Origin of the sequence: Paraburkholderia sacchari (assembly GCF_000785435.2) — a bacterium.
In the GTDB taxonomy this organism is placed as follows: domain Bacteria; phylum Pseudomonadota; class Gammaproteobacteria; order Burkholderiales; family Burkholderiaceae; genus Paraburkholderia; species Paraburkholderia sacchari.
Genome location: NZ_JTDB02000014.1, coordinates 57,672 through 115,342, shown reverse-complemented (window position 1 = coordinate 115,342; position 57,671 = coordinate 57,672). Strand labels below are relative to the sequence as shown.

The 57,671-nt window shown below is 63.5% G+C and carries 46 protein-coding genes and 2 pseudogenes (2 of these 48 cut by a window edge); 24 read left to right on the top strand and 24 right to left on the bottom strand.

Translation table 11 applies throughout. The annotated features are described in order from the left end of the window. Window positions 1-492, bottom strand: partial view of an SDR family NAD(P)-dependent oxidoreductase gene (locus tag NH14_RS30835; RefSeq protein ID WP_168727174.1) — the 5' portion only. 246 nt of this gene lie to the left of the window's left edge; the window shows 492 of its 738 coding nt (coding positions 1-492); its start codon is at window positions 490-492; its stop codon lies beyond the left edge, outside the window. Between the two features lie 4 nt (window positions 493-496). Then, complete coding sequence (locus tag NH14_RS30830) at window positions 497-1,561, bottom strand: aromatic ring-hydroxylating oxygenase subunit alpha (protein ID WP_084225978.1); 1,065 nt, start codon at window positions 1,559-1,561, stop codon at window positions 497-499. 398 nt (window positions 1,562-1,959) lie between these two features. Here NH14_RS30830 and NH14_RS34200 point away from each other — a divergent pair. Further along, window positions 1,960-2,079: pseudogene (locus tag NH14_RS34200) on the top strand (IS3 family transposase); the annotation flags it as partial. 381 nt (window positions 2,080-2,460) lie between these two features. Here NH14_RS34200 and NH14_RS30825 read toward each other — a convergent pair. Beyond that, window positions 2,461-2,733: pseudogene (locus NH14_RS30825) on the bottom strand (transposase); the annotation flags it as partial. A 1,168-nt stretch (window positions 2,734-3,901) separates the two neighbouring features. On the opposite strand from NH14_RS30825, the gene NH14_RS30820 reads away from it, so the two are divergent. Beyond that, complete coding sequence (locus NH14_RS30820) at window positions 3,902-5,260, top strand: MFS transporter (protein ID WP_035534152.1); 1,359 nt, start codon at window positions 3,902-3,904, stop codon at window positions 5,258-5,260. Window positions 5,261-5,298: 38 nt separating this feature from the next. Next, window positions 5,299-5,844, top strand: coding sequence for a VOC family protein (locus NH14_RS30815; protein ID WP_035534153.1), 546 nt, complete (start codon window positions 5,299-5,301; stop codon window positions 5,842-5,844). Between the two features lie 16 nt (window positions 5,845-5,860). On the opposite strand, the gene NH14_RS30810 is transcribed toward NH14_RS30815, so the two are convergent. Together NH14_RS30810 and NH14_RS30805 are read right to left on the bottom strand one after the other, a co-directional pair. Continuing rightward, a complete protein-coding gene (locus NH14_RS30810; RefSeq protein ID WP_161790894.1) occupies window positions 5,861-6,763 on the bottom strand; it encodes an alpha/beta hydrolase in 903 nt (300 codons plus the stop codon). Window positions 6,764-6,907: 144 nt separating this feature from the next. Then, window positions 6,908-7,780: an AraC family transcriptional regulator gene (locus NH14_RS30805; protein ID WP_035534154.1), complete on the bottom strand. Its 873-nt coding sequence runs from the start codon at window positions 7,778-7,780 to the stop codon at window positions 6,908-6,910. A gap of 282 nt (window positions 7,781-8,062) precedes the next feature. On the opposite strand from NH14_RS30805, the gene NH14_RS30800 reads away from it, so the two are divergent. After that, a complete protein-coding gene (locus tag NH14_RS30800; protein WP_237179823.1) occupies window positions 8,063-8,824 on the top strand; it encodes a hypothetical protein in 762 nt (253 codons plus the stop codon). Window positions 8,825-9,008: 184 nt separating this feature from the next. Continuing rightward, window positions 9,009-9,296 carry a PAAR domain-containing protein gene (locus NH14_RS30790; RefSeq protein WP_035534156.1) on the top strand — a complete coding sequence of 96 codons (288 nt, stop codon included), beginning with the start codon at window positions 9,009-9,011 and terminating at the stop codon, window positions 9,294-9,296. Window positions 9,297-9,366: 70 nt separating this feature from the next. Here NH14_RS30790 and NH14_RS30785 read toward each other — a convergent pair whose 3' ends face one another. The 4 genes from NH14_RS30785 to NH14_RS30770 all read right to left on the bottom strand — a co-directional run bounded on the left by NH14_RS30785 (window position 9,367) and on the right by NH14_RS30770 (window position 14,819). Then, the gene (locus NH14_RS30785) at window positions 9,367-10,866 is read right to left on the bottom strand and encodes a peptide MFS transporter (protein WP_035534157.1); all 1,500 of its coding nucleotides are present in this window, start codon (window positions 10,864-10,866) and stop codon (window positions 9,367-9,369) included. Window positions 10,867-10,925: 59 nt separating this feature from the next. Then, complete coding sequence (locus tag NH14_RS30780) at window positions 10,926-11,309, bottom strand: DUF1801 domain-containing protein (protein WP_035534158.1); 384 nt, start codon at window positions 11,307-11,309, stop codon at window positions 10,926-10,928. A gap of 152 nt (window positions 11,310-11,461) precedes the next feature. Continuing rightward, window positions 11,462-11,839, bottom strand: coding sequence for a copper resistance protein CopC (locus NH14_RS30775; RefSeq protein ID WP_035534159.1), 378 nt, complete (start codon window positions 11,837-11,839; stop codon window positions 11,462-11,464). Between the two features lie 259 nt (window positions 11,840-12,098). Continuing rightward, a complete protein-coding gene (locus tag NH14_RS30770; protein ID WP_035534160.1) occupies window positions 12,099-14,819 on the bottom strand; it encodes a winged helix-turn-helix domain-containing protein in 2,721 nt (906 codons plus the stop codon). A 358-nt stretch (window positions 14,820-15,177) separates the two neighbouring features. Here NH14_RS30770 and NH14_RS30765 point away from each other — a divergent pair, with 358 nt between their 5' ends. Genes NH14_RS30765 through NH14_RS30750 form a run of 4 tightly spaced genes read left to right on the top strand, consistent with a single transcriptional unit; the run spans window position 15,178 to window position 18,450 of the window. After that, entirely contained in the window at window positions 15,178-16,062 is an 885-nt protein-coding gene (locus NH14_RS30765) for a universal stress protein (protein WP_035534161.1), read from the top strand. A gap of 40 nt (window positions 16,063-16,102) precedes the next feature. Next, window positions 16,103-17,440: an MFS transporter gene (locus NH14_RS30760; RefSeq protein ID WP_084225979.1), complete on the top strand. Its 1,338-nt coding sequence runs from the start codon at window positions 16,103-16,105 to the stop codon at window positions 17,438-17,440. A gap of 22 nt (window positions 17,441-17,462) precedes the next feature. Continuing rightward, window positions 17,463-18,146, top strand: coding sequence for a DsbA family oxidoreductase (locus NH14_RS30755; RefSeq protein ID WP_035534162.1), 684 nt, complete (start codon window positions 17,463-17,465; stop codon window positions 18,144-18,146). Next, window positions 18,136-18,450, top strand: a complete 315-nt coding sequence (locus NH14_RS30750; protein WP_035534194.1) for a Rieske (2Fe-2S) protein — start codon at window positions 18,136-18,138, stop codon at window positions 18,448-18,450. The genes NH14_RS30755 and NH14_RS30750 overlap by 11 nt, the downstream gene beginning before the upstream one ends. Before the next feature lie 36 nt (window positions 18,451-18,486). On the opposite strand, the gene NH14_RS30745 is transcribed toward NH14_RS30750, so the two are convergent. Beyond that, window positions 18,487-19,533, bottom strand: a complete 1,047-nt coding sequence (locus NH14_RS30745) for an AraC family transcriptional regulator (protein WP_052148563.1) — start codon at window positions 19,531-19,533, stop codon at window positions 18,487-18,489. 222 nt (window positions 19,534-19,755) lie between these two features. Then, the gene (locus NH14_RS30740; RefSeq protein WP_035534163.1) at window positions 19,756-22,476 is read right to left on the bottom strand and encodes a helix-turn-helix transcriptional regulator; all 2,721 of its coding nucleotides are present in this window, start codon (window positions 22,474-22,476) and stop codon (window positions 19,756-19,758) included. A gap of 335 nt (window positions 22,477-22,811) precedes the next feature. On the opposite strand from NH14_RS30740, the gene NH14_RS30735 reads away from it, so the two are divergent. The 7 genes from NH14_RS30735 to NH14_RS30705 all read left to right on the top strand — a co-directional run bounded on the left by NH14_RS30735 (window position 22,812) and on the right by NH14_RS30705 (window position 29,502). Continuing rightward, window positions 22,812-23,792 carry a quinone oxidoreductase family protein gene (locus NH14_RS30735; RefSeq protein WP_035534164.1) on the top strand — a complete coding sequence of 327 codons (981 nt, stop codon included), beginning with the start codon at window positions 22,812-22,814 and terminating at the stop codon, window positions 23,790-23,792. A gap of 9 nt (window positions 23,793-23,801) precedes the next feature. After that, the gene (locus NH14_RS30730) at window positions 23,802-24,650 is read left to right on the top strand and encodes a TauD/TfdA dioxygenase family protein (RefSeq protein ID WP_035534165.1); all 849 of its coding nucleotides are present in this window, start codon (window positions 23,802-23,804) and stop codon (window positions 24,648-24,650) included. Window positions 24,651-24,707: 57 nt separating this feature from the next. Then, entirely contained in the window at window positions 24,708-25,763 is a 1,056-nt protein-coding gene (locus tag NH14_RS30725; protein WP_035534166.1) for a beta-keto acid cleavage family enzyme, read from the top strand. Between the two features lie 2 nt (window positions 25,764-25,765). Then, a complete protein-coding gene (locus tag NH14_RS30720; RefSeq protein ID WP_035534167.1) occupies window positions 25,766-26,377 on the top strand; it encodes an RBBP9/YdeN family alpha/beta hydrolase in 612 nt (203 codons plus the stop codon). A gap of 138 nt (window positions 26,378-26,515) precedes the next feature. Beyond that, window positions 26,516-27,805, top strand: a complete 1,290-nt coding sequence (locus tag NH14_RS30715) for an MFS transporter (RefSeq protein WP_052148564.1) — start codon at window positions 26,516-26,518, stop codon at window positions 27,803-27,805. Between the two features lie 137 nt (window positions 27,806-27,942). Further along, a complete protein-coding gene (locus NH14_RS30710; RefSeq protein WP_035534168.1) occupies window positions 27,943-29,067 on the top strand; it encodes a porin in 1,125 nt (374 codons plus the stop codon). Window positions 29,068-29,097: 30 nt separating this feature from the next. Further along, complete coding sequence (locus NH14_RS30705) at window positions 29,098-29,502, top strand: BON domain-containing protein (protein WP_084225980.1); 405 nt, start codon at window positions 29,098-29,100, stop codon at window positions 29,500-29,502. 61 nt (window positions 29,503-29,563) lie between these two features. Here NH14_RS30705 and NH14_RS30700 read toward each other — a convergent pair whose 3' ends face one another. Continuing rightward, window positions 29,564-32,920, bottom strand: a complete 3,357-nt coding sequence (locus tag NH14_RS30700; protein WP_084225981.1) for an enterotoxin A family protein — start codon at window positions 32,918-32,920, stop codon at window positions 29,564-29,566. Window positions 32,921-33,263: 343 nt separating this feature from the next. Here NH14_RS30700 and NH14_RS30695 point away from each other — a divergent pair, with 343 nt between their 5' ends. The 3 genes from NH14_RS30695 to NH14_RS30685 are packed head-to-tail and all read left to right on the top strand — an operon-like array spanning window position 33,264 to window position 37,958. Further along, entirely contained in the window at window positions 33,264-36,209 is a 2,946-nt protein-coding gene (locus NH14_RS30695; protein ID WP_035534170.1) for a molybdopterin oxidoreductase family protein, read from the top strand. A 15-nt stretch (window positions 36,210-36,224) separates the two neighbouring features. Further along, window positions 36,225-36,977: a 4Fe-4S dicluster domain-containing protein gene (locus NH14_RS30690; protein WP_035534171.1), complete on the top strand. Its 753-nt coding sequence runs from the start codon at window positions 36,225-36,227 to the stop codon at window positions 36,975-36,977. Between the two features lie 27 nt (window positions 36,978-37,004). After that, the gene (locus NH14_RS30685) at window positions 37,005-37,958 is read left to right on the top strand and encodes a dimethyl sulfoxide reductase anchor subunit family protein (RefSeq protein ID WP_035534172.1); all 954 of its coding nucleotides are present in this window, start codon (window positions 37,005-37,007) and stop codon (window positions 37,956-37,958) included. A gap of 70 nt (window positions 37,959-38,028) precedes the next feature. On the opposite strand, the gene NH14_RS30680 is transcribed toward NH14_RS30685, so the two are convergent. The 8 genes from NH14_RS30680 to NH14_RS30645 all read right to left on the bottom strand — a co-directional run bounded on the left by NH14_RS30680 (window position 38,029) and on the right by NH14_RS30645 (window position 47,144). Further along, a complete protein-coding gene (locus NH14_RS30680) occupies window positions 38,029-38,919 on the bottom strand; it encodes an amino acid ABC transporter substrate-binding protein (protein WP_035534173.1) in 891 nt (296 codons plus the stop codon). A 290-nt stretch (window positions 38,920-39,209) separates the two neighbouring features. Beyond that, a complete protein-coding gene (locus tag NH14_RS30675; RefSeq protein ID WP_035534198.1) occupies window positions 39,210-39,545 on the bottom strand; it encodes a c-type cytochrome in 336 nt (111 codons plus the stop codon). Window positions 39,546-39,555: 10 nt separating this feature from the next. Then, window positions 39,556-40,788 (bottom strand): molybdopterin-dependent oxidoreductase, encoded by a 1,233-nt coding sequence (locus NH14_RS30670; RefSeq protein ID WP_035534174.1) that lies wholly within the window; start codon window positions 40,786-40,788, stop codon window positions 39,556-39,558. 170 nt (window positions 40,789-40,958) lie between these two features. Next, window positions 40,959-41,717, bottom strand: coding sequence for an amino acid ABC transporter ATP-binding protein (locus NH14_RS30665; protein WP_152617333.1), 759 nt, complete (start codon window positions 41,715-41,717; stop codon window positions 40,959-40,961). Between the two features lie 14 nt (window positions 41,718-41,731). After that, entirely contained in the window at window positions 41,732-42,391 is a 660-nt protein-coding gene (locus tag NH14_RS30660; RefSeq protein ID WP_035534176.1) for an amino acid ABC transporter permease, read from the bottom strand. A 10-nt stretch (window positions 42,392-42,401) separates the two neighbouring features. Then, window positions 42,402-43,055, bottom strand: a complete 654-nt coding sequence (locus tag NH14_RS30655; RefSeq protein ID WP_035534177.1) for an amino acid ABC transporter permease — start codon at window positions 43,053-43,055, stop codon at window positions 42,402-42,404. 59 nt (window positions 43,056-43,114) lie between these two features. Then, a complete protein-coding gene (locus NH14_RS30650) occupies window positions 43,115-43,903 on the bottom strand; it encodes an ABC transporter substrate-binding protein (protein ID WP_035534178.1) in 789 nt (262 codons plus the stop codon). A 193-nt stretch (window positions 43,904-44,096) separates the two neighbouring features. Further along, window positions 44,097-47,144, bottom strand: coding sequence for an aminotransferase class III-fold pyridoxal phosphate-dependent enzyme (locus NH14_RS30645; RefSeq protein ID WP_035534179.1), 3,048 nt, complete (start codon window positions 47,142-47,144; stop codon window positions 44,097-44,099). Between the two features lie 293 nt (window positions 47,145-47,437). Here NH14_RS30645 and NH14_RS30640 point away from each other — a divergent pair, with 293 nt between their 5' ends. Continuing rightward, window positions 47,438-47,878, top strand: coding sequence for an Lrp/AsnC family transcriptional regulator (locus NH14_RS30640; protein ID WP_035534180.1), 441 nt, complete (start codon window positions 47,438-47,440; stop codon window positions 47,876-47,878). Between the two features lie 93 nt (window positions 47,879-47,971). Here the strand turns inward: NH14_RS30640 and wrbA are convergent, their stop codons facing one another. Next, window positions 47,972-48,571 (bottom strand): NAD(P)H:quinone oxidoreductase, encoded by a 600-nt coding sequence (gene wrbA / locus NH14_RS30635; protein ID WP_035534181.1) that lies wholly within the window; start codon window positions 48,569-48,571, stop codon window positions 47,972-47,974. Between the two features lie 703 nt (window positions 48,572-49,274). Here wrbA and NH14_RS30630 point away from each other — a divergent pair. Further along, window positions 49,275-50,225 carry a choline ABC transporter substrate-binding protein gene (locus NH14_RS30630; RefSeq protein ID WP_035534182.1) on the top strand — a complete coding sequence of 317 codons (951 nt, stop codon included), beginning with the start codon at window positions 49,275-49,277 and terminating at the stop codon, window positions 50,223-50,225. A gap of 163 nt (window positions 50,226-50,388) precedes the next feature. Further along, window positions 50,389-52,035 carry a trimethylamine N-oxide permease gene (locus NH14_RS30625; RefSeq protein ID WP_035534183.1) on the top strand — a complete coding sequence of 549 codons (1,647 nt, stop codon included), beginning with the start codon at window positions 50,389-50,391 and terminating at the stop codon, window positions 52,033-52,035. A gap of 195 nt (window positions 52,036-52,230) precedes the next feature. On the opposite strand, the gene NH14_RS30620 is transcribed toward NH14_RS30625, so the two are convergent. Next, window positions 52,231-52,707 (bottom strand): MarR family winged helix-turn-helix transcriptional regulator, encoded by a 477-nt coding sequence (locus tag NH14_RS30620; protein ID WP_035534184.1) that lies wholly within the window; start codon window positions 52,705-52,707, stop codon window positions 52,231-52,233. A 192-nt stretch (window positions 52,708-52,899) separates the two neighbouring features. Here NH14_RS30620 and NH14_RS30615 point away from each other — a divergent pair, with 192 nt between their 5' ends. Continuing rightward, entirely contained in the window at window positions 52,900-53,979 is a 1,080-nt protein-coding gene (locus tag NH14_RS30615; protein WP_035534185.1) for an aromatic ring-hydroxylating dioxygenase subunit alpha, read from the top strand. Next, a complete protein-coding gene (locus tag NH14_RS30610; RefSeq protein WP_035534186.1) occupies window positions 53,976-54,941 on the top strand; it encodes a PDR/VanB family oxidoreductase in 966 nt (321 codons plus the stop codon). The genes NH14_RS30615 and NH14_RS30610 overlap by 4 nt, the downstream gene beginning before the upstream one ends. A gap of 181 nt (window positions 54,942-55,122) precedes the next feature. Here NH14_RS30610 and betA read toward each other — a convergent pair whose 3' ends face one another. Together betA and betB are read right to left on the bottom strand one after the other, a co-directional pair. Next, window positions 55,123-56,823, bottom strand: a complete 1,701-nt coding sequence (gene betA / locus NH14_RS30605) for a choline dehydrogenase (protein ID WP_035534187.1) — start codon at window positions 56,821-56,823, stop codon at window positions 55,123-55,125. Window positions 56,824-56,854: 31 nt separating this feature from the next. After that, window positions 56,855-57,671, bottom strand: the 3' portion of a protein-coding gene (gene betB, locus NH14_RS30600) for a betaine-aldehyde dehydrogenase (protein WP_035534188.1). The gene runs 653 nt beyond the window's last position; only the last 817 of its 1,470 coding nucleotides appear in the window; its start codon lies beyond the right edge, outside the window — the gene reads right to left on this strand; it ends in the stop codon at window positions 56,855-56,857.

The following is a 57,671-nucleotide window of genomic DNA, read 5'->3' as shown; positions in this document are numbered from 1 at the left end:
TACTGCAAGCGTCTTGGTCAATTCGATTAACCCCGATTTTGCGCAGTTGTACGCCGCATATCGTGGCATACCTACCATGCCACTGACGGACGCAATATTGATTATCTTTCGTGTTTCGGAAGCGTTGGTGCTTTCTAGTCTCGAGAACTCCCGGGAAGTCAGGAACGGTGCGGTGAGATTCACTTTTATCTGCCTTTCCCATGACTCAAGCGATAGATCCCGGAAGTTGACCGGCTCACTGATGCCGGCATTGTTCACGAGCGCGTAGGGTATGCCGTGTTCAGCGCGAATCGTTTCGAACGCCTGCTTGAGGAGGTTTTCGTCTGAGACATCGAGGCGCATGCTTTGGACACCGTCCAATTCAAATGACGCATCATCCTTGTCCAGGTTGACTATTGTGAAATCTCTCCACAACGCTTGCGCGATTGACCGGCCAATGCCTCTCGAGCCCCCTGTGAGTACCACCACTTTCTGCAGTTTGTTGTGTGTCATGTGGTTAGCCCATGTATTTCCACCAGACATTTGCGAAGAGTTCGATTCCCAGCTCGTGGGGCCGTGAAAGCACCCCGATGCGATAGTGACTGGAGTGGGTATTTCGCTGCATCTCACGACATATAACGAAATCTTCTTCCATGTCCGTATGGATATTCACAGTCAATTCGTCGATATCCATTGGCCAGTTTCGTTTTTGCTCTGGCGTTTGATAGACGGGAATGCGTACCACGGTTCTTTCCGGCTCAAGCGGGACAATCTGAAAAATTGACAGATGATTCACCGCTGGCTGGATTGTCATCGACGGCCAGATAAATCCCTGCGGGGATCCACCATCTGTTGCCCAGGGGTATTTACACGGACCTGCAGGTCTGGTCTGTCGGTAGGGCATGTAAACCAGTATATTGTCACCAGTCGGCGTAGTTTGCGTCGCCTTGTGATCAAACACTTTCAGTGTCTGGGGATGGACAAATGAAAAATGATAATCTTCGACGTAATTTTCTACTATGATTTTCCAGTTTACCGCGACGTCCATTATCACTGTGGTAACCAGTTCCATTTCTTCAATGGAGTGGCTATAGTCACGTAAATATTCTGGAAAATTCCCGAGCGCGGCCACTAAACTTGAGTCGTTCCGGTCGAGATTTGCAAAAAGCAGCCCATTCCATAACTCGCACTTCACGGCAACGAGTCTGTGATCGTCCAGCGACAGGTCTTTCAGATAGTGCTCTTGTGCAGGGACGACAATCAATTCCCCCTGTACGTTAAACGTCCAAGCGTGATATGGACAAACGAATCTCCCCTTGCAATTCCCTTCAACTGCAGTTACAAGCTTCGCGCAGCGATGGGGGCAAATATTGATATACGCCGCGTATTCTTCATTGCCTAGATGCACGACGATAACGTCTTCTGTGCCGATCTGTCTTACAACGTATGCGTTGTCCTCTTTGATTTCATTTTTATGGCAAAGAAACGACCACGCTTGACCAAATATTTTCTCCGTCTCACGAGAAAAGGTTTCTCTACTATGGTAGGCCGCGCCGGGTATCGGTAACCTCGCTGATTTCATAAGGGCTCACTGTCTTCTTGTCAATTTCGTTAGAAAACATGCGCTTTCCCACGTTGCTGTCATCGCTGACAGTTGGCCTTTATTTATTTGAAGTGATTTCAACACGCCTCGTATATCAAAAAACATTCAAACAGATAGGTTGTGAAAGATAGCGAGATGTGATGGGAGAATTCTTAATGACGCTGTTCTGGAGGAGACGCGCGTGAGATGTCAGATGGAATGGAAGCTGATGTGGTGGGCTTCTGATGGCGACGGAAGACTGACATGCGCAGTGTCGGCAGGGGACCGTGTAGGTCAGACATTGAGCTGCGATACATTGGCCTTCCACCGTTATCCAGGACACATCAGCTAAGCTGACGAAATCCGGAGAGGATGGAATGAGCAGCACAAGAGGGCACAGATATGCCTGGATGGCGGAGCAACGCGGAGTCCGGCCGACTCGCGCAATGTGTCGGTTGCTCAGGGTCTCGCATGGCGGCTTTTACGAATGGTCGGGTCGAGTACCATGCAAGCATTCGGCCTTTCCAGCGAGATGGTCTGACTACAAGGTTTGACTACGACAGCGCCAGGGCGTTGACGATATATTTAGTACGCTCCGAGCAGGCGATACGGCGCTCCCGTGATCTGATCACGGGAAGTAGCCGAAATAAAAAGGGGACATTTCTGTCAAAGCCATTTTCAGATGTCCGCTTTGGGGGTGCGGCGGAATTCTTGGACTATTTGGGAGCTAGTCCATGTATTCGTACGAAGACCGCATCCGGGCAGTCAAACTCTACTTGAAGCTTAGAAAACGCCTTGCCGCGACGGTTCGGCAATTGGGCTATCCCACAACGAAATGGCTCGAACGTTGGTATCACGCGTACGAACGATGCCTGGATTTGCCGAGGGAACGTATCTGGCAATCGGCGAAGCATCGCCAGATGCAGTCGTTCCCACACACCTGCGCTCTGCCAATCCCGCAGTCGTCGCCAGCATGTCATGCCGCTGCCGAAACCAAGCCCCTGGGGCGGGTCCTCCCATGCAATGCCCGTTTGCAGTACATACGGAATGCCGCTCAATGGCGCGCGGTCGTCGACCGTACGTCGACGACCACCTTTGGGCGACGGTTCGAATACGGGAATCAATGGTTCCAGCGTCGTCCACACTTCGTTGCTGATTTTGCGTCTTGTCATGCCCCTAGGATACGGGGCCTATGGCTTCATGTCCAGGTTGTGTTAGCCACTCTTAATACCGAGGGCATGTATCGCGGTTATGCCCACGTTGGGGATGCCCCTGTCGTGGCGATCTACCGATAAAGCGGACAAGAACTTCGCAAGTCATGCGGTGGCGAGGTCGTCGTGAAAAAATAAAGGATTCCAAATCATTTGCATGCTCGAACGCTTGCTCGCGATGTTGGCGCGCGGCACACATCCCATTTTGAGACGAATGTGCGGCCAATCGGGTTAGCGTTGTCCCACGAGCGCCCGATTGAAAATACGATCACGGAGGGGCGCTGGCCGGGGACCTTGTCGACAATGCCTGCATCCCGGCTACAAGGCAGGCTTTCCTGAAAGGAGACCAGCATGCGGGAAAGGGGGGAGGTAGCAGCACGGCTAATCGATGTGATGCAAGACGGAATCTGCGGCACGGCAACGGAACTGGCGGCGCGCGTGCGGGTCGACGCGCGCAGCGTGCGGGCCGTCCTGCGCATGTGGCTTGATGCGGGAATCGTGCATGTGGTCGAGGAGGTCGTGCCGGGCCGTGCGCGCGTGTTTCGCTACGGCGGGAACGAGCAACCGGCCGGTTGCCTGCCCGGCGCGCTGCGCGACCGGTCGCGCCGGGGGGGGGGGCTGCGATTCCTGTGGACCGCTGGCCCCAGCTCGACTCGGAGTTGGCCGCCGCGGTTGATGCGATGGTTCGCGTGCGCGGGGCCGCGCGCGTTCGCTAGCACGATTGCCTGGCCGGCAGCACGTTGAACCCGCGAATCCCCAGCGCATTCAGAATGATCAATCCAATCATGCGCGCGGGTTAACGTGCGCCCGCTGCCCGCCGACCTGCCCTTGAGCACGGTGCTCAGTCCCACAGTGAAATTTTTGACTGACGTCCTTTCCCTCTCGCACTGTGTCCCCCTTTCCATTCTCACTTCCTGACTCATCTGGCCTCCGGAACCACGGTCGAATTCCGCGTTGACCGAGGCGCCAGCCGGATGCGGAGTCAATATGGAGATGCCGCAGGGTATACGTTTATTTCTCTAATCGTAATCGTTTTTATAATTCGTAACTTCATCCACCCCGAAGCGATCCCATGGCGCGGCGCACTGCGCAGGCCCCGGGTCCTGGCGATTCACGAGGAGAAACACCGATGTCTGACCAGACGGCTTCTGAAAACGTTATCGACGTCGAGCGCGCACTTGGCGAAACGCACCGCCCGTTATTCCAGCTCCTGCTTGTCGCGTTATGCGGTCTGTGCCTTGTCATCGACGGGTTCGATGCGCAGGCCATGGGCTATGTCGCGCCGAGCGTGATTGCCGACTGGCACGTGTCGAAGGCAGAACTCGGGCCGGTCTTCAGCGCGAGTCTGTTTGGCATGCTGCTGGGCGCGTTGGGTCTCTCGGTGCTCGCGGACCGCGTTGGGCGTCGCCCGGTGCTGGTCGGCGCGACGCTGTTCTTCGCGCTCTCGATGCTTGCGACGCCATTGGCCACCACCATCCCCCAATTGCTGGTGCTGCGATTCGTCACCGGCCTGGGGCTTGGCTGCATCATGCCGAATGCGATGGCGCTCGTCGGCGAGTTCGCGACGGCAGCCCATCGCGTCAAGCGAATGATGCTGGTCTCGTGCGGCTTTACGCTGGGCGCGGCGCTCGGTGGTTTCGTCAGCGCCGCGCTGATTCCCGCGTACGGCTGGCACGCCGTGTTCTGGGTTGGTGGCGTGGTGCCGCTCCTGCTCGCCGTCGTAATGTGGATTGCGCTGCCGGAGTCGCTACAGTTCCTCGTCCTGAACGGACGGGATCGCGACGCGCGCGCGTGGCTCGCGAAGTTCAATCCGGCACTGAAGATGGATGGCGGCACGCGCCTCGCCGTGCGCGAAGCCCGCGGCGGTGCCCCGGTGGCCGAGCTGTTCCGCGCGGGCCGCACGCCGGTCACGTTGCTGCTGTGGGCGATCAGCTTCATGAACCTGATCGATTTGTACTTCCTGTCGAACTGGCTGCCGACCGTGATGCGCGACGCGGGCTATGCCCAGTCGACGGCAGTGATCGTAGGGACTGCGTTGCAAACCGGTGGCGTAATCGGGACGCTGCTGCTCGGCTGGGTCATCGAGCGCTTTGGCTTCGTTCGGGTGCTGTTTGCGTGCTTCATCCTGGCTGCCGTGTTCGTTGGCGTGATTGGCGCGGTCGTGCATGCGTTGCCGTGGCTGCTGCTCGTCGTGTTCGCCGCTGGTTTTTGTGTGGTTGGCGGACAGCCGGCCGTCAACGCGCTCGCGGGTCACTTCTATCCGACCACGCTGCGCTCGACCGGTATCGGGTGGAGCCTCGGCATCGGCCGCGTCGGGTCGGTAATCGGCCCGCTCGTCGGCGGACAATTGATTGCGCTGAACTGGTCGAATGTATCGCTGTTTCAGGCGGCATCGGTACCGGTGTTGTGCTCGGCGCTATTCGTGCTGCTGCTGGCCAATGCCACACGGCGATCACGTGGGGCTGGCTCGCGTCGAGTGAACGCATAGGTCAGTAGACCTGATTTAACTGAATGAGGGAGGAACCCGTGCAGATCAAGAAAATCCATCATGTAGCGTACCGTTGCAAGGATGCGAAGGAAACCGTTGCCTGGTACGGCAAGTATCTCAACATGCGTTTCGTGCTGGCCATCGCAGAAAACGAAGTGCCGTCCACGCGGGAGAAAGACCCGTACATGCATATCTTTCTGGATGCGGGAGGCGGCAACATTCTGGCGTTTTTCGAGCTTCCCACCCAACCGGCGATGTCGCGGGATCCCAATACACCGGTCTGGACGCAGCACCTGGCGCTGGAGGTTGAAAGCATCGATGACCTGATGGCCACAAAGGCGAAGCTGGAAGCCGATGGCATTGAAGTTGTCGGCCCGACCGACCATACCATCTTCAAGTCCATTTACTTCTTCGACCCATCGGGACACCGCCTCGAACTGGCTGCCAACACCGGTACGCCGAAGATGTCCGCAATGCTGGACGCCGTGAAATGGGACATGCTGGAAGACTGGGACCGGACCCGGCGCGCGCCTGAGCATGCAAAATGGCTCCACGACGGCACATTGGCTGATGCGCTTGTGTAGAAGTCCATAGTGTTGACTAATGCGTGGGGCGGGCATCGTCCGGCAGCATGAGCCACTGCGCGAGCTTCGCGTGTACGGCGGGATTCGTGAAGATCGCGAAGTGGTTCGTGTCGGGGAGGATCGTGAACGCGCTGGCCGGGGATGCCTGATCGAATAACGCCCGCAGACGCTGCGCGTCTACCGCCTCGTCATGCTCGCCAATCAGTACCGCGGCCCGCGCCGCGAGCTTTTGAACGTCGGCGGCGTAACGCGTGCGGGGTTGGTATGAGGTGCAGAGGCGCCAGGAATACGCGAGCGTTTCCGAGCCGTCACGGAACTGCACGGGCTTGTTGAACTCGATGACCGGTAGCGCGTTGAACCCGCGTATCCCCAGTGCATTCAAAATGACCAGGCCAATGATGCGCCGCAGGTTGACTTGCGCCCAGCCGCCCGCCGACCTGCCCTTGAGTGTGGCAGATGTTGGAATGACGGGGCTCAACAGCAGGAAGCGCGATGCCAGCCTCGCGTAGGCGCCGCCGGCAAAGCGGATCACCAACCCGCCGCCGCTGGAATGTCCGCCAAGCACGATCGGCCCGTCAAAATGTTGCCTGCGCAACTCGGCAATCAGGTCGGCCATATCGTCTTCGAGTTGACCGACGTAGTCGATATCGCCCCGGCGGAGGCCGGACAGATAGTGACCCCGAAGATTCGGCACCGCGACCTTGGCAGCGCCGGAAGCGGCAATCGCCGCGGCCAGATGGTGGTAAGAGCGCCCGTGCGCCGATGATCCATGCACGAACACGAGAATCTGGCTCGCGGTCGAATCATAAGGCCGCCAGGCGAGCTGTTCGCCATCTCTGGCCGGATAGCGGCGCAGCAGCGGCAAATCCTCGTCCGAAGCAGCGTTTGCCGGCGTGCGCAAGGCATCGAAGCCGAACACATCCGTGTCCTCGCTGCGCGGCGCGCGCGGGGCGCTCGCCGCCATCGCGATGGCAACGGCGGCGAGCACCAGCACGGCCACAAGAACGTGCAATACCCCAAGCAGAATAACCACGGATGTCCCCTGTGTCCGGTGGATGGCCTGTTACGCGAGCGGCACGTAAATATCGGTTTGCCACTGATCCTGCGGGGTTTCCGGCCACGCGCTCAAATAGTGGAAGAACAGCGGGTGGTCGCGCAGTTCCTTGCCGCTTGCGGGCAACCAGTCGCGATAGATCGGGTAGATGGACTCGCCCACATGGTCGGTCGAACCGACATGCCGAACCACCGCGCACCGCCCGCGCGGAATCACGAGTTCGCGCACGCCGAAGGCATTCGGCGCGACGGCTTCGTGAATTTCGCCGCAAATGTCGAAGCGAAAATCGTCGGCGGGCGTGATGTCCGGGTTGTTGCGCGGGATGCCGAAGGTGCGGCTGGTTTCGATCGGCGATTGCCCGCTTTGCTTGCGCCAGTCGATGAACTTGCGCACGCTTTCGTTCACGAGCCCGATCGGCCCGCAGTGTTCGAGCGCGGCAACCCGCGTTTCAGAAAAATCGACGATACGAACTTCCATAGTGAGTTTCCTCGAAAGGTAGGGGACGACAAAGGTCGCACTCCAGATCTGCCAGCTCGGATGCCGCCGGAACGCGCTCGGCGCCATGCCGAACGCACGCTTGAATGCGCGGCTGAAGGCTTCGGGACTATCGAAGCCCGCATCGAGCGCGGCCTCGAGCACCGTGCAGGCGTCGTGCGCGGCAAGCCGGCGGGCCGCGCCGCGCAGGCGCATCAACTGCACATAGCGCGCGACCGGCACGCCCACGTAGGCCGCGAACTGGCGGTGGAAATGGAACCGCGAAAAGTTGGCGACGCGGCTTAGCGTGTCGACGGAGAGGTCGCCGTCGAGATTCGCGTCGATGTGGGCGAGGACCGCGTCGAAACGCCTGGTATAGGCGCGTGCCGCATCGGTGTGAGCTTGCATGGGCTGGAGCAATGAGAGCTGCGATGTGCGTATGATCGCGCACGTTCGCACAGGTGCGCCTAGCCGCGCTTGCTCATTGGCTCGATTGGCGGCGGGGCGTGGGGGTTATCGTGCGATGCCGCGCGGCGATGCCTTTGTGATTCATGCAATATGAATCACGCATTCTCGTCATCGCGAATCTGGAAAAGTCGATGCCCAAAGACTATGATCAGTACCCCGCGATGCATGTGCCCTGAGACGGCGTCCACTGGAAACCGAGCCCTGATGCTACGATCGCAATCAATGACGAAGCCCGAGGCCAAACCGAAAGGCGCGGTTTGGGAGATGACGAAGAAAGCCACGCCGGCGAACTTCATATTTCCCTTATTGGGCACTGGCGTGTCGTACGCCGCATATGCGGATGATCTTGCAGTATCCGGATTGCCATGGAAAATCGGACTATTGGTTACACTGATTTGCCTCTTCCTGCCGTTCGCTGCTTTGATGATGTACCGCCGTTCGAACCTGCTGTGGGTATGCGGGCTGATATTATCGATTGCGACATTTGCCATGTATTTCTTCTTTGGCATATTCGCCTATTTCTACTATTTCGTGTTCGCGCCAATGTCGCCCCTTTTGCGCTTGCCGGGGCTGTTTGGTGGGATTGCATTGACGCTGTATTGGGCAGGGATGTCAAAGAGAGCGGTGATGCATACAATCACCAGCACCTCCTTTGTCAAACAGGCCTTCGAAGAAGGCGCATCAGATTTTCGTTATCGAACGCAAGCGGGAATGGCACTGTTCGATCGATTCAATAAAGAGCGCTCACCCTTTCCGAAGATCTATTCCTGTATCGTGTTCGGTATCGCGCCGTTCTGTCTGATACTGGGTCGGCTACTGTCGTCAAACTTCGGGGCGAACGGTGTGTTGTTCGCTTTGGCGGTCTTGGGCATGCCAGTGTCGCTCTGGCTTGCTGGCCTGCTCGTTCGCATCTATCTTGTGATGGTCAGTTTGCCAAGAAAACTGGAGAAGGAACATCGCAAGCCTGTGTTGATGGCTGACTAGAGTGTGTTTGGCACTTTGGCGTGACCTGGCGGCATGAAAGAATGCGAACTGCAATCCGCTTGAGGGCTACGACGGGCTTAAGCACAAACGAGGTATCAAGGTCCATATGCCAGTCGATACACTGGACCACCTGCTCGCCGTTCGCCACACATCACGTTCGGAATTTCGCAATGCTCTCTGATCCATGCAACGCTATTTGATCCTCAACGCCGACAAAACCACCGCAAGCGGCACGGTAGTCGCCGCGCCTTCAACGATCCAGTTCTTCGGCCGCGTCGTCGCCCACGAGGGCGGCGACGCGCAATGCCCCGCATGCAATACAACCGGCAAGATCAAATGCGACGGCCCACGTCAGGTGATGACCGCACCGGATGGCCGGCATGCCGCCTTGAGCGATGATCTTTGCATTTGCAAATGCAATCCACCGCCAAAGCTCGTTGCCTCACAACAGTCGATGTCCGTCGATGCCTGATAACAAGCAGCATGCGCGGCCCGCATGGCTACGGGTTGCAATCGCTTTGCCGACTACCTGAACCACCCCCTCATTCAGTCGCCGCAAGCTGCCCCTCAGCCTGCTCACTGCCCACCTGATGCGCTCGCGAGAGCCTTCCCATCAGCGGCAGCAACAGAATGGCGAGCAACGCACCACCCGCCGCAACCCAACCAAGGCCATTAAACAGATTCTGATAAAGCGGTAACGATTCAATCGGCGAGAGCGTGCCTTCAGGCATCTTTGCATAGGTAGCGACCACACTGCCGAGATATTGCGACACACCCGTAGCCACGAAGTAAGCGCCCATCATAAAACCACTCATGCGCGCGGGCACATAGCGCGCGATCATCGCAAGACCCAGGCCGCTCACGAGCAACTCGCCAAGCGAGTAAAGTCCATAACCCGCCACCATGAACCACGAAGAAACACGGCCGTCCACGGCATAACGCCCACTCGCCGCGAACACGAAGAAGCCCGCCGCCACCACGACAAAGCCGAGCGCATACTTGGCCGCAACCGGCACGTCGCCGCCGCGGCGCGCGAGGCCCGAGTAGATCGCCGCGAGAATCGGGCTCAGCACCATGATCCAGATGGGGTTGAGCGCCTGGAATTGCGCTGCGCTCCAGCTAAAGAGCGCGGTGCCGAACAGGTTGAACGCGGGGTCGACGTTGTGCACGGCGAACAGCGTGAGCGAGGTCGACATCTGCTGGTAGAAGATGAAGAACAGAATCACCTGCAGCGTGAGGATCAGCGCAGCGGCAAGGCCCGCGCGCTCGTGGCGTTCGCAGCGAACGAGCATCCACGCGAAGATCGCGAGAATGGCCGCGGCCGCGGTATAAACGCACGCCACGGCGAGCTGCTTGTCCCTGAGCACGACGAGCGTGGCCGCGCCTAGCGCGATGCCGCCGGCAATCACGCAGGCGAGGCGCTTCCATTGCACGGGCTCGTTGTCGGGCGCGGAGCCGATCTTCGCGAGCGTGCGCTGCATCAGGAAGAAGTTGAGGATGCCGAGCGCCATGCCGCCGCAGCAGACGGCGAACGCGGCATGCCAGCCCCAATGGTCCTTGATCCACGGCGTGAGCAGCATCGAGAACGTCGAGCCGATATTGACCGCCATGTAATAGATCGTGAACGCGGCGTCGATGCCCGATTCGTCGCCTTCGTAGATGCGGCGCACGAGGTTGGCGGCGTTCGACTTGAAGAGGCCGTTGCCCACCACGATCACGCCGAGCGAAGCGTACAGGTGCGTGAGCCGGTCGTCGGGCATCGCCAGCATGAAATAGCCCGCGAGCAGGATGATGGCGCCGAGCACCATCGAGCGCCGCGCGCCCAGCACGCGGTCGCCAATCCAGCCGCCGATCGCGGGCGAGGCGTACACGAGCGCGGTAAAGGCGCCCCAGGTGAGGGTCGCATGCTCTTCGGAGAAGCCGACCCGCTGGACCATGAAAAGAACGAGCAGCGCGGCCATGCCGTAATAGCCGAAGCGCTCCCACATCTCGATCAGAAACACTGTCGAAAACGATTTCGTCCTGGAAATCGATGAACTCATTGTGACCTCAGTTTTGTCGCGAAGGTGGTGAAGACACGGCTGGTTTTCCGTGGAAACCACTAGCCGGTCTTCTTCTTCGTCTTCTTGATTTGATTAAATTCGATTGCCGCGCGAATAAGCGCTTTCAATGCGCGCGCATCGACCTTGTCGCCTTCGAAGAAGTCGATCGCGCGCCGCTGGTTGCCATCGAGCCCCGCGTTGAACAGCTTTTTGGGGTCGGGCAAGCTCGCGCCGTACTGGAACGTGAGCTTCACCTTGCCCTTATGCGCATTGGCGACGGCGATGATGCCGTCGCGCGACCACACCGGGCTGCCCATCCACTTCCATTCCTCGACGATGTCCTTGTCCGCTTCGAGAATGGCGCGGCGCACGGCGGCGAAGGTCGCACCGCGCCAGTCCGTGATGCCGGCGATCAATGCGTCGATTTGTTCCGATGGGGTCATGGGCGCTCCCTGTTGCACTGTCAGATACAAGGAACCCGAAGTGCCGTGCGGGGCTGCGGCAGCGGGTAGTCGCGCCATTATCCAGCGGGGCGCGAATACCCGCGTTCTGGGCGCTACGTTTGCGCCTTACTTTCGTGTCTTGAGTGCGTGCGTTACTTCACCGTGAAGCTGTAATGGCCGGTGGTGCGGTGGCCGTCGGCGGCCACGGCGACCCACTTGACCGTGTATTTGCCCGCAGCGAGCGCGTCGAGCGCCACCGACATGCGCTTGCCGTTGGCCGGATCGACGGCGGCCTTGCCGTGGATAACCGACTTGCCTGCAGCATCGGTGACGTCGATCGAGCTGAAGGCCGGTTCGAGCGCATCGTCAAAGTCGATCACGACGGTGTTTTGCGCCGTCGTCACGGTCGAGCCTGCGGGTGGCCGCTGATGGGTCGGATGCGCGTGCGCCCAGGCCAGTTGCGCGCCGGCGAGTGCGAGCGCGCCTGCTGCGAGGCGTAATGAACCAGGATGCGTGCCGAGTTTCAGCATGATGGAGTCCTGAAGGTAACTACGTGTACAGATAGAGCGGCATGCCGATGCTGTGGGCAGCCGCGCGCAGACGCGCGGCGATGCTTCCGTTGTTGCACATGTCGCTGCATGAAGCCGCGAAGGCGGGTGCGATCGGCTGCAATCGGGTTGCAATCTCGGTTGCGGGCGGCTCAGGCGGAGAGGAAACAAGGGGAAACAGCAGGGGAAGCCGCGATGGAAAACCGCGTGATTATGCCATGCGCAACTTGCACGCCGCCCGCTAGTCCGCCGCTTCGAGCAGCCCGAGCATGAGCGCGCGGCGCACGGCGTGCTTGCGCGAGCTCGCGTCGAGCTTGCCGAACAGATTCTTCAGATGCCACTTCACGGTGACTTCGCCCACGCCCAACGCAAGCGCGATTTCCTTGTTCGAGAGCGCGCGGGCGAGCAATTCGAGGATTTCGCGCTCCTTGGGGGTGAGGATGACGCCCGAGACCGCACGCGTTTGCGGCGCGGCGCGGATCACGCGGGGCGCCGTAATCGGGTTCGGATTGCGCGCCGGCGCGCCGGGCGATGTTTCGAGCGTGCGCCGGGCCCAGTCGGCCACGGCCGGGTGCAGATCGGAAAGCGTGCGGGAGAGATGGAAGGTGTGCGCGAGGTCCACGGCTTCGAGCAGCAGCGCGCGGCCGTCCGCGCCCGTTTGCTCCAGCACGTAGGCGCGCAGCGCCATGATTTCGATGCTTTCGCAGCGGCGCTTCATGGTGTCGGCAAGCTGCGCGGCTTGGCCGAGCGCGTCGAGCGCCTGCTGCCAGCGGCGCGCGGCGATGGCGGCGCTCGCGTGGGCGTGCGCCTGCATCAGCAGGATGTGACGCCGCCAGAGCGGCCGTTGCGCTGTGGCGTCTTCGAGCGCAAGTTCGTCGATGCGCTGCACGAGCGCTTCGCAAGTCTGCACGCGGTAGCAGTTCGCGTGCATGCGCACTTGCTCGGCGAGGCTCGCCATCGACAGGCGCGGCAGCCGTCGCGTCACGCCGAGCGCATGCAGCGATTCGAGCAGGTCGAGCGCGCGGTGTTCGGCGCCGCGCGCCACCGCCACGCGCGCCGCGGTGCGCCAGGCGAGCATCACGGTGTCCGGCGTGCCGCTGCGCTCCAGCACGTCGAGCCGGTTGGCCAGCAGCGCGGCGGCTTCGTCGATCCGGTCGGCTTCGTAGGCGAGCGTCGCGCAGAGCGCGGCCAGCATGCAGCTGAGCGGATGGCGGCGGCCCAGATCCGCGTCGGCGCTGGCGAGCGCCGGCATCAGCACGGTTTCGGCCAGCTGAAGCTGGCCCTCGTGGAAGTAGCTGAAGCCGACCACGAATGCGCCCCAGCGCGCGACGTAGCCTGGCTGAGCGGGGTTTTGCGTCTGGCCTGGCGCCTGCGCCGGCACGCGCTGCTGGAACTGCCGCGCCTGGGCGGGCTCGCCCAGCGCGAGCGCCCGCATGCCCAGCCGGTTCGCGTGCACCTGTGCGAGCCACGGACGCGTGCTGGGCGCGGCGTCCACCCACGGCTCGAACAGGGCGACGCAGCGGTCGATGTCGTCGGCGAATACGGCGGCGGCGCTCTGGATCAACGCGCATTCGTAGCGCAGTTCGGCGTCGTTGGCGGCGTTCGGACCCGCGAGCACGCGTTCGATCTGCCGCGCGGCCTCGGAATGGCGCTCGCCGAGCGCGAGCGCCCAGGCAGCCGCAAGACGCAGGCGCGGACGTGCTTCGAGTTCCGCCTCGGGCAGCAGTTCGAGCCACTTCAGCATGGCGGGCAGATGGCCCTGGCGCACCGCGTCGAGCAGGCTGCGCTCGGCGAGTTCGAACGCCAGCTGGTGCTGCCCCGCCGCATGCGCATGGCGCGCGGCTGGCTCCGCCATACCTTGCGCCGCGAGCCAGGCGGCCGCGCGCGCGTGCAATTCCGTTTGCTCCGGCGCAGGCCATTGCGCGAGCCGCGCGCGCAGCACGTCGCGCACGAGCGCGTGAAGCTGGAGCCATTCATTGCCGTCCGCGGCCGTGAACATCGGCGTGTCGCGTGCGAGCCGCGCGAGTTGCCCAGCCGCTTCCGGATCGCCGGTCAGCGCGGCGCAGAGCGCCGGATGGAGCGTGTCGACCACGCTGATGCGCGTGAGAAAGTCCACATCGGCGGGCGCGAGCCGGGCGATCAGCGCGTGCAGCAGGCGCTCGCGCAGCTCGCCGGACGCGCCCTCGAGCGGCTCGACGATCTGGCGCGGGTCGCTCGCGCGCTCCATCGCGGCCAGCGCCAGTTGCAGGCCCAGCGGCCAGCCTTCGCAAAGTTCGAAGAGCCGCGCGCCGGCGTCGGCGTCCATGCGCTCGCCGAAGCGCGCGGCCGCGAGCGCGATGGTTTCGTCGATGCGCAGGCGCAGCGCGTCGGCGTCCACGCGCGCGCACTGGCCGTAGGCGAGCAGATCGGCGAGCGGCGCGTCCAGGCCGTGCCGCGCCGCCACCGCAATGCGCAGGTTCGGCGGCGCGTTATGCAGGATGTAGACGAGCGCGCGCACGCCGGAGGCGGGCAGCCGTTCCGCTTCGTCGACGATCAGCACCAGCTCGAACGAGAGCTGCGCGACTTCCGCGAGCCAGGCCGTCACGCCTTCCAGCTCGTGAGCGGCGCCCGCTGCGCCTTCGGTCAGATGGCGCGCGAAAGCCGGGCGTGCGCAGGCCGTGCGCACCGCCTGCACGAGCCCGGGCACGAGACGCTGCGCCTCGTCGCGCTCATCGGCGGAAAACCAGGCGACGGCGGTGCCCTGGGACAGGTATTCGCGCCGCCAGAGCGCCAGCAGCGAGGTCTTGCCGAACCCCGCGGGTGCCTGCACGAGCACGGCCTGGCACTCGCGCAAGCCCGCGTTAGCTGCGCCCAGCCGCGCGCGCGTGAACAGGTGCGCGGGCTCGCGCGGCGCGACGGTCTTCAGGACGAACTCGCTGGCGGCGCGCCCGGCGTCCGGGGTGCTCGAGGATGGCGAGGACATGGAAGGCGGCGCGGACGGGGACACGGAGGAGGGCATCTGGCAGGCGGGGTCGAATCGCCCGGGCAGCTTTTGCGGGCTGGCCGGCGCGGGGGTGCGACATAGGTGCGACATGAAAGCATCGGCTGGACAGGCGGGCTGCGTCAAGCCCCTCTTGCGCCCTCGTGTGCGCCCTCGTGTGTTTAGCTCTGCGCTTCGCCCCTCCTTGCGCCCCCTCGCGCGCGCCCGTGTCTTGCCAGCCCCTCCGCTCCGAGGGGGGCGCTTGCGCGCCGCGCCACTATCATCGTTTTCATGACGGGAGCGGCGCGGCCTGGGTTGGCCCCGCCCGCCGCGCCCGCTGGATTTGTGTGAGTGGAAGCCCATGTATCGTCATTTTCTTGTTCCCGTGGACGATTCCGATGCCGGCATCGACACGGTGGCCCAGGCGGTTGCGCTGGCGCGCTCGGTGGGCGCGCGCATCACGTTCGCTTACCGGGCGGATTCGCTGGCGCTCGCGCAGCAGGACGGCGCGCACGCGGTGGAGTGCGCAGCGACCGGGCGTCCGGCGGCCGGGCGTCGATTCGACGACTGCGTGCGGGAGATGGTCATCGTGAAGGCCGAGGCGGCCGCGCGTGCGCTGGGCGTGCCCTGCGAGTCGATGCGCATGGCCAGTCCCGCCGCGCAGCTTGCGAGCACCGCGAGCGCGCGGGGCTGCGATCTCGTTTGCGTGGCGTCGCAGGCCACCGCCGCGTCGGACGTGCCGGTGCTCCATTGCGTCGTGCGGCGCGCTCCGGCGGCGGTGCGCGTGGTGGCGGCGCTCTATCGCCTCCATCGCGCCACAGCCGCCGCGTTGTGCGAGCGGTTGGCCCATTCCGGGCTGGCCCATATTGGGCTGGCCCGTCCCGACATGGACCCTCGCGGGCTCGACGCCTTGCGGATCCCGCGCTTGGGCTCCGGCGATGCGTGCCGGCTTTCTTCGCTGCTGAGCGGCCGTACGAGCGTGGTCGACGCCGAGCTTGGCGAACTCGAGCGGCAGCATCAGCGCGGCGCGGCGCTGTTCGCGGAGCTCGAGCGCGCCGTTGCCGCCGGGGCCGCGAACGTCGAAGATGCTCTGAGCGGCTATGCCCAGTTCGTCTGGGAATACTTCGGCCGCAAGGAAGGCGTGATCGTGCCGGCCGCGCAGCGCTATCTGCGCGAAGACGACTGGCGCGATCTGGAGGCGGCCTTCGGCCTCGGTGGCATAGAAGTCACTAGCGGCACGCCATAAGCCGCAGCGACAGAAAAAGCAAATATTGCAGGAGACAACGTTGCATACGCATCCCATCGAGGCCGGCCTGCCCGCGCAAGACGCCGCCGATTCATCCCCGCGCGCCTATGCGTGGGTCGTGTTCGCGCTGACCTTCGCGCTGCTGCTGTCCGACTATATGTCGCGCCAGGTGCTCAACGCGGTCTTTCCGCTCCTGAAGGCCACATGGGGGCTCTCCGATACGCGTCTGGGCTCGTTGAGCAGTATCGTCGCGCTGATGGTGGGCGTGCTGACGTTTCCGCTCTCGGTGGTCGCCGACCGCTGGGGCCGGGTGCGGAGCATCGTGCTGATGGCGGCGCTGTGGAGCCTCGCCACGCTCGGCTGCGCCGCCGCGGCCAGCTATGGGCAGATGCTTCTGGCGCGCGCGTTCGTGGGCGTGGGCGAGGCGGCGTATGGGAGCGTTGGCGTTGCGCTGATCATCAGCATCTTTCCGGCGCGCCTGCGCTCCACGCTCACCGGCGCGTTCATGGCCGGCGGCGCGTTCGGCTCGGTGCTGGGCATGGCGGCGGGCGGCGTGCTCGCGGTGCATCTGGGCTGGCGCGCCGCGTTCGGCATGATGGCGGGCTTTGGCTTCGTGCTGGTGCTCGCGTTTCGCCTTGTCGTTACCGAAGCGCGCATCGCGCGCAACCGCGGCGCGCAGGTGCCCGTTCAGGGCGCGGCGCACGAAGCCAGGAAAGCCGGGCGGCCAAGCCTGCGCAGCGTGCTCGCGGGCCTCTTCTCCACGGTCTCGGTGAATTGCGCCTATCTCGGCAGCGCCCTGCAGCTTTTCATCATGGGCGCCGTGATCGCGTGGCTGCCGAGCTTCCTGAACCGCTACTACGGCCTGCCGCCCGACCGCGCGGCGGTGGCGGCTGCCGTGTTCGTGCTGCTCGGCGGGACCGGCATGATCGTGTGCGGCGTCGTCACCGACCGCGTCAGCCGGCACGCGCCCGGGCGCAAGTGGACGATGGCGATCGCGTTTTCGCTGCTGTCGTTCGCGCTGCTCGGCGGCGGCTTTCACATGAGTCCGGGCCCGCTGCAACTGGTCTTGCTCGGCGCGGGCATCTTCGTGGTAGCCGGCACCTCGGGGCCGGCCGGCGCGATGGTCGCCAATCTCACCCACGAGTCGATCCATTCGCCCGCGTTCGCCACGCTCACGCTCGTGAATAACCTGGTCGGGCTTGCGCCGGGGCCGCTCGTCGTCGGCTTTATCGCGGACCGCATCGGCTTGCTCGGCGCATTGCAGGCCGCGCCGCTCGTGGCGCTGGTGGCGGCCTTCGCGTTCGTGCTCGGCAAGCGCCGCTATGGCGCGGGACTGCAAGCCGTGCGCAGCCGCCATCCGGCGTCCGCGCCTCAATGATCCTGCTGTGGAACCTGTATCGATGAATCAACCGCTTTCTCCTGTGTCGCCCAACCGCGTGCTGCACGTCGATTTTTATTTCGACTTCGTTTGCCCGTGGTGCCTGATCGGCAAGCGCAATCTCGAAGCCGCGATTGCGGCGCTCGAAGCGCGCTGGCCGCACGTGAGCGTGCAAGTCGCGTGGCACTCGGTCGAACTGCTGCCGCATACGCCGGTGGGCGGCCTGCCTTATGAAGCGTTCTATCTGGCGCGCCTAGGCAGCGCGCAGGCCGTTGCGCAGCGGCGTGCGCAGGTGCGGGAAGCCGCGCGCGCTGCGGGCGTCGAGCTCGCGTTCGAACGCATCCGCGTGTTGCCGAACACGGCGGCGGCTCATGCGCTGGTTGCGCGCACAACCGGATCGGACGGCGAGCGTGATCGCGGTATGCAAGCTGAGCTCGTAGAACGTCTCTTTACCGCATATTTCATCGATGGCGAGGACATTGGCGATGCGGCCACGCTCTCGCGCATCGCGCGCGCGTGCGGCGTGGACGATGCGGCTTCGGCATCGGCGCCGCGTGCGCGCGGCGAGTTGAACCGCGTCGATGGCGTGCCTTATTTCGTGTTCGACGGCCGCTATGCGTTGAGCGGCGCGCAGCCGCCGCAGGTGTTGATCGAAGCGATGCTGCACGCGGCGGATCTGACTCAGGTGCATGATCATGAAGCGTGAAGTCGACCTTGGCGCGGCGGACAGCTTGGTGCCCGGGCAGCGCAAGCTCGCCTTCATCGATGGGCGCAGTGTGGTGGTCTTCAATGTGGAAGGCAGCCTGCACGCCGTCGAGAATAGTTGTCCGCACAACGGTGCGTCGCTGGCGAGTGGGCGTCTCGAAGGCAACCTGATCACCTGCCCGGCGCACGGATTGCGCTTCGATCTGCGTACCGGGTGTATGCCGGGGGCGGGGGGATTATGTCTGAGCGTACTGCCGGTGAGGACGGTTGACGGGAAGTTGATGGTCGAGGTCGAGCAGGCCTGAGCGAAATCCTTCGCAGAACGCGTCGGCCCGGCGCGCTCAGTGTCGGTCGCCTTCCGGTTTTTCCAGGCGCGCGCCGAAATTCGCCGCGCGCCAGCGGCTGGGCGGCTGCCCGAATTCCGCACTGAACCACCGCGAAAACGCACTCGGCTCGGAAAACCCCAGCCGGTCGCTGATATCGGATATCGAATGGCGCGGCTGCGCCAGATATCGCGCCGCCAGCGACGCGCGCACTTCGTTCACGAGCGCCGAGAACCGCTCGCCGCGTTGTTCGAGCTGGCGCTGCAGCGTGCGCGGCGAGAGGCCGAGGCGCTCGCTCACGGGTTCGATCGTGCCCGCGCCGCGCGGCAGCAGCAGATGGATTGTGCGGCGCACGTTGTTGGCGAGCGATGCCTCGCCATAGCGTGGCTGCAAATCGAGCAGTTCCTGTGCATAGCGCGCGAGCGAGGCGTCAGCGAGGGGGCTCGCGCGGTCGAGATCCTGGCGGGCCAGCACGATGCCGTCGAATTCGCTGTCGAATTCGATTCGCGCTCCAAAGAAACGCCGGTGCACTTCGAGCCGCGTGGGCGCGGCATGCAAGAAATGCACGGCGCGCGGCGCGTACTGCGCGCCGAGCATGGCGCGCACGAGACTCAGCACCGCGCCTACGGTCAATTCGACGATCTCCGGCCCAGGATCGGGGCGCGCGGTCACGAGCGCGACGTGCAGCACCGCGGTGTCGTCGATTTCCTCCAGGTGAACCGATACCGAATCGCTCAGCAGATGCCGGTAGGGCTCGACGCGCGCGAGCGCCTCGCGCAGCGTGGGCTGATGTTGCAGCAAAAGACTGAGCGAGCCGAAATCGGAAAGCCGCCACGCCTCGCCAATGCGCGCGCCAAGCGTACGGGACTCGGCGCGCCCGGAGCAGCCCGCGAGCGAGACTTCGAACACGCGCGCGAGGCTGGCCTCGGGAATGCGCAGGTCCGGTGTCGTGAGACACGACAGATCGAGCCCCGCTTCGCGCAGCGCACGCACCGGATCGATGCCCGCTTGATGGGCAATTTCCGAATACTTGGTCAGGGAGGCGCTGCGAACCAGGATGGGCATGGAGTCACAAGAAAAACGGACAAAACACGGCGGAACTTGCCGAGCATAGCGGCGCACGCGCGCTTCGTCTGTGCGGAATAACCATGAGCGCGCGCATGTCGTCGCGCGTCAGGTCGTGGCGCGCACGGTCAAGCACGCGGGCGGTGCAATTCACACAATGGGGTCCTATGCCGGCGCCGTTGCAGGCGCGGGTCCGGGCGTGGCGGGTTCCGCTCGATCGTTTCACTCGCCGCTTTCCAGCAACCCCAGTAATTGAGCGCGCAGCACGGCATGCTTGCGCGAACTCGCGCTCAGCTTGCCGAACAGGTTTTTCACATGCCACTTGGCGGTGACTTCGCCCACGCCGATTGCCTGCGCGATCTCCTTGTTGGAGAGATTGCGCGCGAGCAGTTCGAGCACCTCGCGCTCCTTGGGCGTGAGCACCGTGCTCGGCACCGCGCGCGGCGCGGCTTGCGCGCGACGGGGCGCACCGCCGGGCTGGGCCGTTTGCGCGAGCGTTGCCGACGCGAGTGCGGCGGGCTCGCCGCTGCCTTGCGTGGCGACCTCGCGGGTCCAGTCGGCCAGCGCCGGATGGGCGTGGTCGAGAACGCGCACGAGGCCATAGGTGCCGGTCAGGCCGATCGCTTCGTGCAGCAGCGGCAAGCCGTCCTCGCCGTTGCCTTTGGTCGCGAGTGCGCGCAGCCCCATGATCTCGATGCGCTCGCGCCCGAGCTTCATGGCGTCGGCGAGCGCTTGCGCGCGGTTCAGGCACTCGAGCGCGCGCGGCCAGTCCTGCTGGGCCAGCGCGGTGTATGCATGCGTCATGGCCTGGCGCCGCGCTACGTCGCGGCGCCAGAGCGGGCCGCGCCACGTGGGTTCGGATGTTTGCGATTGTTCGATGAGGGCGTCGAGTTGCGCGCTCAACTCGCGGCAGGTTTGAGCGTGTCCGCGCCCGGCGTGGACACGCACGCGCTCCGCAAGGCTCGCGATGGACAGGCGCGGCAACCCGCGAGCGGTGCCGGCGGCGTGCATCGCATCGAGCAGGTCGAGCGCACGCCGCTCCACGCCTTGGGCCTGGGCCACGCGCGCCGCGCATACATAGGCGATCAGCGAAGTCTCGGCGGTGCCGGAGCGTTCGAGCACGTCGAGCCGGTTCGCGAGCAGCGCATCGGCTTCGTCAACGAAGTCGCGCTCGAAGAGCGCGGCCGCGAGCACCGCCGCGAGCATGCACGGCAGCGGATGGCGGCGGCCCAGTTCGGCCTCGGCGCTCGTGAGCGCGCGGCGCAGCACGGTTTCGGCGAGCACGGCCTGGCCTTCGTTCAGATAGCTCAGGCCGCTCAGGAACTCGCCCCAGTAGGCGGCGTAGCGGTGCGCCTTGCCGAAGTCGCCGCGCGGCGCGAGTTGCAGATGGCGGCGCGCGTTGGCGGGTTCGCCCTGCAGCAGCTCCGCCAGCGCGAGGCGGTTCGCGTGCGTCTGGAGCCGGCGCGGCTCGGCAAGCGGCGGCGGCTCGCGCCACGGTGCAAGCAGCGCGAGGAAGCGGTCGGGCTCGTCGGCGTAATAGGCCGCGATGCTCAGGATGAGCGCGCATTCGTAGCGCCGCTCGGACGTGCAATCGGGCGCTTCGGCCAACGGCGCCACGAGTTGCCTCGCCTCGGCGTGGCGCTCGCTGAGCGCAAGCGCCCAGGCCGCCGCGAGGCGCAAATCGGGCTGGCGGTCGAGCTCCTCGGCGGGCAGCAGTTCGAGCCATTCGAGCGCGGTGGCGAGCCGCCCCTGCATGACCGCGCCGTAGAGCGAGCGTCCCGCGAGTTCGTATGCCACTTCGCGCTCACCGGCCGCGTGCGCGTGGCGCGCCGCTTCTTCGTGGATGCCGTGATCGGCGAGCCAGCGCATCGCGCGCCGGTGCAGGCCGGCGAGCTCGTCGGGCGGCAACTCGGCCAGACGCGCGCCAAGCGCCGCGCGCGCGAGCGTGTGCAGGCGGCACCACTCGCTGCCGTCGCTGGCCATGAAGATGGGCGTATCGCGCATGAGCCGCGCGAATTGCGCCGGGGCGTCGGGGCTGTCGAGCAGCGCGCGGCACAGGTCGGGATGCAGCATGTCGACGAGCGCGAGCCGTGTGAGGAACGCGAGGTCCTCGGGCGCGAGCCGCGCAAGCAGGCTGCTCACCAGATGCTCGCCTTCGACGCCGGGCTGCCCCTGCATGGCGTCGATGACGCCGCGCGGGTCGCCGCTCTTTTCCATCGCGGCGAGCGCGAGCTGCAGGCCGAGCGGCCAGCCGTCGGTGATCTCGTGCAGGCGCGCGCAACTGTCGGTGTCCACGCGCTCGCCAAAGCGCCGGCGCACGAGCGCGAGCGTTTCGTCGAGCCGAAAGCGCAGCGCCTCGGGGCCGAGGCAGACGCATTGCCCATAGGCGCGCAAGTCGTCGACGGCGGTTTCGAAGCCGCTGCGCGCGGCCACGACGATGCGCAAATTCGCGGGCGCGTTGTACAGCAGATAAAGCAGCGCCGCGCTGCCGACCGGCGAGAGCCGCTCTGCTTCATCGACGATCAGCACCAGATCGAGCGCGGACTGCGCGACCTCGGCAAGCCACGCAGTCAGGCCTTCGTTGGCGTCGGGCGCGGCAAAGGGGCTGTCGAGCAGCGTGTGCCCGAACTCGGGCTGCGCGCCGCCCACGCGCACGGCGAGCACGAGGCTATGCAAAAAGCGCTGCGGGTCGTCGTGCGCATCGGCGGACACCCATGCGACGGCCGCGCCGCGCGCGAGATGCTCGCGCCGCCATTGCGCGAGCAACAGCGTTTTGCCGAAGCCGGGCGGCGCCTGCACGACGATCGCGGGCTGATTGCGCAAGGGTTCGCTATCGAGATTCAGCCGCTCGCGCGCGAGCAGGTGGCGCGGCGCGCGCGGGGGCGTGGTCTTGAGCGTGAGTTCGGAAAACGGGGGCGGTGCGCCGCGGTTCGCAAAGGTCATCGGGTGAGTCGGAATAGGCCGCGCGGCGCGCAATGTCGGGTATCGGTCGGACGATTATATGCACGATGGCGCGCTGACTGACAATTCGATAACAACGCGGCAATAGCGTGACTGCAGCGTGTCGAGTACCCGGCGAATCCCTCAGTGATAACCCGGTAAACGGGCGAAATGAGTGGGGGTAGGCGGGCTCCCCCTCCTGGAAGGAGGGCGCGCGGCGCAACACCGCGTCCTACGATGGATTCAGTCACGATAGCTGTGTGCGTGCGCCAGTACGAGCGCCGCGACGGCCTATCGACCGGAACGAGCAGCAAGCAGGACCAACCAGGAGACAGAAGATGGCACATGCGATCAGGTTCCACGAGACCGGCGCACCGGAAGTAATGCGTTGGGAAGAAGTCAACGTGGGCGAGCCCGGTCCGGGCGAAGTGCGGCTGCGGCACGAAGCGGTCGGCCTGAATTTCGCGGACACGTATTTCCGCTGCGGCCTCTATCCCGTCCCGCTGCCGGCAGGCATGGGCGTGGAAGCGGCGGGCGTGGTGGAGGCGGTGGGCGCGGGCGTGACCAACGTCGTGCCCGGCGACCGCGTCACCTACACCGGCTTTATCAACACGCTGGGCGCGTATAGCACCGAGCGGCTGATTCCGGCCGCGCCGCTCATCAAGCTGCCCGACGCCATCGCCTGCGAAACGGCGGCGGCCATGACCATGCGCGGCCTCACCTCGGCGTACCTCATGCGCCGCATCTGGCCGCTGCAAGCGGGCGAGACGATTCTCGTGCACGCGGCGGCGGGCGGCGTGGGCCTGATCCTGTGCCAGTGGGCGAAGCTGCTGGGGTTGAAGGTGATCGGCACGGTGTCGACCGAGGAGAAAGCCGCGGTGGCCCGCGCGCACGGCTGCGATCACGTGATCCTCTATCGCAGCGAAGACGTTGCGAAACGTGTGCGCGAACTGACCGATGGCGTGGGCGTTTCCGTGGTCTACGACAGCGTTGGCCAGGACACCTTCGCGGCGTCGCTCGACTCGCTCAAGCGCCGTGGCCTGCTCGTGTGTGTGGGCACGGCTTCGGGCAAGGCGCCCGCGTTCGAGCCGCAAATCCTCGCGATGAAGGGCTCGCTCTACGTCACGCGCCCCGCGCTGGCCGACTATATCGCCGACCCGGCCGAGAAGACCGCGCTTGCCGACGAGATCTTCGGCCACGTTGCGGCGGGGCGCATCAAGATCGAGATTAACCAGCGCTACGCATTGCAGGACGCCGTGCAGGCGCACCGCGATATCGAAGCACGCAAGACGACGGGTTCTTCCGTCTTCACGATCTGAGGCCCCATCATGAGAATCGAACAACTGACCTGTGCGATTGGCGCGGAACTGGTGGGCGTGCGTCTGGGCGATGCGGTGCGCGACGACGCGCTGTTCGGAGAGATCAAGGCGGCGCTGCTCAAGCACAAGGTGCTGTTCCTGCGCGACCAGCAACTCACGCGCGCCGACCATGTGGCTTTCGCCAGACGATTCGGAAACCTTGAGGACCATCCGGTGGCGGGCAGCCACCCCGATTACCCGGGTCTCGTGCAGATCTACAAGACGCCCGAGCAGCCCAACGACCGTTACGAAAACGCGTGGCACACCGACGCCACGTGGCGCGCCGCGCCGCCGATGGGCGCGGTGCTGCACTGCGTGGAATGCCCGCCGGTGGGCGGCGACACCATGTGGGCCAACATGGTGCTCGCGTACGAGAACCTGCCGCAGCACGTCAAGGAACAAATCGCCGATCTGCGCGCGAGCCACAGCATCCAGGCGAGCTTTGGCGCCGTGATGCCGATCGAAAAGCGCCTCGCGCTGAAGGCGCAGTACCCGGACGCCGAACACCCGGTCGTTCGCACGCACCCGGAAACGGGCGAGAAGGTGCTGTTCGTGAACGGCTTCACCACGCACTTCGTGAATTACCACACCCCTGCGCGCGTGCGCTTCGGCCAGGACGGCAACCCGGGCGCGGGACAACTGCTGCACTACCTCATCAGCCAGGCGTACATCCCCGAGTACCAGGTGCGCTGGCGCTGGCAGCCGGGCAGCGTGGCGATCTGGGACAACCGCAGCACGCAGCACTACGCGGTCATGGACTACCCGCCATGCCACCGCAAGATGGAACGCGCGGGCATCATCGGCGACGTGCCGTATTGATCGGCTACTGACCGCCCGCCCCCTGCACGACGTCAAAACACAATACTGGAGGAAGACATGCAGTTTCTCGACAATTCGCTGCACCCCGAGAACATGGAGAAGGTTGTCATCACGGTTGCGCCGTATGGCCCCGAATGGATGCCCGAAGACTTTCCCGAGGACATTCCCGTCACGATGGAAGAGCAGATCCAGAAGGCCGTGGACTGCTACAACGCGGGCGCCACGGTGCTGCACCTGCACGTGCGCGAACTGGACGGCAAGGGCTCCAAGCGCCTGTCCAAGTTCAACGAACTGATCGCCGGCGTGCGCGCGGCGGTGCCGGACATGATCATCCAGGTGGGCGGCTCGATTTCGTTCGCGCCGGAAGACGACGGCCAGGCCGCGAAGTGGCTCTCGGACGACACGCGCCACATGCTCGCGGAACTCGAGCCGAAGCCCGACCAGGTGACCGTGGCGATCAACACCACGCAGATGAACATCATGGAGCTGCTCTACCCCGAGTATCTGGCGGGCACCTCGCTGGCGAACCCGGCGCTCCAGGCTGCGTATAGCGAAATGACCGTGCCGGCCGGCCCGCAGTGGCTCGAGGAGCATCTGCGCCGCCTGCATGCGTCGGGCATCCAGGCGCACTTCCAGCTGACCGGCATTCATGCGCTGGAAACGCTCGAACGCCTGATCCGCAAGGGCGCCTATCTCGGGCCCGTGAACCTCACGTGGATCGGCATCGGCGGCGGCTTCGACGGCCCGAACCCGTTCAACTTCTTCAACTTCGTGCACCGCGCCCCGCAGGGCTGCACGTTCACGGCGGAGTCGCTGCTCAAGAACGTGCTGCCGTTCAACATGATGGCGATGGCGATGGGCCTGCATCCGCGCTGCGGCATCGAGGACACGATCATCGACCAGCACGGCAACCGCATGACCTCGGTGCAGCAGATCGAGCAATGCGTGCGCGTGGCGCGCGAGCTGGGCCGCGAGATCGCGTCGGGCAAGGAAGCGCGCGAGATCTACCGCATCGGCACGTTCTACAAGGACGCCGATGAAACGCTGGCCGCCAACGGCTATCTGCCGAACCACAAGCCCGCGGGTCTGGGCCTCGTGAAGTCGGCGGCTTGATCATGGCGCGCCGCGAACCTGTCATCGTCATCGTCCCGGGGCTGCGTGACCACGTCGCGCAGCACTGGCAGACGCTGCTCGAAGCGCGCCTGCGCGCGCAGAACCGCCCGGTGGCCGCCGTGCCGCCGATGGGCCGCGACGACCTCGATTGCGCAGCGCGCGTCGAGGCCATCGAGGCCGTGGTCGCGGGCATCGACGCGCCCGTGATCATCGTCGCGCATAGTGGCGGCTGCGTGATGGTTGCGCATTGGGCCAGCCGTTATCCGCGTGCGATTGCGGGCGCGCTGCTGGCGGCGCCGCCCGATTTCGAGGCGGCGATGCCCGAAGGCTATCCGACGCTCGAAGCACTCGACGCGAGCGGCTGGCTGCCGGTGCCGCGCGTGCCGCTGCCGTTCCCGTCCATCGTGGCGGCGAGCCACAACGACCCGCTCGCTCGCTATGAACGCGTGCTCGAACTGGCGCGCGCGTGGCGCAGCGAGGTGGTCGATCTCGGCAACGTCGGCCACCTGAACCCGGCCAGCGGCTTTGGCGAATGGCCCGGCGCCGACGATCTGATCGCCGCACTGATACGCCGTGCGGAGCAAGACGCGCTGGAGGCGTCGCGCGGCGTTTGAGCCGTACCACGCGAGACAAGGCGGGCCGACACCGCTCTCGCTGCAGCACCAAATAAAAAATCACGCCAGAAGGGTATATCCGGGGCGCGTTCTCGCGCCCGGACACCGTGATAATTATTCATGGAGACAAAAGTGGGAATGCAAGCGACTGCCGCACTGGGAGACGCCCCTGCGGGCGCCCCATCCGTATCCCGGGCTTATGCCTGGAGTGTTTTTGCGCTGACCTTCGGTCTGCTGCTCGCCGACTACATGTCGCGCCAGGTGCTCAACGCCGTTTTTCCGCTGCTCAAAGCCGAGTGGATGCTCACCGACACGCAGTTAGGATCGCTGAGCAGTATCGTTTCGGTGATGGTCGGCCTGCTGACCTTCCCCTTCTCGCTGCTCGCGGACCGCTGGGGACGCGTGCGCAGCCTGATTCTGATGGCCGTGCTGTGGAGCATCGCCACGCTCGGCTGCGCCGTCTCGGCCAGCTACGGGCAGATGTTCGCGGCGCGCCTCTTCGTGGGCGTGGGCGAGGCGGCCTATGGCAGCGTAGGCCTCGCGGTCGTGCTCAGCGTGTTCCCGGCGCATTTGCGCGCCACGCTCTCGGGCTCGTTCCTCGCGGGCGGCGCATTCGGCTCCATGCTCGGGATGGCGTTGAGCGGCATCGTGGCCGCGCATTTCGGCTGGCGCTGGTCGTTCGCGACCATGGCGGTGGTCGGCCTCGTGCTCTCGGTGATCTATCGCATCGTCGTGACCGAGCGTCGGCTCGCGCCCGAGCGCGCACGTGTTGCTGCCAGCGCGGCGCGGCCCCGCTTCACGCCGCGCGGTCTCGCGCAGGCGCTGTTCACCTCGAAATCGGTCGGCTTCGCGTATGTGGCCTGCGGTATTCAACTGATCCTGCCGGGCGCTATGTTCGCGTGGCTGCCGAGCTATCTCGTGCGCACCTATGCGATGCGGCTCGACCGCGCGAGCGTGCTGGCGGCCGGCTTCGTGCTGATCTCGGGCGTCGGTATGATCGTGTGCGGAATACTGACCGATCGCGTGAGCCGTCTCAACGGGACCCGCAAATGGACCATGGCCATCACTTATTGCGTACTGGTATTCGCGGCGTTTGCCAGCGCGTTTCACCTGCCGCCGGGGCCGCTGCAACTCGTGCTGATCGGCGTTGGCATGTTGATGGCCTCGGGCGTGTGCGGGCCGACCGGCGCGCTGGTGGCCGAACTTACGGCGCCTTCGATTCACGCCACGGCCATGGCGCTCTGGTCGCTCGCCAACAATCTGCTCGGCCTGGCCGCCGGCCCGGTCATCGTGGGGTTGATCGCCGATCGCATGGGTCTGCATATGGCGCTGCAATGGATTCCGTTCGCGGCACTCGCGTCGGCGCTGCTGTTCGCGCTCGGCAAGCGCCGCTACGCGGGCGATCTCGCGCGTCAGCGCGACGTGTGAACGCGGTGGCAGGACAAGCCACGGCAGGCAGCAAGTAGCAAGACAACAAGAAGAAAAGCCGTTGATAAGAGGAAGACAGCGGGCCGCAAGCAACCAGCAGCACCAGGCGGCCTTGACAATAGTTTGGAGGAGAGAGCATGAAACGGAAGTTGAGCGTCGTGGCCGCACTCGCGGTTACGGCCGGCGCGGCACACGCGCAATCGTCGGTGACGCTGTTTGGCGCCATCGATACGGGGTTGTTGTATCAGAGCACTTCGGCGGCCTCGTTCGCGCCGAATGCGAAGAATCTGGGCCACGTGTTCGCGTTGAAGGACGCAGGCATCTATGCCAGCTTCTGGGGCATCAAGGGGAGCGAGGACATCGGCGGCGGCTACAAGGTCAATTTCCGGCTGCAAGGCGTGTTCAACAGCACCACCGGCAAGCTCGGCCTCGCGGATACCCCGGGCGCCACGGCCGTGTTCAACCAGCAGACGACTATCGGCGTTTCGGGGCCGTTCGGCTCGATCGACGCGGGCCGGCAATACACCCCGATGATCTACGCGATGGCGGACACCGATGTACGCAACGCGCAGTACTTCGGCAGTATCCTGAGCGCGTGGCTCGGGCTGAGCCAGGCGTCGGGATGGCCCGGCACGAGCACCAACGTGCCGTACGGCGCGCTGTACGACAGCAATGCCATCGTCTATCAATCGCCGAAGTTCTACGGTGCTTCGGCGGCGCTCGAATATGCGCCGGGCGGCGTGCCGGGGCAATTCCAGGGTGGCACGCGCGAATCGGCCGTGCTCAAGTATTCGAACTATGGCCTGAATCTGGCCGCCGTCTATTACAACGGCCACGATACGAACCTGCCGGCCAACGCCCCGGCCACCGGGCTCAACAACAACCGGTTCTACTACCTGGGCGCCAAGTACACGTTCCACGCGCTTTCGGTGTCGGCTTCGTACGGCATCGGCAAGAATCCGGCGAACACGCAGCATGGCAACTACGAAATGATTTCAGGCGGCCTTGGCTACCAGTTCACGCCTTATTTCAAAGTCACGTCCGGGTTCTATTATCTTAAGGATCGCAACGTCTCGGCGAACCATTCGAGCGAATACGCGGTCGGTGCGGAATACGGCTTGTCCAAGCGCACCCTGCTCTACGCGCAGGTGGGCTATGTGGACAACCACGGCACGATGAACCAGGCGATCACCTATGGCGCGCCGGTTGCGCCTGGCGTCTCGACCACGGCGGCGATGCTCGGCATTCGCCACTCTTTCTGATTTCGCGGTTCGGCTAACGGGAGCGTTGCCATGAATAAAAAAGGAATCCTGCGTATGAGTGTGGCCGCCTCGGTTGCGGCCTTGCTGGCGGGCGGGGCGGTGGGCGTGCGCGCTCAGGGTGGCGAGACGGCGGGAGCATCGGCGGCGGTGTCGTCCGCTGCGCAGGCGGCGCCAGCCGCGCCTGCTGCGTCCACGGCCAGAGAGGTGAGAAAGGCCAATCGCGCGCTCAGCCGCAAGGTGTACGCCGCGCTGGCGAAGCACAAGGAAATCGATGCGGGGAACATCAGCATTGTGGCGCGCGACGGCGCCGTGACGCTCAACGGCACGGTCGAGGAACAGTCGCAGATCGACACTGTGGCGACCGTGGCGAAGGCCGTGCCCGGCGTGAAGTCGGTGACCAACAAGCTCACGGTGCTGAAGCCTCTCGGGCAGTGAAGGCGCGACATGGGCGGACGGCTGGCCAGCCGTCCGCCCTGTTGCCGTTAGCCTGTTGCCGTTAGCCCGCTTGTGATGCGTTGGCGGACTGATTGACCAACGCCTCGTCGCGCCGCACCCAGTCCCAGATCGCGGCGGGCACCTTGTACGTCGAGTGTGGCGCCGCGGGCTCCGCTTTCCATGTCACATTTTTAGTAGCCGCGTCGCGCTGCAGGCTTCCCACTTTCGCTCCGTCGAGCCGACGGATCTCCAGCGCGTCCGCACCGGCAGGTACTGCGTAATACCCGTCGCGAAACAGCAATGCCGAATGCGTCCTGTTAAGCCATTCCGACGCCTTGCCCGGATCCTGGATGCTGTTTTCATTGCCGTCCCACGTTTCGCGCCCATCGATTCCCGGCACCTGGGTCACGAACCGGTTCGTTCCTGCCGGCAGTGCGCTGTCCGGGTCCTGATTGAAACGGTAGAACTTGTTTGCGCTCGCGGCGGGATACATGCCGAAATCGTTGAGCGTGACCGAAGGAGGCGTTACGCGGATACCGTTATCGTCCTTCATCGTCCATTTCGAGTAGTCCCCCTCGTCGTCGGCGCTCACCGAGAGCGCCGACTGGTTCCCCCCGCGCGTAAGGTACTTGTTGCCTTCCGCATGAATCAACCGGCCATTGTCATAGCGGAATACGCCGTTGAGCGAAGCGGGATCCGAGGGCCGCGCGCCCAGGACGAGATTTCCGGAGCTATCCACGCCCAGTGTGCGGCCCGCATTGTGGGCATCGTGAAAGCGGCCGTCGTCGCCGTAAATGAAGTGTCGCACGTTGGTGTTGTTGCTGTCGTTGCCTGAATCGCCCACATAGGTTTGCATCGACGCTGGCTGGGCAACCTTCGGCACGTAGAGGTGATTCCACGGGGCCCCATCGACAGGATTGATCAGCATGTTTCCACCATACGACGGCGGCGTTCCGATCGAAAACGCATCCAATGGACGTTGGTGGTCATCCGTCACGTTCCATTTGGTCGAGTTGTCATTGGCCGACGACGCGACCGATACCGAGGCGTCATAGCCTCCTCGCGACAGGTATTTTCCGTCCTCGGCGTGCCGCAGGCGATGGTCCGCTGTGTACTCGAACACGCCGTTCGTGCTGCTGGCGTTGTCCGGCTGGTTGCCGAGAAAGATATTTCCGTAGCTGTTCACGCGCAGAACGCGACTTGGGTCGGTTGCCGAATGGAAGCGGCCATCCGGACCGTAGTTAAACTGGTACTCCGGGTTCGAATTGCGGATCGCCGGGCCTGAATACGCCCACGACGTTGCAGAGGGGTCGTAGGCATAGATCCCGCCACTATTGCCTTCTGGACTGGGCGCTACGTCCGGAACGACCTGGACCGGACCGCGATAGTTTTCGCGGTTCGCCACCTGCGAGTTCATCAACTGAAGTCTGTCGTTCGCGTGGACATAGAACTGCACGGCTGCTTCGCTTGAATCCTGAGCGAGCGCCGTATGCGTTTTGCTGCCCTGTGTCGTGCTCGACGCATATGGTTTGAACACCGGGTCGTTCAGAGCCGGATCGTCGGCGCGGTAATGGGCGAGTTGGGGCTGCGCGCCAGCCGTCGACGTTCGGTCGTACACGTCCCAACGGTAGTCGGGATTGCGCTGCCAGGCGCCGGACGTACCGTTGTTCACTTGCCGCCAGCCGCGCACCTGTGTCCAGTAGAGATTGCCCATGGCTGCGAACTCGCCGCTGTTGCGCTGGCCGCCGAGGCTCTTGTCCACGTCGACCATATTGGGTGAAGGCGCTAAGTCGTACACGTAGCCCGTGGTCTTGCCTTGCTCGCCGGGCAGACGGCTCGCTGCTCCCGAGGAGTCGCGGAACGTGCCCAGATATCCGGCGCTGTCGAATATCTTGGGGTCGGCATTGACGTCGCCGGCGTGCGTGCTGAGATTCACATGGTCGAGCGTGGTGTTTCCCAGGCTGAAGCCGTTCTGTTTGCGCACCTCCTCGGGCGAGAGTATCGACGGGCGATATAGAGTGTCTGGCCGCGCAGGGTCGTCGGCGTCGCGCTTTTTGAGGTCTCCCGACAAATGGCTGCCTAACATCGCCCCCGGATTGGGAGGCGGTAGCGTGGGATCGGGCGCGATGGTTGGCTGCCTGGCGGTTTCCGGCGGTTCGATCTGCAAGTCCCAGTCGTGCGTAGTGCTGTAGCCGCTAGAGCCGGGGCCCCCCTCCAGTGAGTTGAGGGTTAGCGGTGGCGGGCCGCTGTTCTCGCGCGTTGGGGAGTAGTAGTTGATGCGCGCCCAGTACGGCATCCAGCTGGCGCCCGATGGCAAGCTGCCTCTCTGGGAATGGCTCAGCGCATGGGCTAGCTGGTTGAATCCTTCGTACCGGAACGCACCGAAACCATTGTCGTAGAGCACGTACTGGTCCTGCAGGTAGTCTCCCCTTGCGATACTTCTTTGTATCGAAATGATATGACCGAATTCTGAATGTGTGGGGCCATCCGATATCTCGGTCGCGGTTGCGAGGGATACCATGTCGATCTGCGGAGCGACAGGTGCTCCCGTTGTGGGGTCGGTCCTGCCATAGACGGAAAAGTTCTCGCGCAGGTTATCGATCACACTATCAGTTACGTCTGTCCGCTGGTCAAACGGGGTCCTGGAGTCTCCATAAGTGTTTGTCCAGCGTTCGTGGTTTGGCAGGTCGATATCCAGGCGCCCTCGACGGTGTTCCAATTGCAATCGGGTGACCTCACCCACAATGTTCTGACGGGCCGCCGGATTCCTGTAGAACGCCGCCATCATCGAGGTCGATGCGGAATACAGGTTGGCGTCTGGGTTGTCGTAATGTTGGGACACCTGTCGCATGACGAGTTGCGTCGTTCCGAAGCAACCGGTTGGACTTGTCGAAGGGCTGATTACCAGGCGCGCGTTGTTGTTGGCCGACGAAGGCTGATAAAAGCCGTTGTAACTGGCTAGGTCTATCGGGCTGGTCAGTTGGCCCACCGGATCGCTCTGTACAGGTGGCTTGAGCGTCACATGATCTTCTGGTGGCGGCGGTGTTTGCCTCTCTGTTCGCGATGGCTGCGCGGGCAGATTTTTGTCGTTCGGGATTGCGGCGCCATTCGGGGCTGCGCGCAATTGCGCTGTTGGCGGCGGTCGATCGGCTAGCGGCAGCTTTAGCGGTTGAGTCGATTGCTCCGGTTGAGTCGATTGTTCAGTTTGAGCCGATTGCTCCGAGTTTTCTTTTGCGCTGTCGGACGCGCCGATATTCGGACGTACATTGGATTCGGCGTCGTTGTTGTTCTCGCTGTCCGTCGCCGGCGACTCAGCGGTATTGTCCGCACGCTTTTGATTTTCGTTAATTGGTTCATTGGCGTCCTGACCCGGATTCCAATAGCCGGGATCGCTTACTCCGCTGACACTGCTCACCATGATGTGGCACCTTGTAATGGAAGCTAACGTTACTGGTTCAAAACGCACGGATGGACGAGCTGTTTCCACGCGTGTAACAGGCTAGCGAAAGCTTTGCTGGGCAAGGTAGTACGGAGCCATAGCGCCGCTAGTTGTGCCCGTGTTCCCGCATCTTTGCCTCCGTCGAGTGCGGATTGCATCGTCCGGCGCAGTACACGCGTTTGGCGAAAAAGCAGGATGAAGCGAAACTATAAGATGAGCCGATAGAACAGATCGCCAATCACGACTTTTATTATGTTCGCCGGGTTTATACGATAAGAGGGCATTCACACGAAAAGCCGCCCCCACAGGACCCGGAGGAACGATGGAGCACAAGGCCCGCACCCAGAACGAGCAGCTCGAGGTGAAAACGACGACCTGCTACATGTGCGCCTGCCGTTGCGGCATCCGCGTTCATTTGCGCGACGGCGAGGTACGCTATATCGACGGCAACCCCGAGCACCCGCTCAACCAGGGCGTGATCTGCGCGAAGGGTTCGTCCGGCATCATGAAGCAGTATTCGCCGGCGCGGCTCACGCAGCCGCTCGTGCGCAAGCGCGGCGCCGAGCGCGGCACCGCGCAGTTCGAGCCGGTCTCGTGGGACGTGGCGTACGACATGCTCGAAAAGCGCCTCGCCCACCTGCGCGCCACCGACCCCAAGCAATTCGCCCTCTTCACGGGCCGCGACCAGATGCAGGCGCTCACCGGCCTGTTCGCCAAACAGTTCGGCACGCCTAACTACGCGGCGCACGGCGGCTTTTGCTCGGCAAACATGGCTGCCGGCATGATCTATACGATGGGCGGCTCGTTCTGGGAGTTCGGCGGTCCCGACCTCGATAACGCGAAGCTGTTCTTCATGATCGGCACCGCCGAGGACCATCACTCGAATCCGCTGAAGATTGCGCTCTCGAAGTTCAAGCGCGCGGGCGGCCGCTTTATCGCCATCAATCCGGTGCGCACAGGCTACGCGGCGATTGCCGACGAATGGGTGCCCATTCGCCCCGGCACCGATGGCGCGCTCTTCATGGCGCTGATGCACGAGCTGATCGAAAGCGGCGCTTACGATCACGAGTTCGTTGCGCGCTATACGAACGGCGCGGAACTGCTCGACATGCGCACGGAAAGCGACACGTTCGGCCTCTTCATGCGCGACCCCGCCGTGGAAGAGCGCAACGCGCTCTTTCCGCAAAACCACATGTGGTGGGACCTGAACACGCAGCGCGCGGTCCCGCATCACACGCCCGGCGCGCGGCCCGCGCTGGAAGGCCGCTACACGCTCGAAGACGGCACGCCCGTCGCGCCGTCGTTCGAGTTGCTGCGCGAACGCATGGCCGGGAGCACGCCCGAATGGGCAGCGGAAATCACCGGCATTCCCGCCGAAACGATCCGCCGGCTCGCGCGCGAAATGGCCGAGGTGGCGCGCGACCACAAGATCACGCTGCCGATCCAATGGACCGACGCCTGGGGCGAAACGCATGAAACCGTGACCGGTGTGCCGATCGCGTTTCATGCGATGCGCGGTCTCGCGGCGCATTCGAACGGCTTCCAGTCGATTCGCGGGCTGGCGGTGCTGATGTCGCTGATGGGCACGATCGACCGGCCGGGCGGCTTCCGCCACAAGTCGCCGTATCCGCGCGCGGTGCCGCCCTCGGCGAAACCGCCTAACAAGCCCGAGGACGTCAAGCCGAACACGCCGCTCGCCAACGGCCCGCTAGGCTGGCCCGCCGCGCCAGAGGACCTGTTCATCGACGAGCACGGAGGTCCGGTGCGTATCGACAAGGCGTTCTCGTGGGAGTATCCGCTCGCCGTGCACGGCCTGATGCACAGCGTGATTACGAACGCCTGGCGTGGCGACCCGTACCCGATCGACACGCTGCTGATCTTCATGGCGAACATGGCGTGGAATTCGTCGATGAACACCGTGGAAGTGCGCAAGATGCTGGCGGACAAGCACGAAAACGGCGAGTACAAGATTCCGTTCCTGGTCGTGTGCGATGCGTTCCAGTCGGAAATGACCGCATTCGCCGACTTGATTCTGCCCGACACGACCTACCTCGAACGCTATGACGCGATGTCGATGCTCGACCGCCCGATCTCGGAGTTCGATGGCCCCGTGGATTCCGTGCGCGTTCCCGTGGTGCCGCCCACGGGCGAGTGCCGGCCGTTCCAGGAAGTGCTGGTCGAGCTTGCAAGCCGCCTGAAGCTGCCGGCCTTCACGACGCCGGAGGGTACGCGCAAGTACCGCGACTATCCCGACTTCATCGTCAATCACCAGACCGCGCCGGGTTCGGGTGTGGGCTTCCTGATCGGCTGGCGCGGCAAGGACGGCAAGGACGCGCTGGTCGGCGAGCCCAACCCGCGCCAGTGGGAAGAGTATGCGAAGAACAACTGCGTCTATCACTACACGCTGCCCGAGACGCTGCAATACATGCGCAATTGCAACGGGCCGTACCTGGACTTCGCGGTGGAGAAGGGCTTCCGCAAATTCAACGAGCCTATCGTCATCGCGCTTTATTCGGACGTGATGCAGAAGTTCCGCCTCGCGGCCCAGGGCAAGACCAAGGGGAGGCAGCCGCCCGACCATCTGCGCGCACGCGTGGCGAAGTACTTCGATCCGCTGCCGTTCTATCACGCGCCGCTCGAGCACGCGTCCACCGATCACGCGAAGTACCCGCTCGCGGCGCTCACGCAGCGCCCCATGGCGATGTATCACTCGTGGGATTCGCAAAACGCGTGGCTGCGCCAGATTCATGGGGAGAACTATCTGTACATGAATCCGGGCACGGCCGCCGCGCAGGGCATCGAGGACGGCGGGTGGATCTACGTGGAATCGCAGTGGGGCAAGGTACGCTGCATGGCGCGCTATAGCGAAGCGGTGGAGCCCGGCACGGTGTGGACATGGAATGCGATCGGCAAGGCGGCGGGCGCCTGGAATCTGGGCCCGGACGCGAACGAATCGCAGCGCGGCTTCCTGCTCAATCACCTGATTTCGGATGAGATACCCGATGCTTCCAGGGCGGCGCAGGGCAATGGGCGCGTCTCCAACTCCGATCCCATCACGGGGCAGGCCGCGTGGTACGACGTGCGCGTGCGCATCTATCCCGCCGAGCCCGACGCCGATCACACGCTGCCGCAGTTCGCGCCGATGCAGGCGCTGCCCGGCGTGACTGGCACGGGACCGGGAGGCGTGCTCAAGCGCGTCGTGCAGACCTATTTCGCGGGACGCGGCGAATTCGCCAGGCGGCTGCGCAAAGCCCCGCAAGACTATTGAACCGAGGAAACGGCTATGACACAGATGGCGCTCGTAATCGACCTGAACGTGTGCGTGGGCTGCCACGCGTGCGTGACGAGCTGCAAGGAGTGGAACACCTCGGGGGAGGCGGGCAGTCTTTCGGATAGCCGCCCCTACGACGCCGATCCTTCCGGCACGTTCTTCAATCGCGTGCAGACTTTCGAGGCCGGCACGTTCCCGCTGGCCGACACGATTCATTTCCCGAAGTCGTGCCTGCACTGCGAAGATCCGCCCTGCGTGCCGGTCTGTCCGACCGGGGCCAGCTACAAGCGCAAGGAAGACGGCCTCGTGCTGGTCGACTACGACCGCTGCATCGGCTGCAAGTACTGCTCGTGGGCCTGCCCCTATGGCGCGCGCGAACTGGACGAAGAGCGCAAGGAGATGACCAAGTGCACGCTGTGCTCGGACCGCATCAATAACGAGGCGCTGCCCGAGCGCGACCGCAAGCCCGCCTGCGTGCTGGCCTGCCCGACCTCGGCGCGTTTGTTTGGCGACATTCACGACCCGGATTCCGTGGTGTCGAAGGCGATTCGCGAGCGCGGCGGCTATCAGCTGATGCCCGAGTGGGGCACGCGACCCTCGAATCACTATTTGCCGCGCCAGACGATGTCGTCGTCGTCGTGTGGCGGCGGATCGTGCTCGTGCAAGGGCGAGACCGCCAATGGCGCGCCGGCTTCGATCGAATCGCAGGTCGAACGCGGCGAGCTGAATCTCGCGTCGATTGCGACCCGCTCGCAGGCGCATTAACCCCATCCACGCCAGAAAGGAACCAACATGAATCCGGCATTTTCCGTGGTGTTTCTCACCACCTTGATCGGCGCGGCGCAGGGGCTCGTGATCGCGCTCGTGGGCGTGGAGGCAGCGGGGCAGCTTGGCCTCGGCGATGGAGCTGCCGTGCCGCAACTCTTCTATGTGGCGGGCGCGGCGCTGTCGTGCGTGCTCGGCGCGGCGGGGCTGCTGGCGTCGTTCTTCCACCTCGGGCATCCCGAGCGCGCGTGGCGCGCTATTGCGATGTGGCGCACCTCGTGGCTCTCGCGTGAATGCCTGTGCCTGCCGCTGTTTCTCGCCTGCACGTTCGCCTATGGCATGGCGCATGTATTCGGCGCGCCCTATACGCTCGCGATAGGCGCCGTTGCCGTGGTGGCGAGCGGGCTGCTGTTCGTGTGCACGGGCATGATCTACGCGTGCCTGCGCTTCCTCCAGGAATGGGCGACGCCGCTCACGCTCGTCAATTTCGCGCTGCTCGGCTGCGCCTCAGGCTTCACGCTGGCGACGGCGTGCGCCGCGTGGCTTGCGCCCGCACTGGTCGGGCCGCTCGCGGTGCTCGCCTGTGTGCTGACGCTCGGCGGCTGCGCTTCGCGCGTCGCCTCGCTCGTGCGCAATGCGCGGCTGCGGCCCAAATCGACGGTGCAGAGCGCGACCGGCATCCGCAGCGCGCGCGTCGAGCAGAAGTCGCGTGGCTTCACAGCCGGCGCGTTCAACCTGCGCGAGTTTTTCCACGGCAAGACGCCGGCCACGCTCAAGCGGATCAAGTGGACCTTCCTCGTGGCCGCGTTTGCCGTGCCGTTCGTGCTGGTGGCGTTTGGCGCGAATGTGCGGCCCGTGGGCGCCTCATTGACGCTGCTGTGCGCCGCCGTGGTGATTCAGTATGCGGGGCTCGTGGCCGAGCGGTGGTTCTTCTTCGCGGAAGCGCGGCACCCGCAGAATCTTTATTATCGGCAGGCTTGATGGGACGCGATTGGCGGTAGCCGCTCCGAAACCGCCGGGCGCCGTGTCAGCTTCCCGGTGGTCCGATCCGTCATTGCGCTGGGCGATCGCTGCGTGCGATCAGGTTTGCCTTCAGCGCAGCGCTCATCGGCATCGTGAGATTTGCGCCGCGCGGCGGAATCGGCGATTCGAACCACTTCGCGTACAGGCGCGTGAACTCGCCGCTCTTCATCAGCCGGGTCAGCGTTGCGTCGACGAGCCGTTTGAACGCCGGATCATCCTTTCGCACCATACAGGCGTACGGCTCGATCTGCAGCGTTTCGCCAACGACTTCCCACGTGTCCGGGTCGCTTGCGTTCGCACGTAGCCCATAAAGCAGAACGTCGTCGAGTGCGAGCGCCGCCGCTCTGCCGTCTACTACGTCCTTCATGGCTTCGGCGTAATCCTTTGTCAGCACCACGTCCGCATCGATGTGCCGGGCGTCGAGTTGGCGGCGCAAGGCCTTCTCATTGGTGCTGCCGCCAACAGTCGCGACAACCTTGTGCGCGAGACCGGAATAATCGCCGATTTGCGATTCACGTTTGGTCATGAGGCGCGTGCCGGCATAGAAGTAGTTGATCGAAAATGTGACGTCCTTGCCGCGCGCAGAGGTATTTGTCGTCGATCCGCACTCGAGGTCAACGGTGCCGTCGACGAGCAACGGAATCCGGTTTTGTCCGGTAACAGGCATGTAGACGGTACGGAGATCCGGTTTTCGCAGTGCCTTTCGGACGTCATCGACAATGGCTTCGGTCACATCCACCGAAAAGCCAACCGCCTTGTGTGGCGTCAGCAGATAGCTGAAGGGCACCGCGGATTCCCGATACGAAACGACGATTTGTCCGGTTCGCGCAATCTTGTCCAACGTCTGCGCATGAGCGTCCGTCAACGCGGCATGGCCGACAAACACCGCGGCAAGCGCCGCAAGAGGGCGATGGATCATGATGGCTCCCGGGACGCGATATGCGCGCTCAGCGGTACGTTCCTGATACGAGTCGTAGCGGCGCGGCAGGCGGGCCGAAAATGGTCCGCGTCCCATCGAGCAACAGTCAACTCGGCCTGTAACTCACCATAAGATCCAGCCGACGGCATCTGATTGATTCAGGTCAATGGCTTCGCTCCCTTTGAAAAGCCATCTGGCAATCAGACAAGTGTTTAGCGAGCGACACAATCGGTAACCGTACCAGGCGCTCGCGTTAGAACTCGTTCGCCACGGATTTTCCGCAATTGCGGTCAGCGTTTCCCGTTGATCGTTACCAGATACCGGGCTATATCTTCGATACTTTCGGGCGGAAGCGGAGCGCCGTAGACCGCACGCATCTTGGTCACTTCGGCTTTCCAGTCGTCAAACGTCAGCGGTGGTTGACGCATCACCATACCCGCGGAGTGACATATCAGGCAGTGCGCGTTCGCGAGATCCGACCCCGGTCCTTGCGGGAACGGGTTACCCGTGGGCAGCGAAACCTCCACGGTGTTCTCCGCAACGCTGCCTGGTGATTTGGCGGCGACTACGCCTGTTGCGACAGCGCCTGCGAAAGAGATAGTGACCCATGCAGCCCATGCCCTCATGATTCGCTCCTCAAGCCGCAACGACGGTCATGGATTCAATCACATTGCGCATATAGCCGCCTGGATTCCAGTTTGGCTTGTCCGGTTGCTGGACACCGTTATCGTTGACAGCCTTCACCTTTAGCACGAATTGACCCGCCTGCCGCGGAAGGAACGACGCTTCCCAGCGGCGAAAGCTATATTTTCCGTAATCCGGACCAAGCTTCGCGGGCGTCCACGTCATCCCGTTGTCTGCTGAAAGATGCACCTCCCGGACGCCGGCATCGCCCCCGAACGCAATCCCGCGTACAGGCTGCGGCCTGCCGACATCCACGACAGAGCCGTCGCTCAGGTTCGTGATGAATGAGCGTGGCACCATGCGGGTGATCGCAACGGTCTTGACCCCGCTTTGACCCGGTGACACGTTCGCATTAGGCGTGTCTGGAATCTGATAGGCCTTGGCCATCCAGAAGTTGGTATCCGGCGTGTCGATGACCTCGATATCGTTGAGCATCTTCACCCAGTAAGTCGAATACCACCCGGGGACGACCAACCGGAGCGGGAACCCGTTTAGAAATGGCAGCGGCTTGCCGTTCATTGCGAATGCCACCATCACTTCGCCATCGCGGGCGCGATCGACGCTGAGCGTTTTGACGAAGTCGGGCGTAGCCGGGATCGCACCCGCATCGGCCCCGTTGAAGCGCACCTGAACCGCGCCCGCCTTCACGCCCGCGCGGTCCAGAATGTCCTTGAGGCGCACGCCGGTCCAGCGCGCGTTTCCCATCGCGCCATTACCCCATTCTCCGCCCGCAACGCGCGGCTTGAAGAAGCCTCGCGAGTTCCCCGCGCATTGGTTGACGGCGGCGACCTCGACTCGCTCGAACTCCCTGGACAGCTCTGCAAGTCCGAGCACGACTTCGTGCTGCACCGCTCCATGAACCCGGACCCGGAAGCTGCGAGCGTCGATGCTGGTGGGTATGCTGGCCAGGTGCCAGCGCACAAAGAACTGATTGTTGGGTGTGAAAACACCCTGATCGAAAACGGAGAATGGTGTTTCCAGCAGCGGTGGACGACTGCGGACCAGCAGCATTTCGCCTTTTTGCGGAAACGCCGTGGTCAATTCCCGCAGGCCGTTCTCAAAGGGCAGGGTGATCGCATTTGCCGCTCGCGCAAGGTCTGGCAGCCCCCACGTAAGGCACCCAGCGCTTGCTGCCATGAGGGACTGCAGCAACTGACGACGCCTGATGTTGTATCCATCGATCATCGCATTCTCCGAGTCCGCAAACAGGGTGGCGCTGTCTTTGCGCCGGGCAGGATTCAGCCGGTATCCGAATTAATATATGCACTTTGACAGCGAGACTCTACGCGGAGTTACCCGAGAGGCGGGGGCAAAAGTCTTTGCTATCGGGACGTCTGCGATCGGCGAGCCACACCTCACCGCCTCGCCGACGCCGAAAGATGATTCTTCAAGAACGCGCGCGTGCGATCTTGCCGCGGATCGCAAAGCAATTGATCTGGCGGACCTTCCTCAACCACCACCCCGCGATCCATAAACACGATCTTGTCGGCAACCTCGCCTGCGAAGCGCATTTCGTGCGTGACGATCAGCATGGTCATGTTCTCGGCGGCCAATTGCTTCATGACCGCATTCACCTCGTCCACCAATTCCGGGTCCAGCGCTGAAGTCGCTTCATCGAACAGCATGACCTTGGGCTGCATCGCCAGCGACCGCGTAATCGCGACGCGCTGCTTTTGCCCTCCGGACAACTGCGAAGGGTAGGCGTCGATCTTATTGGCGAGCCCCACCTTCGAGAGCAGCTTCAACGCAAGCTCGCGAGCCGCGTCCTTATTCATACCCTTGAGCTTGACCGGACCCAGAATGATATTTTCCAGCACGGTCAAATGCGGAAACAGATTGAAGTGCTGAAACACCATGCCCATCTGCTGCCGCACCGCGTTGATATGCTTTTCGAACGCGCGGCCCGTCAGCGGCTGATTCACCTGCAAGCCGTCAAGCCACACCTCGCCCCGATTCAGGGTCTCCAGATGGTTGATCGAGCGAAGCAGCGTGCTCTTTCCCGACCCGCTCGGCCCGATGATCGCGACGATCTGGCCACGCGAAACGGAAAGATCGATTCCCTTCAGAACCTCCAACGCACCATACGCTTTGCGGGCGTCCTTCACTTCAACCATGGGTTGCAATGCGCTCATCGCGTCACCTCGATATTTTTTTCGACTCGCCGCAGGCCGGATTCCATCGCCAGATTGCACAGGTAATAAAGTACCGCCACGCTCAAATAAAACTCAAACGGACTGAACGTGTCGCTAATGGCGTGCTGCGCGCTGTTGACGAGTTCGGCGATGCCGAGGACTGAAACCAGCGACGAGTCCTTCAACAGGACAATCATGTTGTTGCCGATGGGCGCAATGGTTTTGCGAACCGCTTGCGGAATCACGATATGGAGCAGCGTGCGTCCGCGGCCGAAGCCGATCGAGCGCGCCGCCTCGGTCTGTCCATGATCGACCGACACGATGCCCGCTCGGATCACGTCCGCGTTGTAAGCGGCAAAATGCAGGCTCAGGCCGATGATGCCGGCGCCGAACGCGGGAATGTCGATGCCGATCTGCGCGAGTCCGAAATAAATCAGAAAGAGCTGGAGCAGAAGCGGCGTGCCCATGAACAACCAGATGAAAAGGCGCACCGGATAACGGACGAAGGCGGGCGCGTACATCACGGCAAGCGCGAACAAGATGCCGAAAGCCAGACTCAGGAACGACGCCGCGACGGTGAGGATCACCGTCCACATGAGGCCCTTGAGCAGCAGCCCGGTGTAGGGAAAAACGATACTGAAATCGAGTGGTGACATCCGTGCTTCCTCAGCGGGGGGCGAAGCGTTTGTCCAGCAGATCGACAACCCTCGCCACGACGTAGATGATGATCATGTACAGGACGGCCGCAATCGCGAAGATTTCGAATGGCTTGTAGGTGGAACCGATATAGCGCTGCGCGGTATAGGTCAGCTCGACCACCGACACGGTCGACACCAGCGCCGAACCCTTGATGAGCCCGATCGTGTTGACGCCGAGCGGTCGTATCATCAGCCGCGCCGCCTGAGGCAAGACGATGAGCCACATCGTTTGCGCGCGCGACAGCCCGATCGAGCGCGCGGCTTCGATATGTCCACGATCGACATTCACGATTGCGCCGCGAATGGACTCCGACATGTACGCGGCAATGTTCAGGCCCAGCGCGATATAGCCGGCGGTGAAGGGATCGAGGTTCAGCCCGATCTGCGTGCCGCCGAAGTAGAGAATGAAGAGCTGAACCAGATTGGGCGTGCCGCGAAAGATGCTGACGTACGTGGTGGAAAGCGTACGCAGGACCCGGTTATCCGAAAGCCGTCCGGCCACCAGCACGACGGCGACGACGAGTCCTATGATGAGCGCGAGCGCCGAAATCTGCACGGTCACCCACGCCGCCTCCAGAAAAAACGGCAGGGTTCGCAGCATCAAGGTCATTGCAAGATCCATGAAATCTCCAGGGGGCTTGGGACCGGCCCGCAGCGGCGGGGCCGGTCATGCCAGGACGCTTAGCGAATATCGCTGCCGATCCACTTCCTTGAGATCTTTTCGTAGGTGCCATCGGCCTTCATGTCGTCGAGCGCTTTTTGCAACGCCACCTTGAGTTCCGGATTGCCCTTGCGCACCGCGATGCCGATGCTATCCGGCGCGGCCTGCGCATTGGTGATCGTGAGCATCCGGACCTTCTGGCCGGTTTCCTTCACCGCGACCATGACCGGCACGCTGTCCATGACGATGGCGTCGATGCGGCCGCTCTGCAGCTCCATCAACATCTCGGGCAGGCCCTTGTAGGTGCGGACCGTCCAGCCGTCCTGGGCTTGCGCCCACTTGTCGTTGGTGTCGCCGAGAATCACACCAACGGTCTTGCCCTTGAGTTGTTCGATTTTCTGAATCGGAGAATTCGCGGAAACCACGGCAACGCGTTCGACGTGGTAGTACGGGCCCACGAAGTCCACGGCTTTTTCGCGCGCGGGCGTGATCGTCATCGAGGCGACCACGATGTCGTACTTCTTCGCGAGCAGGCCGCCGATGATGCCGTCGAAAGGCGCCGTCACAATGACGGGCTTGAGCTTCAACCGGTTGGCGAGTTCCGAGCCGATCGAGGCGTCGAAGCCGACGATCTCGTTCTTGTCGTTGGCGAAGCTGAACGGCGGGTATTGGCCGCTCATTGCGATGCGAAGCTCGCCGGTGCTCTTCAAGGTCTGGAGCTCGTCGGCCATGGCGGCGCAGTGAACGGTGAGCGATAGTGCGACAGCCGTCGTTGCCATCGAGATCAGGCGTTTGAAATTGGAAATCATGGAAGTCGTCTCCTCCAGTTTTGATCGTCTGTCTATGCCAAGCCTCTGGGTCGTGAAAATCTTGACATAGTTCTAGTGGGCGGACACCCGGCAATGTGTCCGCGAATCGGAATTTGCGTCGGAATTGACCGGCATATTGCCGGTTTGGCTGCGGCCCGGCGGCAACTCGGGCGGCAACTGCCCATCACATTCGCTAGCGCAGCGCGGCTTCGATGCTGTCGCCGAGCACGCTGAGCAAATGGTCCGCATTGGCGCGGCTGAAGATCATCGACGGGCGCATTTTCAGCACGTTGTCGAAGGGGCCTTCCGTGCCCATCAGCACGCCGCGCTCTCGTGCGCTGTCGCAGATCTTCTTCGCGAGCGCCGTGGCGGGTTCGCGGGTTTTTCGGTCCAGCACCAGTTCGATGCCGAGGAACAAGCCTTGCCCGCGCACGTCGCCGATGACTTCGTAGCGCTGTTGCATCGCGCGGAAGCCATCGAGCAGGTAGTTGCCGACTTCGAGCGCGTTGCGCTGGAGTCCGTCGCGCTCGATCACATCGAGCACAGCGAGGCCCGCGGCGCACGACACCGGATTGCCTGCGAACGTGTTGAAGTATTCCATGCCGTTGTTGAAGCTGTCAGCCACCTCGCGCGTGGTCACGAGCGCGGCCATCGGATGACCGTTGCCGATGGGCTTGCCCATCGTGACGATATCGGGCACCACGCCCTGCATTTCGAAGGCCCACCAGTGGCTGCCGACACGGCCGAAGCCGACCTGCACTTCGTCGGCGACGCACAGGCCGCCCGCCGCGCGCACCATCGCGTAGACCTCTTGCAGATAGCCGTCGGGCAAGAAGATCTGCCCCGCCACGCTGGGAATCGATTCGGCCAGGAATAGCGCGGGCTTGCGGCCCAGCTTTTTCATGGCGTCGATCTGCTCGGCAACGCTCTGCGCGAAACGCTTGCCATGCTCTTCGAGCGGCCAGTCCGCAGGCGCGCGGTAGCTGTCGGGAATATCGGCCTGGAATACGTGATCCGGTTTGCCTTTGCCGCCCTTGCTCTTGTACTTGTAGGGGCTCAGATCGATCAACTCCTGGGTGTTGCCGTGATAGGCCCAGTCGAGCACCAGCGCGTCGCGGTTGCCCGTGTGATTGCGCGCCATGCGCAGCATCAGGCTGTTCGCCTCGCTGCCCGAGCACGCGAACGAGGCCACCGAAAGCCCGGCGGGCAGCGTGGCGGTCAGGCGTTCCGCGTACGTGACGATGGTGTCGTGCAGATAGCGCGTGTTGGTGTTGAGGATCGCGGCTTGCCGCGTGATCGCCTCCACCACGTCGGGATGCGCGTGGCCGAGATGGCAGACGTTGTTGAAGCAATCGAGGTAGGCGCGGCCGCAATGGTCGATCAGCCAGACGCCGTCGCCGCGCACGAACTTGATCGGCTCTGCATAGGAAATCGACAGATTGGGCAGCAGGATAGCCTTGCGGCGCTCGACGAGTTCGGCGCGCGTGCGTCCCGTCTGCTTGAATGCCTCGGGCGGAATGCCGGCGAGCGCGGCGACATCGGGGAACAGGTCGGCCCAGACATCGAGGTAGGCCGTTTCGCCCACGCCCAGCATTTCGGTGGCCGACAGGCTCACGTCCGTCGATACCTGGAAATGCAGATGCGGGGTCCAGCCGCCGTTCTCGTCGCTGTGGCCCATGTGGCCGACGAGATCGCCCGCGGCCAGCTTCTGCCCCGGCTTCAGACGCGCGAGCGCTTCGTGCCCCATGTGCCCCCAGAGCGTCACGAAAGGCGGGCAGCCTTGCGGTTCGTGCAGGAGCGTGATCAGCCCGCCGTAGTCCTGCGGCTCGGGCTCGATCTGCACGCTGCGCACCGTGGCGTCGAGCGGCGTGTAGACGGCGGTGCCGGCCGGCATGAACAGATCGACGCCGAGATGATGGATGCGATGCTGGCCGTTGATGAACCGCGATTCGAACGCCGCATTGCTGTAGACCGTGCGCTTCTCGCCCCACGGCCCCACGCCTAGCTGAATATGATGGCGTTCGCAGAAGTCGTTCCACCAGGCGGTGGATTTGTCGGGACGCTGCGCGGCCGAATCGATCGTCATCTCGTGCGATGCATCGCCGTACGGAACGAGGGTCTTGCTCAAGGTGGCCGGATGCGGATGCACGATCGGGGCGAAGTGCTTCGTGTTGGCGGCGATCCAGCGGCGGGTGGCGCCTGCGCCTTCCACCGCGTCGAATCCGCAAGCCTTGCGCAGAATGGCCGTGGCGAAGCGCGCATTCATTGCGTCGAGCCGATGCAGCAGCCGCCACGCGGGCGCCTCGCTGATCGAGAGATAGGGGTTGTCCCGCGTGCGGTCGTGACGCGACGCCGAGAAGGTCACGCTGATGACGAGCCGCATGGCGATGAGATCGAACAGCACGTCGACTTCTTCCGGCAGCAGCGGATACCGCTCGTGAAAACCGGCGACCAGCGCGCCCGCTGCGCCGATTGGATCTTCGGTGTCGAGGATCGAATAGGCGCATGCAATCGCAACGTCCGCAATCAGCACCGTGTGCACGGCGTCGCCGAAGTCGATCAAACCGGCGATTTTGCGGTGATCGGCTTCGTCGACCAGCACGTTCCAGTCGTTGGCGTCGTTATGGACGACCTGGGCGCGCAGGCGCGGCAGCTTCGGCGCGACTTGGCTTTCGAAGCGCGCGATAAAGCGCTCGAGCATCGCTCGCTTCTCGTCGTCGCGCACGAAGTGCAAACGGGTGCGTGCGCGTGCCGCATGCCGGACGTCCCAATCCAGATTGCGCAGCGCACCGGGATGGATGAACCCCTGCAACGCGCGATCGAGATCGCCCATCGCGCGGCCGAGATTGCGCAGCAATTCGAAGTTGCGCTCGACCGTGGCGAGCGGCGTGCCCGGAATCCATTTCGCGAGCCGCACGGCGTGCTCTTCTCCGGTCGAGGACACCGTCGACGCCAGGAGTTTGCCGGACACGCTCGGCTTCAGGTACGGGACCGGCATGCTCGATCCGGCCTCGTTGAGATGGTGCAGCAGCGCCGTCTGGAGTTCGCTTTCGACCTTGGGTTCGCTGGAGTTCACGATCTTCAGAATCCAGTCCGCGCCCGTTTCCGTTTTGAGGCGGAAGTTCCGGTCCCGCTCGCCATCGAGCAAGGAGGCGGTTGCTGTCACGCCGAAAATCTCTGCGCCGAGTTGTTCGGCGTCGGCGACAGTGTAGTGAGGTGCGGGACGAGAGAGATCGGTCATATCGTGCTTCCAGCGTGGATTGGCTAAAAGGCCTGTTCAAAATGTGGATGATCAGGAATCCAGATTGAAGGTCATGCGGAGACTCAAAAATCGTGAGAAGACGCGGAGCAATCCGGACCACAGGCCCGACGGCTTGCCGGTAAAGTCCCCAGCCGGACCGGAATAATGTTGAACGCGCATCCTGACCGTATGTTGGCATGCGATGGGTTTTACGACATCATGTATGTTGCCGGATTGCCCGGCAGAATGTCGGAATGGACCGGCATGTATTCGGTGGACAGGAAAGGTGACTGATGCGTGAGCTTGATGCAACTGATCGTGAGATTCTGACCGTCCTCTCCAAGGACGCCCGCATTGCGTTGAAGGCTCTGGCGGCTCGCATCGGGCTGTCGCGCAGCGCCACGAGCGAGCGCGTCGCCAATCTCGAGAGGAGCGGCGTGATACGCGGTTATCGCGCGGACATCGGCGAAATCAACCCCAATGTGATTCGTGCGATTCTGATGGTGAGCCTCAAGCGCACGCCCGCGAATCAACTGCTCGACTTGCTGGCGGAGCAGCCCGAAGTGCGGCGCATGTCGTCGGTTAGCGGGGAATTGGATCTGATCGTGGAGATCGAGGCCGGCAATATCGACGGCCTCAATCGTGTCCGCGACTGGGTCGCGAACTACGAGACGGTCGACGACCTCACGACGTCGATAGTCTTGCGGCGCGATATTGATCGCGAGATGCGCTGATGCTTGTTTTAGCTTTTGGTTGCCCGCGCATGCCGGGTGGTGAGAGAACGGGCCGGTCAGGCGGAGTGAACTGACCGGCCTTTTGTATTCCGGTCAGCCGAACAGCTTGTTTGCCGTTTTGGCGATCAACTCGCCTTGATGCCGCGCGCCGGCAAGCTCGATTTCGGTCGGCTGGCGCTGGCCTTGGCCGCCTGCGATGGTCGTCGCGCCATAGGGCGCACCGCCGACGATTTCATCGAGCGTCATCTGCCCCTGGTGGCTATACGGCAGGCCCACGATCGTCATGCCGAAGTGCAGCAGGTTGGTGATGACCGAAAACAGTGTGGTTTCCTGCCCGCCGTGCTGGCTGGCCGTCGAAGTGAACGCACCGCCCACCTTGCCATTGAGCGCGCCGCTCATCCACAGGCCACCGGCCTGATCGAGGAACGCCGCCATCTGCGAAGAGATGCGGCCAAAGCGCGTGGGCGTGCCCACAATGATTGCGTCGTAGTTGGCGAGATCGTTGACGGTTGCGACAGGCGCCTGCTGATCGAGCTTGAAGTGCGCGCCCTTGGCAATTTCTTCGGGCACGGTTTCCGGCACGCGCTTGATGTCGACCGTTGCGCCTGTCGAGCGTGCGCCTTCGGCCATGGCACCCGCAAGCGTTTCGATGTGCCCGTACGATGAGTAATACAGCACCAGGACTTTGGACATTTGCCACTCCTTTTGCATGATTGCGGCGAAGCCGCGGTGGGACAGCGAGGGAGGCGGTAATGCTGCTACGTCGGCGTTGAATCCAGAAAGACATAGAGTGCCTGAATTTTGCCGGCGCGGCCGGTGACGATATCCACGCCCGCGTACTCGTGCGCTTCGCCGAACCCAGCTTTCTGCGGCGGCGCTTAAATTAATCGGAATCCTGAGTGAATCAAGCCGGCGCAAGGTACATGCAATGGGAGCGCTCCCAGCCCCACAGCGCCCTGTCGGCGGCCATTCGCCTGCAACGTAAACCAATCGAAAGCAGCCGGAATATCCCGTCATACGAATGAAGTAATACTGAAAGCCACCTGGAAATTTCGCTCATGCATTCCGGGTCAACCCGCCCTCCACCGTTTTTCGATTGATCGTTCAATCAACTTAAAACCCTGCCACACGGCCTTTTCAGCCCCGCGTTGTCGCATCTGCGCAAGACCGCGTCGCAATTGCTACGTTGAGCCGTTTTTTGCCAAACGACTATTGACCGTGGGATGCGCGCCGTCGCCTGCATTCTTCCCGTAAGCCCCGTCACAGCGGGCCTTGGACAAGGGAAGCGGGGCGGGCACGCAGCTTGCATCTGGCCACACGCAGTTCGTCCGCGAGTGTGCCGCCATCCCTTCCATGCGGAACCGATCGACGCTGTGCAAATCTCGAGGAGACGAAGATGAGCCGATTCCAGACCCTGCAGGCCTGCGCGCTGCTGTTCGCCGCGGCTGCCTGTTCCAGCACCTATGCGGCGGATCCCGCCGAATGCAAGGCGGTGCGCTTCGCCGACGTCGGCTGGACCGACATCGCCGCAACCACGGGCGTCGCGTCCACCATACTCGCCGGGCTCGGCTATGAACCCACCAAGACCATCGCTTCGGTGCCGATCACGTTTGCGGGGCTGAAGAGCAAGCAGATCGACGTGTTCCTCGGCTACTGGTCGCCGACCATGGACCCGATGATCGAGCCGTTCACGAAAACGGGTTCGATCAAGGTGCTGCCGACGCCCAACCTGACCGGCGCCAAATACACGCTTGCCGTGCCCGACTACGTGTACCAGGGCGGCCTGCACTCGTTCCAGGACATCGCGAAGTTCGCGGACAAACTGCAGGGCCGGATCTACGGCATCGAGCCGGGCAACGACGGCAACCAGCTGATTCAGAAGATGATCACCGGGAACCAGTACGGTCTCGGCAAGTTCAAGCTCGTGGAGTCGAGCGAGGCGGGCATGCTCGTGCAGGTGAACCGCGCCGTGCGCGACAAGCAGTGGATCGTGTTCCTCGGCTGGGAGCCGCATCCGATGAACGTGCAGATGAAGATCGATTACCTCTCGGGCGGCGACGACGTATTCGGGCCCGATTACGGCGCGGCCAAGGTCCTGACCGCGGAACCGCCCGATTACAGCACGCGTTGCCCGAACGTCGCGAAGTTCGTCTCCAACCTGCAGTTCACCACCGCCATCGAGAACCGTTTGATGGTGCCCATTGCGGCCAAGGAGGACCCGAACAAGGCCGCCGCCGACTGGCTCAAGACCAATCCGCAGATGCTCGACAAGTGGCTCGCCGGGGTGACGACCCTCGACGGCAAGCCGGGCCTGCCCGCCGTGCGCGCATATCTGGGCGCGCACTGACCTGCCTTGCAGGCATGCCGCCGCCGTTCGCACCCTCTTGCGGACGGCCGGGGAGCAGGGTGCCAGGGGCGAGCGGTGCAATTGCACGCCCTTGGCGATCCCTGAACGCCCCAATTGGCGGGGCAATTTTGTTTAGTTAGCGTAAGACCTCAGGAGGAGTTGGATGGAGCAAGCGGGAATACGTGCGCGCGGTGCCGACGATGTTGGCGCACGAAGCGACCACAGCCATGCGTTGCAGCGTGGTCTCACATGGAAAGACGCATTTTGGGTCACGAGCGGCGTACCGGCGGGTGTGCTTTTCACGATCGGCGGCGTATGCGCGACGATAGGCCAGCCGGCTTGGGCCATCTGGATCGCATCGATCACGATGGGCCTCGTGCAAAGCGCCACTTATGCCGAGATTTCCGGCCTGTTCCCGCATAAATCGGGCGGCGCGTCGGTGTATGGCGCGATTGGCTGGGTCCGCTACAGCAAGATGATTGCGCCGGTTTCGGTGTGGTGCAACTGGCTTGCGTGGTCGCCCATGCTTGCGCTCGGCTGCGGCCTTGCGGCGAACTACGCGCTTTCCACGCTGTTTGCTCCCGACGCGGCCATTCTGCAATGGCGATGGACGCTCGCGAACCTGGACTTCATCAAGCCCGGTCTCACGTTGCGCATCAACGCGACCTTCCTGATTGCGGCGGCGTTTCTGCTCATCACGTTCCGGCTTCAGCATAGTGGCGCATCGAAAGCTGCAAAAACGCAGAAGATTCTGGGCATTGCTTCGCTCACGCCGCTTTTGATCGTGGGCCTCGTGCCGTTCGTGACCGGCGACGTGCCCGCCAGGCATCTCTTTCCGCTGCTGCCGCTCGGCCACGACGCGCAGGGCAATCTGACCGCATCGATGTTTGGCGCATGGAACGGCCAGGGCGTGGTAATGGCTCTGGGCGCCATGTTCATGGCCGGCTGGGCCTCGTACGGCTTCGAGACCGCCGTGTGCTACACGCGCGAATTCCGCGATCCGCGCCGCGATACCGCCCGCGCGATCTTCTGGTCGGGCGCGCTGTGCCTCGTGGTGATGACGCTCGTGCCGCTGGCCTTCCAGGGTTCCCTCGGCATGCAGGCCATGCTCGACCCGCGCATTGGCGACGGCACCGGCGTGGGCATGGCGATGGCGTCCATCGTGGGCGGCGGCGCATGGGTCGGCAACGCAGTGGTCGTGATGCTGATGCTCTCGATCCTGCTGATCGTGATGACTTCGATGATGGGTTCTTCGCGCACGCTCTATCAGGCATCGGTGGACGGCTGGCTGCCGCGCTACCTGTCGCGGGTGAACGAGCACGGCGCGCCGACCGCCGCGATGTGGACCGACCTGGGCTTCAACCTCGTGCTGCTGGCGATGTCCGACTACATGACGGTGCTGTCCATCTCGAACGTCTGCTACATGCTGTTCGTGTTTCTCAACCTGCAATCGGGCTGGATTCATCGCATGGATCGTCCGGCATGGGACCGTCCGTTCCGCTGCCCGACCTGGCTGCTGGGGCTGGGCGCGCTCTGCGGCTACGCGAATCTCGTGTTCGTTGGCGCGGGTGCGAATCTGCAAGGCGAGAATACGCTGCGCGATGGCTTGATTGCGATGCTGCTGATCGTGCCGGTGTTTGCGTATCGCCATTACTGGCAGGATCGCGGCCATTTCCCGGCGGGCAGCGCGCTCGACATGGAAGTGGAAATTCCCGCGCGCAGCAAGTGGCGCGATATGTTGCCTTATGCCGCGTTGATTGGCGCGGCGTTGACGATCGCGGTTTCGTATTACGTTGCATCGAAGGTGTAGCGGGGCGGCTTTAATCTCCAGTTGGCTGTTTTGCGGCGTCACGTGGGCATCGGAAATTTCGGTGCTGCGTGACGCTGTTTTGTTTTGGGGCCAACACCTTTGATCGAGGAGGTGTTGCATGGGATGAAGTGCAAAGCAGGTGTATCGGTTCGCGAGTACCGAGCGCGCGTAACGATAATGAGGCGCGCAAGTAAATTACGGCTTCAGCGGCGCTCGACTTTGCTCGTTGTTGAGATGAACGAATTTGCTCAGCAGGCGTATCAAATCGAGAGCGTCCGCTTCGTCCATCCCTTCGAAGAGGCTGTCCCTTAGATCGCGAACCAACGGCGTCAGCCTGGCAATCAGCGTTTTACCCTCGGGCGTGAGAACCAGACGACGCTGCCGCCGCGGTAGCAACTCGCGTACGATCCATCCTTTGCTTTCCAGGCGCGCAGCGATGTCGGCGGTGGTAGAGGTGTCGAGCGCGACTTTTTGCGCGAGCGTAACCTGGTCCAGACCAGGGCATTCATCGAGCATGCGCAGCACGGCGTATTGCACTGGGGTGACGTCGCGCCCAAGTTTCTCGTAGAACATGGCGACCGTGATCTGGTGTGCGCGTCGGATCAAATGGCCAGGCTCTTCGTAGAGATCCAGTGGCGGGCGCGGCGCACCGGCGGCATTCCTTTTTTTCATGATGAGGACGAGCTGTGCCCGTTGGACTGGTTACTTGAAGGTTGGGGCGCCCTGTCGAGGGAAAACCAGTATACCGCTCTCCTTGTTAATCCTTTCTTCGATCAGTACACTGAATGACATTCAGTGTACTGAATTAAGTCGCCGGATGCCGTTCGCGCGTGACCGAAGAAATATCAGGAACAGGAGACGGGAATGTTTTTGAAGAATGCGTGGTACGTGGCTTGCACCCCGGATGAGATCGGGGGCAAGCCGCTCGGCCGCAAGATCTGTGGTGAATCGATCGTGTTTTTCCGCGGGGAGGGCGGCGAGGTCGTTGCTCTCGAGGACTTCTGCCCCCACCGTGGCGCACCGCTCTCACTCGGGTTTGTCCGCGACGGACGGCTAGTGTGTGGCTATCACGGGCTGGAAATGGGTTGCGACGGAAAGGTGGCCGGGATGCCCGGGCAGCGGGTCGGCGGCTTTCCGCCAGTCAGGCGCTATGCTGCTGTCGAACGGTACGGGTTCATCTGGGTATGGCCCGGCGACGCGTCGCAGGCGGATCCGGCCACGCTCCATCATCTGCCGTGGGCCGAAGACCCGACGTGGGCCTACGGCGGCGGGCTGTACCACATCAACTGCGACTACCGGCTGATGATCGACAACCTGATGGACCTGACGCATGAAACGTATGTTCACGCGAGCAGTATCGGCCAGAAGGAGATCGACGAAGCGCCGCCCAAAACCGTCAGCCAGGGCGATGAAGTCATTACCAGCCGTTTCATGCACAACATCAGCGCGCCGCCTTTCTGGAAGATGGCGCTGCGTGGCAACGGGCTTGCGGAAGACGTGCCGGTCGATCGGTGGCAAATCTGCCGCTTCACACCGCCAAGCCACGTGATGATCGAAGTCGGTGTTGCGCATGCCGGGCATGGTGGTTACGACGCGCCCGCGGAGCGCAAGGCGTCGTCGATCGTCGTCGATTTCATTACACCGGAGACGGAAACTTCGATCTGGTATTTCTGGGGAATGGCGCGCAATTTCCGGCCGGATGACGCTGAACTGACCGCGCAGATCCGGGAGGGTCAGGGCAAGATCTTCGCCGAGGACCTCGAGATGCTGGAGCGGCAGCAGCAGAACCTGCTCGCCTGGCCGGATCGCCAATTGCTCAAGCTCAATATCGATGCGGGCGGCGTGCTGTCCCGCAAGGTTATCGACCGTTTGCTGGCTGACGAGCGCTCACAAGCTGGCGGACGTCCGGTGGTGCCGATCACCCTTGCGAAGGAGGCGCCGTGAGCGACACGACGTTGACAGTCGAGGTCGTGCGCAAATGGGACGAAGCACGCGGCATCTGCGGTTTCGAACTGATGCGTCCGGACCGCGCGCCGTTGCCCCGCTTCAGCGCAGGCGCGCATATCGACGTACATCTTCCCGGCGGACTCGTGCGTCAATATTCGCTGTGCGGCAGCCCGGAACGCAACGACGGGTACGAAATCGCGGTGCTGCGCGACGAGCGCGGGCGCGGAGGATCGATGGCGATCCACGACCACGTGCATGAAGGTGACCGGATCCGGATCGGTGTTCCCCGCAACCATTTTCCGGTCGCGCCTCAGGCAGCCCGGCACCTGCTGCTGGCAGGGGGAATCGGCGTGACGCCGATCCTGTCCATGGCTGAGCATCTGCACACGCTAGGGGCGTCGTTCGAGATGCACTACTGTACGCGCTCGCGTGATCGGACCGCGTTCGCGCAACGGCTGGCTGGATCTGCGTATCGAGACCGCGTGCAGATCCACTTCGATGACGCAGGCGAGCATCAGGCATTCAATCTCGACATTGCGCTCGAGGGGGCGGCAGCGGATACGCATCTCTACGTCTGCGGTCCGCGTGGTTTCATGGATGCGGTGCTCGCCCGGGCGCGCGCGCATGGCTGGCCAGACCAGCGGCTGCATTACGAGTTCTTTTCCGGGGCGGTTCCGGATTCGGCCGAGGATCCAGCATTCCAGGTCAGAGTTGAGAGCAGCGGTGCGGTGATCGATGTGCCACCGGGATGCTCGGTTGTTGATGCGCTCGCGAAGCACGGAGTGGAAGTGCTGACATCGTGCGAGCAGGGCGTTTGCGGCACATGCATGACGCGCGTGCTCGAAGGACAGCCCGATCATCGGGATAGCTACCTGACCAACGAGGAGAAGGCCGCCGGCGAGTATTTCATGCCGTGCTGCTCACGCGCAAAAACCGCACTTCTAGTGCTGGATCTGTAGAATCTCGAGGGCCGCGCGCCGCAACGGCGCGCGCCCTTTCCCCGCCGCGATGCACGTGCCGCTATCAGGCAGACCGCTTCGTGGCGCAGGTCGATGCGGCCGACGGTCCGAACGCGCTGGCGAACGCGCGACAGACGACGCCATGATCCTTGAAGCGTATGCGCGACGGAATCGCTGTGCCTCAGGCTTCGATGCGGGCCCGCAGCGGCAAATTCCCACCTCTCGCCGGTGCGCCATTCGCCACGTAATACGGCACCGTCGATCGCGCCAGCGGATTCCTGCCACGAATCCGGTCAGCAATCTTTTCGGCGATCATAATCGTCGGCGCATTCAGATTGCCGGTGGTAATGAGCGGCATGATCGAAGCATCCACCACGCGCAGCCCATCGATGCCGTGCACGCGGCCTTCCGCATCCACCACCGACATATTGTCATAGCCCATCGCGCACGAGCACGACGGGTGAAACGCCGTCTCGGCGCGGCTGCGCACGAAGGCGTCGATCTGCGCGTCGGTCTTGAGCTCCGCGCCGGGGCTCAACTCGCGGCCACGGTAACGATCGAGCGCCGGCTGCGCGATGATCTCGCGCGTGATGCGAATCGCGTCGCGGAACTCGCGCCAGTCGAGCGCTTCGGACATGTAGTTAAAGAGAATCGACGGGTGCTCATTCGGGTCGCGCGAGCGCAGTTTCACGCGGCCACGGCTCGGCGAGCGCATCGAGCCGACGTGCGCCTGAAAACCGTGCATCTTGATCGCGTTGCTGCCGTTGTAATTGATCGCAACGGGCAGGAAGTGATACTGGATGTTGGGCCACAGGTCGTCGTCGCGCGTGCGGATGAAGCCGCCCGCCTCGAAGTGGTTGCTCGCGCCCATGCCGGTGCCGCGCAGCATCCATTCGAGACCGATGGCGGGCTGATTGCGCTTGAGCAGTGCGGGGTAGAGCGAGACGGGTTCCTTGCACTCGTACTGCATGTACATTTCCAGGTGGTCCTGAAGATTCTGTCCCACGCCGGGCAGATCGAGCACGACCGGAATGTCTAGTTCTCGCAGCCATGCGCCAGGACCCACGCCCGAGCGCTGCAACAGTTGCGGCGAGCCGATCGCGCCCGAGCACACCAGCACTTCGCGGCGCGCGTAACGCGTCACTCGCGCGCCGCCGTCGAGAAACACCACGCCATTCGCGCGCTTGCCGCTGAACAGAATGCGGTCGGTGATCGCGTGCGTGACGATGTCGATATTGGGCCGCTGCTTCGCCTGGTCCAGGTAGCCGCGCGCGGTGCTCGCGCGCCGGCCCTTGGCCGTCACCGTGCGGTCCATCGGCCCGAACCCTTCCTGGCGGTAGCCGTTGAGGTCGTCGGTGCGCGGGTAGCCCGCCTGCACGCCAGCCTCGACCATCGCTTCGAACAGCGGGTTCACGCCGGGCTTGCTGGTGGTCACATGCACGGGGCCTTCGCCGCCGTGGTAGTCGTTCGCGCCTACGTCGCGCGTTTCCGCCTTGCGGAAGTAGGGCAGGCAGTCCAGATAGCTCCAGCTTTCCAGCCCTTTGCGCTCGGCCCAGCCGTCGTAGTCGAGCGCGTTGCCGCGGATGTAGCACATGCCGTTGATGAGCGACGACCCGCCGAGCCCCTTGCCGCGTCCGCACTCCATGCGGCGGTTATCCATGAACGGCTCGGGGTCGGTTTCATAGGCCCAGTTGTAGCGGCGGCCCTGCAACGGATACGCGAGCGCGGCCGGCATCTGCGTGCGGAAGTCGAAGCGGTAGTCCGGGCCGCCCGCTTCCAGCAGCAGGACCGTGACGTCGCGGTCTTCGGTCAGGCGCGTGGCCAGTACGTTACCCGCCGATCCCGCGCCGATGATGATGTAGTCGTATTCTTGGGCTGCCATGCCGTGCCTCCTCTGATTCCTTCGAATGCGCTCAGAAAGCGGGCCGATACGGTCCCAGCTCCACCTGAACGGATTTGATGCGCGTGTAGTGTTCGAGCGTCGTGATGCCGTTCTCGCGTCCCACGCCCGATTGCTTGTAGCCGCCAACGGGCATTTCCGCGGGCGACTCGCCCCAGGTGTTGATCCAGCAGATGCCTGCTTCGAGACGGTGAATCACGCGATGTGCGCGGGACAGATTCTCGGTGACCACGCCGGCGGCGAGACCGTAGATCGTGTCGTTCGCGCGCGCGATGACTTCGGATTCCTCAGTGAATGACAGGATGCTCATGACCGGGCCGAAGATCTCCTCGCGCACGATTTTCATGTCGTCGCGGCAGCCGGAGAACACGGTCGGCTGCACATACTGGCCGCGCGCGAATTCGCCTTCCACGAGGCGCGCGCCGCCTGCGAGCAGCCGTGCGCCTTCGCGCTTGCCGCTTTCGATAAAGCCGAGCACCTTGTCGAGCTGCGCCGCGCTGGCGAGCGGGCCGAAGTTGGTGGCCGGGTCGCCGGGGTGGCCCACGCGAATGCGCGCCACGCGTTCGAGCACGCGCGCTTCGAACGCGGGCAGTACGGACGCATGCACGAACACGCGCGTGCCGTTGGTGCAGACCTGGCCCGAGCTGAAGAAGTTGGCGGTGACGGCAATGTCGGCGGCGCGATCGAGATCGGCGTCTTCGAACACGATGAGCGGCGACTTGCCGCCCAGTTCCATCGTCACTTCCTTGAGCGACGAGCCGCCCGCCGCGGCCATGACTTTTTTGCCCGTTTCCACGCCGCCCGTGAACGAGATTTTCTCGATGTCGGGA

Excerpts from the sequence above, each read along its gene's own strand:
- NH14_RS30695 (WP_035534170.1), top strand. The coding sequence starts at position 33,264 with ATGGAGCACAAGGCCCGCACCCAGAACGAGCAGCTCGAGGTGAAAACG.
- NH14_RS30690 (WP_035534171.1), top strand. The coding sequence starts at position 36,225 with ATGACACAGATGGCGCTCGTAATCGACCTGAACGTGTGCGTGGGCTGC.
- NH14_RS30725 (WP_035534166.1), top strand. The coding sequence starts at position 24,708 with ATGCAGTTTCTCGACAATTCGCTGCACCCCGAGAACATGGAGAAGGTT.
- NH14_RS30775 (WP_035534159.1), bottom strand. The coding sequence starts at position 11,839 with ATGCTGAAACTCGGCACGCATCCTGGTTCATTACGCCTCGCAGCAGGC.
- NH14_RS30805 (WP_035534154.1), bottom strand. The coding sequence starts at position 7,780 with ATGCAAGCTCACACCGATGCGGCACGCGCCTATACCAGGCGTTTCGAC.
- NH14_RS30715 (WP_052148564.1), top strand. The coding sequence starts at position 26,516 with ATGCAAGCGACTGCCGCACTGGGAGACGCCCCTGCGGGCGCCCCATCC.
- NH14_RS30685 (WP_035534172.1), top strand. The coding sequence starts at position 37,005 with ATGAATCCGGCATTTTCCGTGGTGTTTCTCACCACCTTGATCGGCGCG.
- NH14_RS30710 (WP_035534168.1), top strand. The coding sequence starts at position 27,943 with ATGAAACGGAAGTTGAGCGTCGTGGCCGCACTCGCGGTTACGGCCGGC.
- NH14_RS30700 (WP_084225981.1), bottom strand. The coding sequence starts at position 32,920 with ATGGTGAGCAGTGTCAGCGGAGTAAGCGATCCCGGCTATTGGAATCCG.
- NH14_RS30680 (WP_035534173.1), bottom strand. The coding sequence starts at position 38,919 with ATGATCCATCGCCCTCTTGCGGCGCTTGCCGCGGTGTTTGTCGGCCAT.
- NH14_RS30640 (WP_035534180.1), top strand. The coding sequence starts at position 47,438 with ATGCGTGAGCTTGATGCAACTGATCGTGAGATTCTGACCGTCCTCTCC.
- NH14_RS30615 (WP_035534185.1), top strand. The coding sequence starts at position 52,900 with ATGTTTTTGAAGAATGCGTGGTACGTGGCTTGCACCCCGGATGAGATC.
- NH14_RS30645 (WP_035534179.1), bottom strand. The coding sequence starts at position 47,144 with ATGACCGATCTCTCTCGTCCCGCACCTCACTACACTGTCGCCGACGCC.
- NH14_RS30780 (WP_035534158.1), bottom strand. The coding sequence starts at position 11,309 with ATGACCCCATCGGAACAAATCGACGCATTGATCGCCGGCATCACGGAC.
- NH14_RS30790 (WP_035534156.1), top strand. The coding sequence starts at position 9,009 with ATGCAACGCTATTTGATCCTCAACGCCGACAAAACCACCGCAAGCGGC.
- NH14_RS30670 (WP_035534174.1), bottom strand. The coding sequence starts at position 40,788 with ATGATCGATGGATACAACATCAGGCGTCGTCAGTTGCTGCAGTCCCTC.
- NH14_RS30675 (WP_035534198.1), bottom strand. The coding sequence starts at position 39,545 with ATGAGGGCATGGGCTGCATGGGTCACTATCTCTTTCGCAGGCGCTGTC.
- NH14_RS30750 (WP_035534194.1), top strand. The coding sequence starts at position 18,136 with ATGAAGCGTGAAGTCGACCTTGGCGCGGCGGACAGCTTGGTGCCCGGG.
- NH14_RS30770 (WP_035534160.1), bottom strand. The coding sequence starts at position 14,819 with ATGTCCTCGCCATCCTCGAGCACCCCGGACGCCGGGCGCGCCGCCAGC.
- NH14_RS30800 (WP_237179823.1), top strand. The coding sequence starts at position 8,063 with ATGACGAAGCCCGAGGCCAAACCGAAAGGCGCGGTTTGGGAGATGACG.
- betA (WP_035534187.1), bottom strand. The coding sequence starts at position 56,823 with ATGGCAGCCCAAGAATACGACTACATCATCATCGGCGCGGGATCGGCG.
- NH14_RS30630 (WP_035534182.1), top strand. The coding sequence starts at position 49,275 with ATGAGCCGATTCCAGACCCTGCAGGCCTGCGCGCTGCTGTTCGCCGCG.
- NH14_RS30620 (WP_035534184.1), bottom strand. The coding sequence starts at position 52,707 with ATGAAAAAAAGGAATGCCGCCGGTGCGCCGCGCCCGCCACTGGATCTC.
- NH14_RS30665 (WP_152617333.1), bottom strand. The coding sequence starts at position 41,717 with ATGGTTGAAGTGAAGGACGCCCGCAAAGCGTATGGTGCGTTGGAGGTT.
- NH14_RS30705 (WP_084225980.1), top strand. The coding sequence starts at position 29,098 with ATGAATAAAAAAGGAATCCTGCGTATGAGTGTGGCCGCCTCGGTTGCG.
- NH14_RS30820 (WP_035534152.1), top strand. The coding sequence starts at position 3,902 with ATGTCTGACCAGACGGCTTCTGAAAACGTTATCGACGTCGAGCGCGCA.
- NH14_RS30650 (WP_035534178.1), bottom strand. The coding sequence starts at position 43,903 with ATGATTTCCAATTTCAAACGCCTGATCTCGATGGCAACGACGGCTGTC.
- NH14_RS30745 (WP_052148563.1), bottom strand. The coding sequence starts at position 19,533 with ATGCCCATCCTGGTTCGCAGCGCCTCCCTGACCAAGTATTCGGAAATT.
- NH14_RS30765 (WP_035534161.1), top strand. The coding sequence starts at position 15,178 with ATGTATCGTCATTTTCTTGTTCCCGTGGACGATTCCGATGCCGGCATC.
- NH14_RS30730 (WP_035534165.1), top strand. The coding sequence starts at position 23,802 with ATGAGAATCGAACAACTGACCTGTGCGATTGGCGCGGAACTGGTGGGC.
- NH14_RS30830 (WP_084225978.1), bottom strand. The coding sequence starts at position 1,561 with ATGAAATCAGCGAGGTTACCGATACCCGGCGCGGCCTACCATAGTAGA.
- NH14_RS30655 (WP_035534177.1), bottom strand. The coding sequence starts at position 43,055 with ATGGATCTTGCAATGACCTTGATGCTGCGAACCCTGCCGTTTTTTCTG.
- NH14_RS30735 (WP_035534164.1), top strand. The coding sequence starts at position 22,812 with ATGGCACATGCGATCAGGTTCCACGAGACCGGCGCACCGGAAGTAATG.
- NH14_RS30660 (WP_035534176.1), bottom strand. The coding sequence starts at position 42,391 with ATGTCACCACTCGATTTCAGTATCGTTTTTCCCTACACCGGGCTGCTG.
- NH14_RS30625 (WP_035534183.1), top strand. The coding sequence starts at position 50,389 with ATGGAGCAAGCGGGAATACGTGCGCGCGGTGCCGACGATGTTGGCGCA.
- NH14_RS30740 (WP_035534163.1), bottom strand. The coding sequence starts at position 22,476 with ATGACCTTTGCGAACCGCGGCGCACCGCCCCCGTTTTCCGAACTCACG.
- NH14_RS30785 (WP_035534157.1), bottom strand. The coding sequence starts at position 10,866 with ATGAGTTCATCGATTTCCAGGACGAAATCGTTTTCGACAGTGTTTCTG.
- NH14_RS30755 (WP_035534162.1), top strand. The coding sequence starts at position 17,463 with ATGAATCAACCGCTTTCTCCTGTGTCGCCCAACCGCGTGCTGCACGTC.
- wrbA (WP_035534181.1), bottom strand. The coding sequence starts at position 48,571 with ATGTCCAAAGTCCTGGTGCTGTATTACTCATCGTACGGGCACATCGAA.
- NH14_RS30720 (WP_035534167.1), top strand. The coding sequence starts at position 25,766 with ATGGCGCGCCGCGAACCTGTCATCGTCATCGTCCCGGGGCTGCGTGAC.